Origin of the sequence: Shewanella sp. 2_MG-2023 (genome assembly GCF_030548905.1) — a bacterium.
In the GTDB taxonomy this organism is placed as follows: domain Bacteria; phylum Pseudomonadota; class Gammaproteobacteria; order Enterobacterales; family Shewanellaceae; genus Shewanella; species Shewanella electrodiphila.
The window spans coordinates 1-57,671 of record NZ_JAUOSO010000024.1; the positions used below are offsets into that span (position 1 = coordinate 1).

The following is a 57,671-nucleotide window of genomic DNA, read 5'->3' on the forward strand; positions in this document are numbered from 1 at the left end:
CGCGGGATGGAGCAGTTTGGTAGCTCGTCGGGCTCATAACCCGAAGGTCGTTGGTTCAAATCCAGCTCCCGCAACCAATTTAATATTCAAATAGTTTTCCTCTAGTATCTCAATGTAATGCTTCTCTTCTAAACATCTTTCGTTGATTGATTTTTCATTATTTAAACCTTTTGCATTAATCCGTGAATAACGTTTGCACACATTTGAGTCACTGCCTTCAAGCCAAAACTCATCACTCGCGCTTACCCTCGATACTTGTATAAGTTGTGGTTTATGCCTTTTAGTGATTATTAAGCGAATACACAGGTCAGAATATCCCCTTCTTAGTAAACAGGTCTTAATCTTAGTAAACAGGTCTTAATAAACATTCTGAACACAAACATCAACTCATATACTTTTTAAATTTAAAAGCCTGCGGGTACAAAAAAGCCCTGAAAGCATATTCCAGGGCTTTTGTTGGTGATCATGGCTACAAATAACTGCAGCGCATTCAATTAATGCTAGGTAAGTTTATTTAACCAGCTTTTTGATAATCTCTTTAAAATCTTTTCCAAGCTTCTTATTATTCAAGCCGTACTCGACAAAGGCAGCCATATAACTTAACTTGTCGCCGCAATCGTGAGATTTGCCCGTCATGTTAAACGCTTCTACAGCGTCAGATTCTATTAACATATCAATGGCATCGGTTAATTGAATCTCATCACCTGCACCAGCAGGCGTTTTGGCTAATAAATCCCAAATTTTTTCAGAGAGAACATAACGACCAACAACAGCAAGATTTGAGGGAGCTTCCTCAATTGATGGCTTCTCAACCATTTTAACAATCTTAGTTGAATCACCCGCTAAGACTTCAACACCATCACAATCAGCAATACCGTACTTATGCACTTCTTCTGTAGCGACAGGTGCGACCATGATTTGGCTTGCAAAGGTAGATTCATAACGGCTGATCATCGCGGCTAAATTTTCTGAGCTTTGATTAGCAGTATACTCATCTAGAATCACATCGGGCAGCACAACTGCAAATGGGTTATTACCGATACAAGGTTTAGCACACAACACGGCGTGACCTAAACCTTTAGCTTCTCCCTGGCGAACGTGCATAATCGTGACATCTTTAGGGCATATGCCCTGCACTTCTTTTAATAATTGACGTTTAACACGCTTCTCGAGTGTTGATTCCAACTCATAAGATTTATCAAAATGGTTTTCAATAGCATTTTTACTCGCATGTGTGACTAAAACGATCTCTTTCACACCGGCTTTAACACATTCGTCCACAATATATTGAATCAATGGCTTATCAACAAGCGGCAACATTTCTTTTGGAATTGCTTTGGTTGCTGGCAGCATTCGGGTACCTAGTCCCGCAACAGGAATAACAACTTTCATATGAGTCCTTTTATAGTCAAAGTTAAAATTAATTGTAAAAATTTTGAAATTATTATTTCAAGAAACCTTAAATATCTTATTACCTTTCGCTTAATCTCCGCGATGCCTTCGTGGCCGTTTTTTCAAGTCAGAAGGAAGGTTATAAGATAACCAGCACAAGGTTAAAATAGTTAAAAAAAGCAGAGTATTAGCGGGGGATTGCAAGTTGAAATCAACCATGTTGTGTATGCACATGTGAACAATAGCCATAGCACTACCAAAGGCCACGCCTTTATAGAATTTATTATTTCGTTTATGCATTGTTTTACACGCTAAATAGAGCCCGTATAAAACCCACAAGCCAAGCATTGCAGAAATAATCACTCCATACTCAATTGAGAATTGTATATATTCATTATGAGCATGATCATAAAAACCGCTGTATGGTCGAGGCTGGTAGCTAGGGAAAATAGTATAAAAACTCCCACCTCCAGTACCCGTTAACCAGTTATCTTTAATTATTGGCATACTATCAATCACAACCAGATCACGTGTCTCAGAAGCAAAACTGGTATCTTCAATTCTTTGTTTTACCTTCTCAACGCCAAATATAGAACCGACAATAATTAAGTCCAAAATAATAATACTGATCACTAACGGTTTTAATAAAATAGGTGGTCTTCGATAACAAAATATTGCGAAGACAGAAACCACTATTAATGCAGTAAAAAAGCCAGCATTTCCCATTCTTGAACGACTTAAAATCAAACCAATAATCATTAAAATAATGGCTAGTCGCAAAATCAACTTTCTACTAAACATTGTTGATAAGGCATTCAAGAAAGCTTGCCTGAATTCAAACGCTTGTCGTTGAGTATTCAACTCAGAAATAAGCCAACCCACTGCAATAGCAAGACATAATGCTAAGTAGTTAGCAAAATGATTTTGATAGACAAAAGTTCCTCTTGCTTTATCACCTTCAGCAAAATGAAAAACAGGTGAGACATCTAAATCTAACAAATAAACAAAAGAACCGTAGAATGCTTGAAAACATCCCGACAAAATAATGCTAAAAACAACCCAACGTAACATTCTTTCATCTTTACAATACTCACTTAGTAACAGGACAAATATTAAATAAGTGAGCGTTTTCAATAATTGATGAGTCGTTTGATAAGCATCTACAGTTTCAATTCCTGGTATGACTCCAATAACTTGAAGTAATAAATACACCAACATAACCACAATCGGAATCAACAGAGTCTTTTGCCAATCAAAACTTAAAATTGGTTTTTCATGCTTCGCACAATAAGCAAGGTGAAAACAAGCCAAACTGAATACAGCGAATTCTAAAATCGACCAAGCCCAAATTCGATTACTCCCCAAAGGGAGCGGAGCGATGATAATTAAACTACAGAGAAAGAAAATAAAATACTTTGAAATTCGTGAAGAAGTTTCCATTTATTTATCAACCAAACCTTTTATAAAAATGGTGACATAAAGATTCTGAAACCCATTGTTGTCCGGCCTCTGAAATCTCTATAGCAGTGTATTTCATATAACTACACACAACCGATGTACGCTGATAATTTCTTGTTAATTGCTGCAATTCTAATTTCATAGACCATTGTGACTCAACTGCAACCAAACTCGTTTCAAGTACAAGCTTTTTCTGTTCCACAGATAATTGAGGCCAAAAAAAGAACCCTACTGCAAGCACTTGCCTTAAGACCTCAGGAGTATAAGGGCCATAACGTAAGCCTTTTTCTAATAGAGGCCAAGCTGTATCGAGGTCACTATTTAAAAACGCGAGACTAGCCCCATAATCTGCATAAGCATTAGGCCACAATGGCCGTAACTTTATAGCTGTCATATAGAGCTGACTATGTTTTTTGACATCAATGTCATAGAACTGATGATAAGCCCCCCACTCCAATACTTTTGCAAATGATAATATGTAATGAGGGTTTGAGTTATCTAGCGAATAAGCATTCACAGCTGCAACTTTCGCTTGTTGAAATTGAGCTTTTGATGGCTGTTGATTGCCTTCCCACAATTTTAAATAAAATAAGGTTTTAAAATGATAGGCATTCGCTACACCTTTTTGTATAAGTAAAGGTAGAAAAGCTAACAAAACAACAATCAATGCAGCATAAATTAATCTGCGTGTTGAGGGCATTTTATGCATCATATTCCATTTATGAAAAAAGTCGCTTAGAGATTAGATTAGGAAAGTCATGTACTAACTGTTGAGCATATTCTTCATCTATAAGTTCAGCGATCACGTTTCTAGCTTCTAGAAGTTTTGGTGGTCTTCGCTTAATAGAATGACAATCTGAGCCGACAATAGTATATAGCTTTTCTTTTAACCACCGTTCACTCGTCAATTGAGGTAGCTCTCCAAATTGCCCTAACAATGAAGCTGCCGTTAATTGAAATAAACAGCCCCTTTGTTGAAATACCTTTATTCTTTCTGGATATCGTTGCAGTTCTCTATTTCTTTCAGGGTGTGCAATCATCGGAATAATGTCAAAATTGAGTAACCAGTCAATCAGTTTGTCAGCACCAGCAGGTATATGGCTACTTGGTAGTTCAAGCAATAGAACCTTTTTTTCTTGATAATCTCCAATAAAAGGTAATAAACCTTGCTGGGCAAATAAAATAATTTCAGGGCAGATGCGCACTTCAGCCGCAACGCTTAATTCAATATTCATGCCTTGAGCTTTAAGCTCATCTCTTACTATATTTGCAGCGTCATTGATAATTTTCAGGTTGTTATCATATATTCCAATGTGAATATGAGGCGTGGCCACTATTCTGGTAATTCCCTGTTCAACGGACAAATTAATGAGTGCAATCGATTCTTGTAAATCTTTTGCACCATCATCAATTCCAGGAAGTACGTGGCAATGAATATCTATCACGAGGCTTTATCAACAGGTAGCTGAACTTCAACCTCGTTACTTTCATAAGGTTGATAATAACCATATTGACCATGATACTGTTGAGCGTCTTTGATATTCAGTTGATTTAGCACGACACCGAAGACTTTGCCTCGAGCCTGGTATAATTTAGCCAAGGTTAATTTAACAGCTTCTGAGCGAGTGGTAGCAGCTTTAACCACGGTGACAACTGCATCACTGTGGGGCGCTATAACAAGCGCATCACTTACTGCTTGAATCGGAGGGGTATCAACAATAATTTTAGTGTATTGCTGCTTCAGTATTGTCATGACTTCAGCAAAGTAAGGAGATGACAATAATTCTTGAGGGTTGAGCGGAATGGCTCCTGCAGCTAACACATCAACATTAGGCTTAACATCTCTCACAATGCAGGAATTAATATCATCAGCACCTGATAGCACATTTGATAACCCAGGTTGATAGTTTGGTAAACCAAAACGGCTACCAATATTGGGCTTTCTCATATCAGCATCAATTATCAGCACTTTTTCCATACCTGAAAAAGCAAATGCTAAATTCATCGCTACTGTAGTTTTCCCTTCATTGGGAAATGAAGATGAGACTTCAATAATCCGAAGTTCTTGCCCCAACGCCATTAAAGAAAGCGATGTTCTAATCGTTCGTACTGACTCAGCATGCATCTTGGCGTTACTGTCAAAAAATGCAAAATTAACTTCATCATAACTGGCTTTCTTATCCGCTTTAGGGATATAACCTAACGCTCGCTGCGATAGTACTTTTTCAACATCGTCAGTTGTTTTGATTGTATCGTTTAACGCATCAAGCACTAAAACAACCACCATAGCAAAAATAAAGCTGGCCAAGAAAGCAGCCACAACAATGAGTTTCTTGTTAGGTTTAATAGGGTTGTAAGGTGTTACTGCCCGATCGGTAAAGCGTGCGACAGGCGAGTCAAAATCACCTGTCACTTCCGTTTCTTTTTGGCGAGAAAGAAAGCTTTCAAATAATTGTTGATTAGTATTAACTTCACGAACCAAACGTTTGTATGTGGTATCAATGGTACTTAAATCCTGAAAGTCACCTTTAGAACTATTAAACTGTTGCTCTAACGCTTTTAGGTTTTGAGTCGCTGTTTGCGCTTCATCTTCGATACCCTGCACCAAACGGCCAATTTGTATGCGCAAGTTTTTTTCAACTGTGGCTAATTCTGCGTTAGCTGCAATTAATTTTGGATGTTTAGGGCCATATACTTGCTTTAATTCAGACACTTTACGTTCGACAATACTGACTTCACGTTTGACATTTTGAATAGAAAGATGAGAAGTGACTTCTGGTAAACTTTCTAATCTGCCAATGTCATTTGCACCATACTTCTTAACAACGGCCATGAAACTGTCAGCTTGCGCTTTACGAGATCTCGCAACGGTAATCTCATCACTCAAACGCTGCAACTCTTTTGCATCTAGCGCTGTAACCCCTTCAACATCCACTAGGCCGTTTTTAATTCTAAACTGCTCTAAACGATGTTCTGATGCATCAAGATTGACACGTAGGTCTTCTAATCGTCCACCTAGCCAAATATTGGCTTTTTGAGTCATCCCAGCTTTAGCTTCTAATTGACTCAAAATGTACGCATCGCCTACAGCATTGGAGACTAAGGATGCGAGCTCTGGGTCGGGGGTTTCGTAACTAATATTAACTAACTGAGTTTTACGAATTGGTCTAATAAAAATGTTACTTGCAAAACCACTCACTCTTTGTTGATACACTTTATTGTGATCAACTGGGGCACTTTCTTCTTTTGGCAGAAAATCAAAGTTATTTTTAAATTGCTTGAATAACGATGGCTGTGGCTGAAATTGCGGATGATTCTCCAAATCTAGTTCGTTAAAAACCCTTTCAGCAATGGAGCGGGATTTAAGAATTTCGAATTGAGTTAAATAATATTCCCGTTGCCCTGAATTAATGCCATACACTTCATCAATTTTAATCGCACTCGCTTGTTCAGACTCTATCAATAGCGTCGATGTGGCTGAATAAATAGGCTTCATACTCATCACCACAAACACTGTCAGTGCGGTAACAAGAATAGAAAAAGCTAGAATGCGCCACTTAAAATACAGTAACGGCTTAAAGAGTTTTTTAAAGTCAATTAACTGCTCAGGAATAATAGGTGATGTTTTTTCTATAGGTGTTGTTGATATCATTAAAAGAATCTCTGTTCTATGGTTACCGTATCACCAGCATTGATTTTAGTTTTAATCTCCGCACTTTCAGACTGAGTTTTGGTCCCTTCACGAGAGATAAAGATTTTATCTGTTGAAGCTCTCTCTGTTAATCCTCCTGCCAATGCTACAGCTTGGTTTATTGTCATCCCTGGTTGATAAGGATACCCGCCAGGTTTTTTTACTTCGCCATGAATGTAAAATGGACGGTAATGCACAATACCTACATAAACACTAGGCTCGACAAAGTAGTCACCTTTCAATCCGGTATAAATTAAATTCTCAACTTCTTTCACTGTTAAGCCTTTAAGTGCTAACGTACCTAAAAATGGATAATTAACCGTACTACTGTTGGTCAATCTGGTTTCTAACGTCAGCTTTTCTTCACCATAAACTTTTATTACGATCGTATCGCCAGCCGATAACCTATGATTATCTTCATCATTTTCGGCAAAAGCATTAACGCTTGTAAACACAAGCGCTAATAACAACAGAACTAATTTCATAACCTTCCTTTACAAAGTCATTTCAGCATTGATGTAATACACATTTCTATCAAATTCGTATATATCACTCGATGAACGACTTTCATTAATATCAACGCCTGCTCTTAACATTAGCCAACGCGCGACTGAATACCCTATCGCGGCTTGGTACGTTGATGTTTTGTCTTCCCTAATAATGCCAGTAAAGTCGTCCTCTACTCTTTCATAACCTAGTTTAGTTGAAAAAAGTTCTGTCCAATTATGTTCCCATGAAGCCCCGTAACTTGTCTCACGTACATAGTCTCCCAAAAGGTTAGGATCTTTACTGCTCTGCCCTGTTTTTAGCGTCAATGCACTATAAGTTAATGGCCTCCACGTGATATCTACATCCCAGGTTAAACCGCTAAAGTCATCACGAATACCATTATCAAAACTTTTCTGCTGATAACCTACTCTCACTTTACCTTCTGTAGAGGCCGTAGCTTCCCAGTCTGCTCCGAGTAAATAATTGGTCGTTACACTGTCTCGATTTTGTAATTCGATGTCTTGTGGACTCTTGTTATACTCAGTATCAATGCTTTGAATGCTTGCAACTAAGCTCGCTGTAGGACTCACATCGTAATAAAATGAACCACCGAAAGTTACATCAGTGTAGTTTTTATATTGAGTTAGCTCTTCATATCGCTTGTATTCTTTTTCTAAGTATTTAGCATTAATTCTTAACCTTGCTGGCGTACTTCTTGCGCCATACTCGTAATAACCGCCAATGGCATATACATCATAGGTATTAGGTTCTACCTGCAGGTTACCTGCACCTTCGAAAATACCTGTACCCCTATCTTCATGACCCGCAATGTATGAACCAATGATATTAAACCGATTGGACTGGTTAAGTTCCACATCTGCTTTTAATCGAAATAAACCATCTAAGTAGTTATCGTCACTGCTGCTGAAATATTCAGCATATTCAATACCTGCTTCGGCGGTATAAGAACTATTGCCACTAAGAAGTTCAGCTTTAAGAGCAGGAGTTACCACTAAAATCATACTGTCTTCAGTATCAAGGTTTGCACTTGCGATGTTGTCATCATACTTCACACTCGCATTTAACCCTGGGGTGAAGTCGATCCCTGAATCAGTTTTAATCACGACGGCATTTTCAGTGTTCTGAGCCTGTGCAACAGGGACAAATAATGCACCAACTAACACTGCTATTATATTTTTATTGCCTATCAAGGTTCTCATTTTACTCTCCATGTTAGTAAGCATTATTTCCAGTAAAGCCTTTAAAAATTGTCTTAAAAATTATTTTAACGTCCCACCAAAGAGACCAATGGCGTATATATGCCAAGTCGTATTCGACACGTTTTTCCATTTTATCAATCGTGTCTGTTTCACCACGCCAACCATTAACCTGTGCCCAGCCTGTAATGCCGGGACGAACTTTATGGCGCAACATGTAATAAGCAACCAGCTGGCGGTATTCTTCATTATGAGCAACCGCATGAGGCCTAGGCCCAACAACTGACATAGTGCCTAGTAAAACATTAAAAAACTGAGGAAGTTCATCTAGTGAAGTTCGCCTTAGGAACCCCCCAATAGAAGTCAGACGGCTGTCATTTTTCGTCGCTTGGGTGACCTTGGCAGCATTTTCAGTCACCGTCATTGATCGGAATTTAAATACTTTAATCCTCTCACCACCAAGACCATACCTATCTTGTTTAAAGATCACAGCTCCCGGGGAGGTTAATTTAATCGCTATTGCTATCACCATTAAAACAGGCGAAATAGCAATAATCGCCAACGAACTAAATAGAATATCAAAAGTTCGTTTATAGAAGTTTTTCATCCCGTGTACTGGTGATTCAAAAACACTAATCGTATCTAAGTCACCAACATGGCCTATACGCGCATGCATCAAATTTTTAAGTAAAAAGTCCGGTAAAATTAAAACATCGACTGTCGAATCGCCCAATTGATGAATAATATTTGAAATTCTTTTTTCTGCTAACATAGGCAAACAGATATAAAGCTTTTTCACTTCACCTTTTTTAGCCATTGCTACTGCTTTATCAATAGAGCCATTTAGCAAATTTAAATATTCACCGTTAATTCTATCTGGCTCTCTATCATCGTAAAAACCTACGCACTGAAGACCCAACTCAATATTTTCATTAAGTTCTTGGTATAAGTTGGTGCCAGATTGAGTCATGCCGATAATGGCAACTTTCTGTAAACTATAACCATTACGTCGCATACTTCGCTTAACAATTCGAACTAATAATCTCCAACCAACAAGAAGTATCATTGATAAGCTAAACCAGCCAAACATCACTACTCTTGAGTAGTAGTCTCCTTGTTTAAATAAAAAAACAGCTGTGATTAGTATAAAAAACGAAACGACTAATACTGTGGACATCAATCCAAGGACGTAAAGAAAACTACTTAATCGCCAAGAACGGTATATTGATATCGATTCTGCTAGATACAAGTAGAAAAAGAGTTCTGCCATCAGTAGCAAAAAATACTCTCTATCAAATGCAACTTCGTGAAAAGAAAGCATGATAAAAAATGCTGCAATGAGAAAGCTCACATCTGCCAGACGAAAGGCAAAAGCTAAGCCATTTCGTGCAACATGGAAGTTTGAGGGCTTATCCACAAATTACTCCTTTAAAAAAGTGAATATTGAATTGTAATAATAAATTTGGTTAATGATTTTAAAAATACACAAAGGCTTAATTGAAACTTTAGTTGGATAGTTATTATGCTGAATAGCCTTTAGTGCTAGACACAAATCACTACATATATTTATTTTCTTAACGCTACATTCGCAAAGAAAATTGGAATGCCTACCACATACCGAGAAAACATTCTTTTTGGCTCTTTACTTAATCGGTACAGCCACTCTAAACCGTTATTTCGATAAAAATCTGGAGCTCGTGAATGGCGACCAGCTTGAAAATCAATGATTGCACCACCACAGATAATTAAGATTCTTGCGGAGTTAGCATGCTTAAGGAGCTTCGCGACTCTTTCTTGCTTTGGCATCCCCATCGCTAACACAACAATATTGAACCTTTCATCACGACAGTTATCTTTGAAATGGTCTAAATAAGCCTCATCGTCTTTGAAACCGTCTAAAGATTGATAGTCGTTGCCAAGAAAAAGCTTGTTTGCGCCTATACTCAACCATGGCTCTACTGTGCCATAGACTATAAAGTTGATATCAGAGTGGATAAATTGCGCTTGCTTAATAATTGTAGGAATTAAGTCAGTACCATTTAAGTTCTCACCAGCTGAAATACGATTGTATTTACACGCTATTTTGATGCCTATGCCATCACGCAACACATAATCTAATTGCCTAAAAGACTCGTCAATCTCAGTGGACTTAGCGATTAGGTTATAGCCATGTTGATTCAAAAAACCCAAGCTCGTTGGCTGATTAACATTAATTAAATGATGAATGAAATCGTCGACTTTAGATTTTTCTATATACGAAACTTTTTCGAGTATTGAACTACTGTTCATATTTGTCATCTCGCTCTGTTCTTACCCATTCTTTTTGTCTTGCCGTAAAGAATTTTTTATAGATTGAAAACTTACTAAACACATACGCCAAAATGCCAAAAATATCTTTCAACTTAATGATACTTCGACCATTAAATAACCAAGAAATAGCTATGGCTCCAACTAAAACGAGTAATAAGGTCAAACTAATGTAACTGGCAGTAGGCAACCCGAGGAGTAACAATATTAAGGTTAGAAAATTAGTTAGCACTACGATAAAAATCCACAGCACTGTTGGTGGGATAGCTGCATCTAATGCCAATAAAAATACATTCACTCTCCCTTTAACCAATGCTGTCAACATCATGTGAGGCAATATAGACATGGCGCTAATATGGCCATGCTCCCAGCGAGTTCGTTGAGATTCGGTGCCAGAAGAAGACTCAGGAAAATAACTATTAACCACAGCATGAGGATAGAATTTAGCTTGTTCATCAATACTAGCAAGCTTTAATCCTAGCTCCAGGTCTTCAACAATACTGCCGCTAGCAAAAGACACCTTTGTGAATAATCGCCATGGAAACGCCATACCCGAACCTTGCAGATGACAACCTATTTTCATTTTTGCTAAACCGGTAGGTCTAATCTTGTTTTTAACTAACCAAGCAAATTCGGCAACACGAGTTTTAATCGATGCGCCAGTAGGAGACTTCATTAAATAAAGAGATTGAATAACTGAATTTTGAATTTGGCTTTGATTAACAAGTTTATCAAGGCTTCCTTGTTCAAATTCACAATCGGCATCTAAAACCACCAATGTTTGTGGAACGTCCACTGATTTATTCAAATGTTGTACCCCATAATCAAGTGCAAACCCTTTACCTGCTTGATGAAGGTCATGCCGCTCAATCACTTCAACCGAATGAGTTTGGCAAATACTGACTGTATTATCGGTACAATTATCTGCAATGACGATGAATCGATCTCCCTCAATTAGCTGAGGTAAAAGTGCCAGTATAGTTTGCTCAATCACGAGCTCTTCATTATGGGCTGGCATCAATATTGAGCACGGTTGTCTATTTATGCTTTCTAACTTATTTCGACTGAATCTCTGGCCTATGAGCAGCTCTAGGCTGATCATCAATGTAGGTACACCGATGATAATCAAAACCAAAAACGAAATTATGTTATCTAGAGTAAACATCTTCTATCCTTGTCTAATGTGACAAGCTAATTTTGCCGCTTCGACATTAATATTATGCCTTGTCGCAACACTTGAATAAGCATTATGAATGAGTATAGATAAAGCAGCCTCATCTAGCTCAATGAAGTCTTTCATTGCTTTTGTCGTGGCACTTACATCGCCAGCAGGAAATAGAATCGCATTTTCATTTGTTGTCAAAAGCTCAGGTATGCCCGCTATATAAGTCGTTAATACTGGGGTGCCAATTGCCATAGCTTCCATAATCGCAACGGGCAAACCTTCAGCAAAACTAGGTAGAATCATTGCATCTGAATCAGTTAATAAACGCTTAACTTCGCCCGAACTTATCCATCCAGTTATGTCGACATGTTCATGTAAACCAAATTGACTAATGTATAACTCAACTTGAGGACGCATATCACCGTCACCGGCTAAAATCAGTTTTACATTCGGATCAACCGCCACTAAATCCTTAAATGCTTCTAGTAACAGCAATTGTCCCTTCTGTTCACATAAGCGACCGATGCACAAAAATTGTCTCGTGCTTGAAATACTAGGATCTGTAACCTGGCCCTGTAAAAATGTGTCATCCAGACCACAATGAACAATTTTAATTTTTGACCAATCGTCATAATCTGCCCAGCGAAAAAGCTGCGAACGACAATATGATGTAATTGCTGATACAAACTTTGAATTGGCAATTTTCTCATTTAAATGAAGACTAAGTGGTTTATCAAATTCTTCAGGTCCGTGAACAGTAAAGCTGTAAGGTGTATTGATAAGCAAATTGGCTAACATCACAACTTCTGTAGAATTAGTGCCAAAATGAGCATGCACATGACGACTATCAAACTGCTCCATAAAGCTGGCTAACTTGCAAGCTTCAAGAAGATAAACCAAATGATAAGGTAAACTCCGTTCTGACATTTTTGATAACTTAACGGCACTTACTATTGCACGAGTGATAGAGGCAGGCTGTTTCACTAATCGCTTAACAAAAAATGGAACAAGCGATTTCACCCCATCTTTGAGTAAATATTGCGTCTTAGAACGTTCTATCTTATCTGTTTCATCAGCGATATCAGCATCCCAGCCACGAAGAGCAATGCGTTGAATCTCAAAACCTTGTTGCTCTAGCGCTATGATTTCACGTCTTATAAAAGTGTGACTGACTTGAGGGTACTGATTAATAAAATAAGTAATTTTCACTTAGAATGGCCTTTTGAAAACGATTTTTTTGAAAACTGAATAAATTTAGATCTTCTTTGCCAGCACTCAGACATGATAATCCCTGTCAATAACGCAAATAGCACCACGGCAAATGCTGGTAAATTGGGGATCAATTTATCAATTAAGGACTTAGCTTGAAAATGAACTAAATAGATAAATAAGGATGACATGGCGATAATATTAATAGGCCAATGCAATACCTTTGGAATTGAAATTCTGTCGACCCAAACCGTTGCAATAGCTCCCAACATTAAAAATAATACTTTGCTATTAAAATCAAACAAAACAAACTCTAGGGCTATCAAGCATAATATAGCTGAAGTAATTACTTTCTTTTTAGTCTCAGTACTAAAAGCAACTAAAGCACCTGCAAAAAATATATACATCATTAAGTGAGGAAATCTATCTAAGTAAAAGCTTGTGTCCCATATCATTCGGCACACAATGGAAAGTATGTAAAACATAACAAATCCGAACAAAAATGATTGGTAAGGCTTTTTACTAATCCAAAAATAGAAATAATTTGAAATCATAACTAAGCCAAACAAAACATATATTTGAACCAAAACCTCAATAAACCAAAATGTTAAACCATCAGCATAGTTAGGGCCAATAAAATTAGATACAAGAAAAACGCCACCAAGGTAAAACCGACCTAAAAATGTGTAGATAAAAAATGTATAGAGTAAAACAGGAACAATTATCTTGATGATGAACCCAAAGTAAATTTTTACAAAGGAAACAATATCAAAGTAATCCTTACCAGCATTTGCCCGTTTAACTTTAGGGTAATTAAATCTAACGAAATTATAACCTGACAGAAAAATTAAATAGAAAGAACCACCAGCTAAATGAATAAACCCCAAATGACCAGAAACAATTGCAAAAATTGAAAATGCTCTTAAAACAATCGTCAAATCTATTTTAGACATTAACTGCATGTAAACTCCTATGGAGTGAACTCGCTTCCAATCTTGAAAGATAATAAAAAGAACCCATAACTAGCCAAAAGTACCAATTGTAAGATAAGTAAAAAAACATGTTATCCGAATAGCAAACGAGCATATAAGATAAAATAACACCCAACAGGATAGCCGTACCGGGCTTATCAAACTTATAGTAAGACAACATCTCTTTGATGATAGACAAGAAAATGGTTAAGAAACCTATAACACCTACAAAACCCATATCGAAAGCTATTTGAACATATGCATTATGGGCATCAAATTTGCTGGAGCCCTCTAATGGAAAAAATTCGAGGAAATAGTAAGAAAAAGTATCATAACCATGGCCGAAAAACGGCTTAGCAATAATATAGTCCCATGAAGCAATCCATACAATTTGACGCCACGCATAAGAGTTTAAAACCTCCCCATAAGCTAAGTCATCAGCAGTAACACCGCTAAAAATATCTACTACTCGTTCTTGTATCGAAGGGATGAACATAGCAACTGCACCAAGTACAAACAGGTACAGTAAATATCGCCTTTCAGAAAGGAGACCATAAAAGATAAAAACAAATAAAAGCGCTGCCCAAGCACTTCTTGTTTTTGTTATTAACAAACAGATAATACCGAAGAATAAAATGAGTTTCGCATGCTTTATAAATGATGCTTCAAACATAATAACTTTAGACTTCATCGCATAAAAACACATTGAAATAACTAAAACCAAATAAAATGCAAAGATATTAGGATGCGAAAATGATGCAAACAATCTAAAACCATCTTTTGTATAACTTGCCGCAGGCAGCGCAAACTCTTTAAATACAAAACAAAATGGAATTACAGCTGAATAAACCACTAACTTTATTATACTTGCGAAGTCCTCTCTACTTTTTATAAAGTAAAATGATAAAGAGAAAATTGAATAATAAGTTAATACCGCAAAAAAAGATCTAGCCGAACCAATTTTATCAGGAGATATAACCAAAGAGATCAACCCAGTAACAATAAAGAGTGACCATACCTTGAAAAAACTGCGTGGCAATTCAAACTTTTTAATAAAACATACAATTACAAAAAAACAAACGACAAGTAAATTAAGAACGGCCCCCATTCCAATACCTGCAACTTTAGTCAACTCAAGAACAGGATCTAAAGAAGAACGTAAGAAAACGATATAAAATAGCAATGGAGAAAAAATATAAAATGAATTAACCATTCAACATTTTCCATTTTAATACTTGTGCAATTTTTCTAAACTTAAAACCTAATAGCAGAACAAAGATCTCATTAATATTAATGTCTATCTGCTTATAACGGTAAAGAGCATCTGTCACACTGACCTTTTCCGAGAAGCTCATTGGATGTAATTTCTCTTGCAGCAGGGAGAAAGCGCCTCTGATACGCGCACTTTTCTTTTCAGAAATTCTCACTTCTCCATGGATTTGATCGATAATATAAGAAAACTTCTGAATATTTATCAGTTCCCCATATTTTTCAGTTAGTCTAATCCATGTATCCCAGTCTTGTAATGCTGGCATTTTTTCATCAAACCCAGCAATCGCTTTAAGATATTCTGTCTTGGTAAAAACTTGATTACCTACAGCATTACTGTGTCTTAACTGATCATATGAAACGAAACTAGTTTCATTGTATTTATGCTTGCCATCACTTCTTAACTCAATAACACTATCAAATAGGCCAGCAATATTTTTATTGTCTACCTTTTCTTTATTCCAGTAGTCTAAGAAAGCTTCAATTCGCCAGTTTTCAAAGTAGTCATCATCATCGAGACCGGTGATGAACTCACCTTTCGCTAATTCAATGGCTCGGTTCCTACCGTAACAAGCACCTTTTGATTCACCCGCGTTTATTATCGCCGTTAGTTTTCCCTCGGCTTGCATGTTGCGGAGATAATCATGAGAACCATCGGTTGAACCATCATCTGCGACAATAATCTCAACATGAGTATAGGTCTGAGAAATGACGGATTCTACAGCTCTTTTTAGTAGCTCAAGACGATCTTTGGTGGTGATATAGACACTGACTAACATCAATACTCTTCCATAAACAATGACAATTAATCAGTTTTGAAAACTGATTCTGATAAGATTTTAGTAATTTTTTGCTTCTTATCTTTAAAAATACTCTCGACACAGAGCCCACTAAAGATGCTTTCAACTAACTGTAAGTGTTCATTAATGTCAGTTGGATTTGCGATATCATATATCACATCACCCAACCCAATATCTTCAAACACACCTGTCACTTTCGTATGTCGACTCCTATCGATATACGGAATGACCATCGCACCTCTAGATAAAGCGAAAATTAACACATGTAGCCTATTTGAAATGACGAATTTAACATTCTCATATGCACTGAATATTTTGTCTGCGTCATGGTCAAAAAAAGTAATACTCGCTGTGTCTAGCTCTATTTCATTAGCAAGCAAAGACATGTAATCATCATCGAGGTTAACTTGAACTATCGGTGTTAGCTGATAAGACTGCTTGATGGTGTTTAATGCATCACAAATTGCTAGCGTGTTTTCAGCATTATTAGCATTTGATGAAACAACTCCTGAACGAAAAGAAAACCCAACGCCACACTTTTCTGTCTTGTCACCTGATGAATAATCTAAACATAGACCAAAATCTGGAAAGTACTCAAACTTATTAATCCCGACACTCTTTAAATATTGGTGACTATATTTTTCACGCACACCGGTATAAAAATAGGCTCTACTCTTTTGCACCTCAAGTGCTAATGCAGAGTCACCATAGGGCCCTAATGAGACACCGAGACGAACATAACGGATCCCCAATAAGCTAAATAAGCGCATTTTAATGAACCTAAACCAACCACTTCTATCCGCAGCTTCATAAAAAACATGCCCAGGAACATCTAAAAAGTAAGTTTGTTTATGACTGAATATTGATTTAATCACTCTTTTATAAAAAGGTTTTTTTTCAGTTAGAACCTGTTCAATCTTGATATCTTTAATCAAGGCTTCAACGAACCATGTTGGTACACCTTTGGCTTCTATCACTACAGAAGAATTTACCGGCAATGCTTTCAATAATTCTTGGTTGATCACTAAATCACCCAAGTTCTCATATTGAGTAATCGGTCTAAAAAAAACAGTGCTATCCATGAATCCCTCTGTGAAAATTCCATCTAAATGGGTTAAGTAAATTTGATGCTATTCTAAAAAATGGTCGCGTTTTTCTCATCAGTAATACGCCAATGTATCCAGAACAAACTTGAGCAGCAAAACTTGCCCATGCAGCGCCTGTAGTTCCATACTTAGGTATTAATATAAGGTTCAATAAAATATTGATACTCATTCCAATAACGACATAAACAATGGTGTACTTCTGAAGTTTTTTCATCGTGACCCAACGAGAGCGAATCATCCCTAGAACAGTAAAAATTGCACCCCAAATCAAAATATTAAGTACAGAGCTCGATGCTTGATATTGCTCACCAAATAATAATGGGATAAACCAAAATGAAGTCAAAGTAACAAATATTGCAATCGATATAGCTAATATTATGGGTATTTGGAAATAACGATTAAATGCTGTCGCAATATCAGTTTCTTTCATCGCATTAACCACTCTTGGAAAAAAGCTCACTATAATTGCTGTGGGTAAAACAATTGCTGCATCATAGAGTTTCACTGCTACTGAGTAGTGTCCCACAGCCTCTTTACCAATCATTTGCATTAGCATGAGTTGATCTATTCTGGAATAAACCATCACAGCTAACATTGAAAATATTAAAGGCCAAGACTCCAAAAAAACACGTTTTGCAAAGCTATAATCAAAGGTGTATTTAACGGCCATTTGTGGTTTGAAGCGAAGAAACACGATTAATAATGCAATTGCGATATAAATTGAATCAAGTAATAAAGCAAAAGCAAACCAACTCAAAGGAGCATTAATTAAAATAAACGTCACTTTAGTTAAAGCAGAGAAAGTAAAAGCAAATGAATTTGCGATTGCTGAGAACTTAATTTTCTCAATAGATTGAAAGAATAAATTCACTACAATAGAGCTATTGAACATCATAGAAACTGAAATAATTGCAACTAATACAGCCATGTCAGGACTGGGGGCAATTATCCAAGCTGTCACAGTCGAAAGGCAGGCAGACAAAGCGCCACCACTCAACTTCATTATGATAGCCGAAGGTATGATTCGGTGAACATTATCTCTATCTTGGGTTAACTCTCTTACGATAACATTATCGATCCCCAAAGCTGCTATTGCAGAAAACATCATCACTAAGCTTTGGCTATAACTCAGCACCCCATAATCCTCAGGGCCAAGATAACGCGCAACATAAATAGCGACGCCTAAACCAAGAAACAACTGCAACACTTTCTCGATAAGTAACCAACCAGTATTGGCAAAATTATATTTCGATTTCTTATGTTGGTTCGACATACTTGTAGCGCTCTTCAAACTTATCATCCATGGTAAAAGTCTTAGTTAATTCTACGGTCAACATTTACTTACGCAGTTTATATTCTTCTAATTCATCTGCTTTGGTGTACGGCCAATACTGTAATACTTAATGCCTTTTTGTTGCATGCGCTGCACATTAAATAAGTTTCGACCATCGACAATGACAGCTTCATTTAAAAGTGACTTCATGTTATCGAAATCGGGTGCTTTGAAGCTTTGCCACTCAGTGCATATCACCAATAAATCAGCGCCATTCAATGCAGCTTCTTTTGTCCCCATAAGGCCTAAATCGTTGCGATTACCATATATCCGCTGCGCTTCTTCCATTGATTCTGGGTCAAACGCTTGAACCTTAGCCCCCGCTTGCCATAAAGAATCCATAAGCACTCGGCTGGGAGCTTCACGCATATCATCAGTATTAGGCTTAAATGCTAAACCCCATACCGCCACAGTTTTACCTGTTAAGCTTTTATTTTCTATAACAGCTTGATGATTCAATTCAGGAAAATAATGCTGACAAATATATTCAAAAAGTTTATTTTTTTGCGAGTAATTGACTGCTTCAACAGCTTTAAGTATTTGAGATTCATACCCTATCGCATCTGAAGTTTTCACTAATGCTTGTACGTCTTTAGGAAAACATGAACCACCATAACCACAACCAGGATAAATAAATTGAAATCCAATTCTTGAGTCAGATCCAATACCTTGTCTTACTTGCTCGATATCAGCGCCAACTTTTTCAGCAATATTAGCCATCTCATTCATGAAACTAATTTTAGTCGCTAACATACAATTTGCGGCATATTTGGTTAATTCAGCGCTTTTGACATCCATCACAATTATTTTTTCGTGATTTCTATTAAAAGGCTCGTAAAGTTCACGCATTAAATCTTCGGCATATTCAGAATCGGTTCCGATGACAATGCGATCGGGACGTTTGCAATCTGATACAGCTGAGCCTTCTTTTAAAAACTCTGGATTAGATACTACTGAGAATTTAGGTTGAGATTCACGGCTTAAAAAACGTTCATTAAGGACATTTGTTATCATCGCTTGTACTTTATCAGCCGTCCCAACTGGAACCGTTGATTTATCAATCACAATTTTACTAGAACTCATATGGGTAGCGATTGTTTCTGCCACTTTCAAAACATACTTAAGGTCAGCAGATCCGTCTTCATCAGGAGGAGTACCAACCGCAATAAACTGCAACTCTCCAAAGTTAACACCAAACTCCGCGTCCGTTGAAAACGTTAAACGCCCTTCGGCATAGTTCTTTTCTACTATAGAGCTCAAGCCAGGTTCATAGATTGGGATAATGCCCTTTTGCAAGTTATCAATTTTATTCTGGTCAACATCAATACAGCATACGTCGTGACCCGCATCCGCTAAAATTGCACCCTGCACTAACCCAACATAACCAATACCAAAAACAGTGACTTTCATCTAAAACCTCTTACACATATTCCATTAATAGCAAGAAAAGACACGCTACCGCCCCTGAATTTCAGCTTCCAGATTGCTGCACATCTCTTCCATAAATCCTAATTTCTATATACTCAATAAACTTGAACTAAACTTAACGTAAGCCGCCCAATGCACCACAACAAAGCAATAAACACACAACATCTCTAAAACAAACACCAACTTTAGCTTGGTTTAGGTTAAAATTTAATGACAATGGCTATTTAACATTTCACTTTTACGCCACCATTCGATATTAAACCCATGTTTTAAATAACTAAAATTTATTATGAAAATTTATTACATGTTAAAAGCAAACGATAAAACACATCAATACAAGCAACAATCAAACCAAGTTGAAATTATCTTAAACCAAACGAGTGTCAATATTATGACACCCGAACGGCACACTTACAACCATTGATATAACAGGTTTTTTATTTTAAAATATGCAAAACGTCAATAAGTACGTCACATATTACCTATACCTCATACACTTACACGCTAAAGCGATAGATACTTGAAGGACGAGGTAAAAAAACAAAATTATTACGTTTTCATTACAAGGGGCAATTATTTTGAAATTAAATTACAGTTAGAGTAAAAATGACTTCCGATAAAGCGGCTGGTAAAGTAAACGAGATATCAACTCAAAGTCTACGCCCTAAGTTAGTTCGTTTTTTAATCATAATTGCGATCATTAATGATACCTAATCAATATCTAGCATTATTTATGAGTGTTTATATTGTTTCTAATAAGCGGAACATGATAAGCCGACTTCCAATAGCATTATTGCTGTTTAGCTTTTGCTGCTTTTCTTTTATTTCAGAAAAAACATTTAATATAGAATTTTATGAACAGCTCAAGAATCGTTACACCACTGAAAGATTGGATATTTTTTATAAATGGGAAGCGTTAATTAAGGCAGAACAACAATCCGAGATACTGTCAAAATTAAATCTTGTAAATCAGTTTTCTAATCGAAACATTAGTTTCAAATCAGATATCAAGCATTGGAAAAAACAAGATTATTGGGCAACGCCTATAGAGTCTTTAGGTACAGGAGCCGGTGATTGTGAAGATTTCGCGATTTTTAAGTACATGACTTTATTAGCACTGGGTATAGATGAATCAAAGTTAAGGTTAATGTATGTCCGTGCACTAACGATTAATGAACCTCACATGGTTCTTATTTATTCAGATACCCCCAGTTCAATGCCACTGGTATTAGACAACTTGAACACTAGAATTCTCCCAGCAAACAAACGTCGTGACTTGAAGCCAATTTATTCGTTTAACGGTCAAGGGTTATGGTTAGCGAAAGCTCAAGGGTTAGGCAATAAAGTAAAAAGCGGAGCAGGTTCCAAAGATTGGACTGCACTGATGGAAAGAATTGAGCAAGGCCAATAATAGGAGCAAAGTAGTGAGCATTAAGAAAGGGTTATCTTTAAAAACACAGCTTTATTTATTAATTGCTTGTTTAACTATTTTTACCTTTAGTGCATCTCTTTATAACAATATAACGAGTATGCAGACCTATCTCGAAGACCAACTTTCCTCACATGCACAAGACGCTGCACATAGTTTAGGCCTCTCTATTTCGCCTTATATGGATGAAGAGGAGTTAGTTATCGCAAAAACGATGACAAACGCACTATTTGATTCAGGTTATTATCAATCGATAGCATTTTATGATCTTAATGAAAAAATAATTTTTTCAAGAACTAACCCACACGGCACGCAACATATACCCAACTGGTTTATCAAGCTATTTTTATTATCACCACCAGTAATGACAAGCGAAGTCTCTAATGGCTGGGTTATAGCTGGAAAAATCAAGGTTCAATCTCACTCAGGTTCGGCCTACAACACCTTATGGAATCATAGTAAAAATATTTTATGGATAACCTGCATGCAATTATGTATCGCATTAATTGCAGGTTTCTTCATATTAAAAGCGGTTTTATATCCTTTAAAAGGAATTGAAAGACAAGCAAATGCTGTTGCAACAAAACAATTCGAAATTAATTCTGAAATTCCTTACACCACGGAATTAAGAGCTGTAGTCAATGCGCTTAATAAAATGGTCGAAAATATTCGCCAAACTTTTCAAGAACAAACACAATTGGCAGAATCGTTATCAAAACAAGTCTACTTAGATAGTCAGACTGATTTACCCAATCGCAGAGCATTGTTAAAAAGGTTTGACTCTTACATTGTCGAAGCGAATGAAACCGGTTCGGCTTTATACATGAACCTCATTTCAATGACATCATTGAAGCAAATCAATGATTCTGAAGGTTACAGCGCTGGAGACAATTATATTACAGAAGCGGCAAACCTATTTAAAAAACAAATAACGCCTTTCAATCAAATTACGATGTTCAGGGTGTCAGGCTCAGAATTTATTATTTTATCGCTAATGTCATCCAATGAAGCAGAACAACTAAACAGTTCATTAAATGAGTCAATCAGCCTTGCAAGTAATACACAATATCCTCAAGGGTTCGCTAAACATGTGTCTACGAAAGTAGACTTATCAGAGTCATTTACTTGTGCTGTTCAACGATGCGATACAGAGATTGCCACCCAGCAATATTATTTAAATACTCAAAACAATCAAATTACAGCATCTGATAGTCAAGGTCACTCAAGAATCAAATGGTTAGAAATTTTAAAGCAATTTATCGCTTATTCATCATCTAACAATACTCAACGAAATCTTGAGAATATGCACGAACTGGACAGTATTTTCGAACTAATGCTGCAACCGATTATTAATAACCAAAAAGATCTGATGTATGTTGAATCGTTTCTGCGATTTAAACTAGAAGATGAAGTTTTCTCCACTCCTGAAGTTTTCGCCATGGCAGAGCGATTACACTTATCTAGCGAGTTAGAGCAGGCTGTTGTGAGCTTTATTTTTCATAAATTATTAAAAGTTAAACAGGCTAAAATTGCCATTAACATTGGTAATAGCGCTATTCACGATGAATCATTCACCAATTGGTTATTTCAAATATACCAACAACATAAAGCACAGCTTCCTCAGTTAATTTTTGAAATTAATGAATCAGCAGCAATGGCATCTGTTGAGTCTACCAAGCAGTTTATCAGTCGAGCTAAACAAGTGGGCATTGAAATAACCCTTGAACGATTTGGTGCCAACTTAAGCTCTTTTTCTTATATCAAAAACATGGATATTGACTATATCAAACTGGATGGCGGTTATATTAGAGATCTGGAAGAAGCTGACTCTCGCTTTTTTGTCCAAACCGTAACACAAATATGTCACGGTATTGGAATAAAAATAATTGCTCCCCACGTTGAAAATATAACCATTTCAACTCACTGTTTACAAATGAATATTGATGGTTTGCAAGGGAATGGGCTGTACCCTGTGAGTCATTATAATACTATCGTCTCTTCCAAAGAGGGCGAAATAGAGACTATACTTTTACTTAATAGATTTAATACTTCGACACAAATTAAGGAATAATGATGCGTAACTTAAAGCTAAGTTTATTACTTTTATCAGCAATGGTTTCCAGTAATGGAATAGCTGCAGTAACCGAAACCGAATTCGTAGCCGGTGTCACTCAAGCAAATGAACAAGGAGTATCACTTGCGGAGTATGCATTAGCACAATTTAACGCAACCCCTGAAGATGCTGGTGAAATTCTTGCTTTAGCGATACAAGCAACCGATGGCAATGAAGAAATGATAATTCAGGTTCTTGCCTCTGCGGCGGCTTCAGGTATGGACCCAGATGAAATACTGGCTATTGCGCTTGCGAATGGTGTCGACCCTTCTATCGTTGCCAAAGCGGTAGAAGAAACATTAACTGCCGGTGGTGGTTCATTTGGTTCAGCTCCAGCACCTGGTGCCATTGGTTCTGGTGGTGGTTCTGGCGGTGGTGCAGAAACCGTTTCTACCAACTAATTAACCTGAGCCTTATTTAATATAAGCCGTGTTCAACCTAGGCCGCAGTTAACTTAAGCCAAATACATATAAGCCCGCTAATAGCGGGCTTATTTATTTCAATTACCTTTAATAAATGCTTGCTCGATATCAGCGATCAAATCTTCCACATTTTCTAGTCCCACAGAAATGCGTAATAAGTTATCAGTGATCCCAGCTTCTTCTTTGGCTTCAGGAGAGTATGCACTATGAGTCATTGATGCAGGGTGTTGCACTAATGATTCAGCATCCCCTAAGCTGACAGCTATTGTGAATAGAGATAAAGCGTTAACAAAATTAATCGCTGTCTTCATGTCACCGTTTAACTCGAATGCGATCACCCCGCCTGCACGTTTCATTTGTTTGCCAAGATACACATGTCCTTGATGAGATTTAAGCCCTGGATAAAATACTTGGCTAATTTGAGGATGATTCTCGAGAAAGTTAGCGATTATTTCAGCGCTATCACAATGTCGGGTCAATCTTACATCAAGGGTTTTTAAGCCCCTTAAAATGAGCCATGCATCGTGGGGAGACATAACACCACCAAAATCTTTCAAAATGTCGTGCTTTAGTCCATCAATATGTTCTTTACTACCACAAACAATGCCAGCAATAACATCCCCATGACCATTTAAATATTTGGTTGCGCTATGTACCACCATATCAATCCCCATGGATAATGGCTGCTGTAAAAGTGGTGTCATGAAAGTATTATCTACAATACTAACCAGTCCATTACGCTTAGCAATATCTGCGATAGCGCGTAAATCATAAACTTCTAAATGTGGGTTTACTGGTGTTTCACAAAACACCAGTTTTGTGTTTGGCTGCACTGCTGTTTCCACTGCCAATGTATCCGTAAAATCCACAAAGCTGACATCGATGCCAAATCGGGTTAATTGAGTGTTTAATAATGCAAAGGTGCAGCCATATACAACATTTGATGCAACAAGATGATCGCCAGCTTTAAGATGTGTCATTAATGCAGCAGAAACAGCTGCCATACCAGATGCGCATGCGGCCGCGCTTTCTGCGCCTTCAAGTAAAGCCATTTTGCGCTCTAACTCCTCGGTTGTCGGATTACCGAGTCGTGTATAAATATATCCAGGTTCTTCACCTGCAAAACGTGCTCCACCTTGCTGTGCATTGTCGAATACGAAAGTGGCGCTTTGATACAGTGGTGTCACTAACGCGCCAAACTGTTCTTTTTTATGCCCACCATGAATTGCTAACGTGGCTAAATCCCATTTTTTTTGCATCTTGCTCTCCCTGCCCGCTATTCATTAGAATATTATTTGTGTAAATTAGCGGTTAAGAATTTAAGATACATTGGTTGATAATTTAACCAATCCTTGGAGTTGTTTTTTCATTCAACAATATCGTAAATCATGTGTTACAGTCGCTCTCAAAGCCCATCAATCCAGCCTTTCCCAAACTTCAACCTCTGACAACACTCCAGCTTCAAAGCGCTCTGTATGCCACTCATTACCGACCAATTTATAAGAAAAGGTAAATGACTCCCCTTCTTTAACATTGAAAGAATTTAGCGACGGAAATTCGATATAATGCTGCTGAGTCAGTTGATACTTACCTGTACCTGCAGCCCAAAACGTTTTCACGCCCGAAGAGGTTTGCATTGTGGTAAAGCTAAAATAATTCTGCGAAATCACTTTTATCGCGCTGAGGTTTAAGTCCTGATAATTGATCCACTTTCCTTTATCGTTGAGATACTTTCCAGAGCTCAGGGTCCAACTTCCAACCAATTGATTTTGGTTATTTACGCTTTCACTTTTAATAGCATCATCTGAATGTTCTTCAGCACGAATGTGGGGACTGGCGACAATCATTGCCAAACTGAATATCAGTTTAACTATTGGTGTAAACCCGCGTTTAGCTGCCATTAATTTTTCCTTTATAACTAATTCAAAGGCATCATGTTAACGTTTCGCCCGCTTAGGTATAGCCGACTTAAGTCTACTGGCATTATCCTAATGCTATAGAACTGCTTAAGTGTATGGAATGACAGGCAGAAAGGTTCTAAAGTTGATATTCTGCAACAATAAAATATTCGCCCTGCAGCTATAGTCGATAAGTTCATAAGTCATCGCTAAGTTCTTAAATCATCACTAAGTTCATAAAACATCACTGAGTTCATAAAACATTGAGAATGGAGTTCACAATGACAGAAAAAGAAAAGATGCTTGCAGGTCAGTCCTATGATGCTTGGGAACCTGAGTTACTTGAATTAAGAGCCAATGCAAAAAAGCTATGCCATCAATTTAATCAACTATGTCCATCAGAAATAGAACAGCGCGCAAACGTATTAAAAGCATTAATATCACCTAAGGGAAAATGCCATATAGAAGCGAACTTCTTCTGTGATTACGGCATAAACATTGAAGTAGGCGATAATTTCTATGCAAACCACAACTTAGTCATCCTAGACGTGTGTCAGGTCAAAATAGGTAACAATGTGATGTTTGGCCCCAATGTAATGTTATCTACTGCAACTCATCCTCTGGATGCCATTGCAAGGCGCACGACTGAATATGGAAAGCCGATAACGATTGGAGATGATGTATGGTTAGGCGGCAATGTATCTATATTACCAGGAATAACCATTGGCGATAACGCCGTGATCGGCGCAGGAAGTGTCGTAACAAAAGATATTGCCGGCAATGGCGTTTATGCCGGCAACCCTTGTAAATTTATTAAAGCACTCACCTAAGCAAGTATTAAAATTTGAGGTCAATTCGTCATTAAATCATTCTGCTCATTTTGATTTATAATGATTTTTTAAGTCGTTTCATCCCTTCATCAATATTAATTAAGGCTTGATAACCAAAATCTTGTTTCGCTGCACTAATATCAAAATAATGGCTAGTTGACAGTTGCCTTGCCACAAAACGCGTCATAATCGGTTCTTGTTGTTTGTTGAGCAAACCATAAACGGTTTCTAACACCACGCCAGCAGTATAAGCAACGCCTGCTGGCACTCGTTTTGAAACGGGGCCGATATCGACACAAGCAAGAATTTTGTTGAGCATTGAAGCCATTGTAATTGGCTCATCATTACTTAAAAAATAGGCCTTACCTGCGGCATTTGAAGCAGCATTTAAATCATTCGCGGCCAAAATGTGGGCATAAGCGGCGTTATCAACGTAAATGGTATCAACCAATTTATCCTGTTTACCGACTAGTTTAAGCTTACCCATTTGAGCTCGCGCGATGACACGTGGCACAAGATGAGGATCTTCTGGGCCCCATATCAAATGAGGTCTTAATGCTGTGGTCTTAAACTCAGTATTATTAGCGTCTAACACCATTTTTTCAGCTATGGCTTTTGAGTGACCGTAATAATTCAAATAGGATTTGGCATAAGGGGCTGATTCATCAATACCTGACTCATCTTCACCTGCAAAGGTCACACTTGGGGTGCTGGTATAAACTAAGCGTTTAATATTTAATGCCTTACAAGCGCGAATAATATTGGCAGTACCATTTACGTTGGGCTCAAAATAGCTGTCTCTGCTGCCCCAAACCCCAGCTTTTGAAGCAACATGAAATACTAAGTCGCAATCTTGCATTGCAGACAATACACTTTCATAGTCAGCTATATCCCCCTGAAACATGGTTACGCCCATGTCAGTTAACGCGGGATAATCACCGCGGGCAAAACCCACAACTTCGATTTGTGCGGCACGTAATCTTTTACAAATGGTTTTACCTAAAAAACCACCAGCACCGGTCACAAAAACCCGTTTAGCTGATGCTTTAAGCGCTGTTAACGCTTGTTGTTCTTGTACTAATAAGTCATCAAACATTAATGGGCTCTTTTGATTTTTATCTGAAGATAAAGACGGTTGATTAACAGTCACAAGTTATTCCTTCCATTGCTTTTGTGCCCAGACACTGAGCTTTTCACGGAATATTTTTGCGTTATGACGCACATCAACCGGAAAGTCAGGATGAATAAGGAAGCGATGAATTCCTGTTGTATGAGGGTATTTTTCAGCGATATCAAGCAACTCTTGATAGAGTAGTTTACTGGTTGAGCAGACAATCCCTTTATCAAGTTCAACACATAATAACGGCACAGTGGCGCCATTAACTTCAATAGCAACCAGTGCAGAGCGTTTGACTTGTTGATGAGTGTTAAACACTCGCTCACAAGGAATCGAAAAATAACGTTTATTGCTATCTACCCGATGAGCTTTACGGCCACACATCCATAAATGACCTGCATCATCAAGATAACCCACGTCGCCCATTCGGTGACGAACAATATCGCCATCGGCAATTTTAGCCGAAGCTGTTGCTGCGTCTCGCTGGTAATAACTCCCGCTGACCATTGGGCCTTTTACGACTATCTCACCGATTTCACCACTGTTCAGGGGTAATGATTCATCCCACTGACTGATCACATCTTCGGTAATATCGATAATGGCAATATCAACACCATCTATTGGCTTGCCAACACAAATCCCTTTACCGTTATCAGTGGACTCAGTGGTATCAAATAACGCTGAGCTCGGCATCATACTGATAGGTAAAGACTCAGTCGCGCCATAAGAGTTTAACACTTCAACGCCTTCAGATAACATCTGACTGAATCGTTTAATGGATGAAATTGTCGCTGGCGCGCCGGCTGAAATAACTCGCTTAACACTCGGTAACTTATGCTCTTTTTGCTCCCCCGCTTGACCTAATCGTTCTAGTAAAGCTGGGTTAACAAACATATTTGAGCATTGATACTTTTCAATCGCAGCAAAAAGATAATCAGGGTTAGCCGTTATCGGTTTACTGGCGTCCATGGCAGGTACAATAGACGCCATACCAAGTGCTGGCCCAAATAACGAAAATAATGGGAAGGTCGCTAAATCTCGCTCGCCAGGTTTAATGCCATAATCATGCTTTAATGCCTGAATTTGCGCCTCAAACATTGCATGGCTGTACACCACACCTTTAGGCGTACCAGTGCTGCCACTGGTAAATAATATCGCCGCCATTTGGCTGTTATCAAGAAGCTGTATTGGATATGGCGTATTAAGCTCGGCTTTAGGCAAGCTATCAATATTTTTTGCCCCCGCCAACCAGCGCTCTAGTCCACTGCCACCAACATTCAAACAATGCTTTACAGAAGACTTACCCCAACCTAATACTCTACGGGCAATATTCGCTTTCGAAATACCAATAAAAACGTCGGGCTTGGCTTCTTCAAAGCATTGCTTTAAGTTCTTAACCCCCATTCCAGGGTCCACCAAAATCGGAATAATCCCTGCTTTAAATAGCGCAAAAGTAAGCACAAAAAAATCGATACTCGGCGTCACCATCAATACCGCTTTCATCCCCGTTTGAATCCCAGCAGCATTTAGCCGATAGGCCATATCGTCAGAGTCAGCATCTAAGGCTTTAAAGTCAATTTCTTGATATGAAAGTGAACCGGATTGAGCCGTTTGTACAGCAACAGCAAGTTCAGTGGGAATGTGTTTCGCAGCATGAGATAAATGCTGGCAGATATTGGCTGTATTTATAGTCATAAGCTCACTGTCATGAATACGATTTAAGGTTCACTTTTATAACATTATCATTGTTAACTGATTCATTGCTTAAGTATCACTGTATTAAGAGTAATGACGCGCGAAGTTCAGCTAACGCTATAAAGTAAAAAGGCATCATTACGATGCCCTTACTTTATTCACTCTGACAAGTTAAGCCTTTGGCTGCTCTGCCATAAAGTGCTGAATAAGCCCAATCACATCTTCAGTCGCATCTTCCAGAATATAATGACCACAATCATCAAACTCTCGCACCTGCGCATGAGGCATATGTTGACGCCACTTGTCTAAAAAGTGCTTATCAAAAACAAAATCCTGAAGTCCCCAACAAATTAAGGTCGGTACATCAGAAAACTTAGTTAAGCTGTCACTGATGTCAGACACTAACTGGTAATTACGGTCTTCAGGCTTTAATGGAATATCCTGTACAAAACGTAATGTTGAAATACGGTTTTTCCAGTTATTGAACGGCGCAACATAGGCTTCACGCACTTCTTTTGACATCGGTTTACGCTTAACACCCACATAAGAGGCAATGGATGAAAAAGCATTAAAGCCTCTTACCAAAAATGTACCTAATATCGTTTCACGGCAAACCCATAATGCCCAAGGGAAAGGCTTAGTTTCAGGTAAATGAAACGCTGCAGTATTTAAAAAGACTAAACGTTTAATTCTTTCAGGGTAGCGAGCTGCGTAACCCATACCGATCATGCCACCCCAATCGTGCACGACTAAGGTAATGTTTTCTTTCAAATCAAGACTATCAAGCAAGGCTTCTAGATCATCAATACGATTTTTTAAGGTGTAATCGTATTGTGGATCGTCAGGCTTATCTGATAAACCACAACCAATGTGATCAGGAACAATACACTGATGGGTTGGGCTTAATGCCGTTACTAAGTTACGGTAGTAATAACTCCAACTCGGATTACCATGAACCATAACAACTGGCTCACCTTGACCTTCGTTGACGTAATGTAATTTATTACCATTTCGGTCTAAATAATGGCTGTCAAAAGGCAACAGATTTTCTAACATGATGCTTCCTAATAATTCTTATAATACTGTTAAATAACCAGTTAGATGATTACCACTTGATGCCAAGCATCATACAGTTCAATCCACTGCCTATTCCTAGAAAGCTCACTTGATCGCCGAGTTTCAAGAACCCTTGATCATGGGCAATCGCTGCGGTCACAGGTAAAGACACTGTGCCCATATTGCCGAGCGTTTCATAGGTAGGAAATTCTTTTTCATGAGAAATGTTGAGTGCATTTAAAACTTGCTTGCGATTAGATGCGCCAACCTGGTGACAAATCACTTTATCAACTTGTTCTACAACCCAATCACGTTGAGTCAAGAAGTGCTCCCAAGTATGCTTAGCCAAATCAACACCCTCTTTGAGCAGTGTGACGGCATCAGTGCGCATAAACTCACGATACAGCTTCTGGCTCGTTTCCTGAAGGCCCCATTGACATAACTCATGGTGCTCAGGAGCAGATAAATGACTCGCACCTAACAGTTGATGCTGACGGGTATTTTTAAGCGGTAAGCTGCCATCGGTTAAAATAACCGCAACAGCACCAGAGCCACCAGTTAGCGTCGCCAATGATTGAGCAAAGTTTTGCATCGTCGGCTCATTCAACATATTGTCGATAGTGACTTCAACGATATCGCGGGCAGATTCACACGAAACCACCATGCCAGCTTTGATTTGTCCTAACTCAATGCGGTTAGCAATATCTAAAATGCCTGATAGCACGCCAAGACATGCGTTACTGATATCGTAAATCGCAGTATCTTTAGAAACACCTAGTTCAGCTGCAACACGACAAGCCGTAGCAGGTTCATGTTGGTCGCGACAGACACCGGTGTAAACCACAGCACCTAAATCACTCACACTGATACCTGTTTCATCTACAGCTTTACGCGCTGCACATAATGCGCCGTCAGATAATCGATAGCCTTTTGGCCACCAACGACGTTCTTTGATACCAGTTAATGCAGCTAATTGCCCCATTGGAATACGAAACTTTTGATAAAGCGGCGCAAGACGAGATTCTAGGTCTAGGCTAGACACCACTTGGGGTGCTAACTCATAAGCCATACTATTAATAAAAACGCGGGAATATTTCATGAAACCGTATCAATCGCTCACTTTAAGGTCGCTTACAGCAACCATATTTATTGGTATTTGTTATTAACCCGCCATTTGAGCAAGAAAAACCCAAATATTCAATATAAAACCACTTTTAGTCGTAGATAAATCTACCTACGCCACAGTTTATGGCAGTTAATTTTGTGATGGCATGAGTTTGTTTAAGTCTTAAGCTAGCAATTTAAAACTATATAACAGCAAGTTAGCTAACTATTAGAACAAACAAAAAATCAATTATCGTTTTTTAGCCTGAATAAGGCTATTTCTTGGGGTAATACTGTTCGAACAAAATTCAAGCACATCCACTTGGTAGTTATGTTGTTCTAAAAAACACATTCTATCTAAAATTAACCACTGTTCTAAAACGCGTCTAAACAGGTGTGCGACCAAATCAATTCTCTGTGTCAGTCTTTGTCTTTGCTTACCGATTTCTAAATAGTGTTCAATATCTGCAACCGCGGTTATATCGACCTGTTTTTGTACAGCTGCCCAATGACAGAAGTCCACAAAACGACCTGAAAGCTGACTACGTTTAATGCTTGGGATAGGTAAGTAGCATTTATTACCTGATGCGGCTCGTTGCAGGCTATCAAAGCCCAAACGCCAAGCAACTTCTTGATGCCTTAACGTTAACTGCCTTTCATTGGCGATAACGCTTTGCTGCAGAGGCAACTGCAAATCATGGCGAGAAAGCGTAAAACCCACTTGCTTAGCCACATCAGAAAGCGGCTGATATTGCTGCGCTTCAATTAAATGATAACAACAAGGTGAAAATGAAATGGCTTGTGTAGATGACTGAACGGCCAAATCAATTAACCTCACATGTAAATCACCGCATGCATGCAGTGCTATGGCATGTTGCTCAGCCTTTAAAGGATTCTCAGATAACTTAAATACATCGGTGCAACGAAACTGCTGTTGTAATTGCCAATGTTGAGCAAACTCATGACCTTGATCGCACAAGTTTTGTTGCCATTCTAAACTGGTCACCGGCAAGTTACGGGTTTTGGCGAGATAACGCCCTAAATGTCCTTTACCTGCACACCACTCTACAATCGGTAGGCGATCATTTGGAACATGTGCTGCAAACTGAGTGATCTGTTGCCATTTACGGCCTTTAATATGGGCACTAAAATGACTCAGCTCTGTTTCAGTAAGTTGTAAGTCAATCGGCTGATGGCTCGATGTCTCGCTTTGATTAGTATTATCGATACAACTAGCCGTAATGCCTTCAGTCAACAACGCGGCAAGCTCTTGTTCACTCCATTTTAAACAAGAGTTTGACGATAAATCTTCTATTAAACTCGGTAGTAAATAATTAACTAAGTTTTGTTGCTCAAGATCTAGTGTCTCAATATCAGCGTCATCTATTTGCCATACCGTTTTTGCTAACTTCGGAAACGCTTGTTGCCAAGGCAAAACCTCGCATTCAAACGCTTTTACTTGCCACAGAGCCTTGAGTGACGATAAACATTCACTGATCTGCGCAAGCTTAAGCGTGTTAGCTGAACAAATAGACAATACTGAACCCTTTTATGCTTGTTTTTTAACAGCCATTCGTTTGCCTAACCAGACACCGAATCCTAATGGCGCAAAAAATACCGCGATTAAGAACAAAATGAAATACAAAATCAAACTTTTAAGGGTTTCAGTGATTTGCTTAAACACTTGCTCAACTGTTTTCTGGGTCAAGTCATCAATATCTTGCACTGCAGCAATCCGTTCTCTGGTGACCATTTCGACTAAAGCTTCACGCTCATTAGTCAGTAGCAGAGTTAAGGTTTCACGCTCTTTACTGAGTTGCTGTATTTTATCATCGGTTAACTCACTTAACTCTGCCAGTAAAGGGCTAAGTTCAGTGCGCATATCCGTCGCCAACATGGTCATCATCTCAGGCGTTTGCTCCATTAACGCTTGAAATTTAACAGTAGTCTCACTGATGTTTTTAAGGGCTTGTTCTACATCTGCTGCATTTACATCAGCATGCAAAGCATACAGCTCCGCTTTCCAGCCTAGAATTTTAGGCATTTGCTGAGTCGTCATGGCCATTCTATCGGACATATCACTCATCACTTCAGGCATCGAACCAAAAGTGGTTATGGCTTCAAATTCAGAAATATTGCTATAAGTTAACCAATCTTGAAAAGCAGAAGAACGGCTAAAACTGATATCTTTAATTGGATTATCAGCAACATATTGTTTTACAAATGCTTGATGCTTTCTAAAGCTGCTTGGATCAACAAAGCCTTTTACGGTTTTAGCAAATTTAGTCGACAGCATCTGGCTAGCTTCAATGGCGATTGATTGTTGCAGTCCAAATACATCGCTACCTGCGCCGTCAGAAAAGTATTGATTCATCTGCTCGGTAAAAACCCATGTATCTACCATTGCGGCAACTGGAGATGCTTGAAAAATAGCACGCTGAAGATTTTGCTCAGAGTAAATTTTCCACATCAAAGTATTTGATTTTATAGCAACATCGTCAGTGCCATTAGCAATCAAATCGGCACTCGCCTCTACCTGAGTATAGAAACTATAACTAAACTCTCGGCTAAACATTCTCATGTTAATTTGCTCTTTAGGAAGCGGCTCTACGCCACTTTCAAGCTTAACTTCAAGTAATGAACAACCTGTCATTAACACTAAGCTTAAACTCATCAACAACATAAAAGAGCCACGTTTTACTGCTGAACATAGCGATGATTTCATGGTATTCTCCACACCAATTCTTAGCAATTTAGTTATTCCAAGCTAACAATAATTAGTCTAATGCGTTTACATCAAACACAATAATTAGACAAGCGAGCATTAAAAGTAACTAACTGATATATAATATATTTAATTTCACACGAGACTAATTTCTATGACGTTTAGTGTCTAGTGTTATTCATCAATATATCAGCGTAATTGCGCCTTTAACTGTTAATTATAGGATGTTTATATGCACTCACCATGTGTTGCCAAGTGCGGGCTGAACGATGATGATTTTTGTATGGGGTGTTTTAGACACATCAATGAAATTGTTGGCTGGGGACAAGCCAGTGAAGAGAAAAAACAAGCTGTATGGCAACAACTACCACAGCGAAAAGAGCAAATGAAAGGTGGTAATAATAGCCAGATCATTAGCCGTGATAAGTGGATAAAAGCCCAGACGGAAATTGAACAAGCTTGAAGATAGGATAACGAACAGATTTAAATAGTGAACGGTTAGATTAATAAAAAGTTTAGCTCATTATTGTCATGTTTACCTTTTACTCATAACTAAACGTTAGATATGTAAAAAAGAGCATGAATCAACATTAATTGCTCATGCTCTTTTAAATGACTATTTATTTTTTAACTGTTCTAAGTTATTAAATAACGTATAGAAAAAACCAATTGAGCGACCGTATTCTTTAACTAAAATACGCTCATTAACGCCATGAAAGCCTTTAAACTCTTCAGTATTTTCTAATTGAATCGCTGTCATAGTATATACATCAGGTGCAAAGCTTCTGGCTTGAAAATGTTTAGAATCAGATCCACCGACCACAAAAAATGGTGACACGATTAAGTCATTCCCCCAAGTTTGGCGAATGGTTTTTTCCAGCATTTTGTAACCAGGGCCACCTGCATTGGCAACATTGGTAGCAGGTGTTGACGCTGAAATATCTTTAATTTCAATGCGTTCGTCTGCTATTGCTTTTTTCACATGAGCAATAATAACTTCTGGAGTATCACCCGGCATTGGTCTGAAATTGACTATAGCTGCAGCTGTTGGTGGCAATACATTATCCTTAATCCCTGCATTAAACATAGTAACTGCAATGGTGGTGTGGATCATGGCTCGTGTCAGTTCATTCTTTGACATTAGGTCAATGAATTCTTGCTCCAACGGGGTAACTTCGCCATCTTTACCAAATGCTACAGCCGAGTATAAAGGCTGATTCGCTTTATCTAATTCAGGTCCCATGTAGCGATACTGAGCCCGCACAGCAGGGTGAATTCGGTAAGGGAATTGGGCTTTCTCTAATTTGGTTATCGCTTCAGCGACAATACCAATATTTGACTCCTCTGGTGGCATTGATGAATGTCCACCAATACCATTAATCGACAATTCTAGACTTATGAAGCCTTTCTGGGCAATTCCAATAAGTGCGGTATTTTCTTTAATCCCAGGGAAAATACCCGGTGTAATTGGTGCAGATTCATCCATTACGAATGCAAATCTTTCAATACCACGTTTTTCTAAAACATCGGCAATGTACCTAGCACCTTCAGGCCCGCCTACTTCTTCATCTTGTCCAAATACAAAATATAACGTGCGTGATGGCTGCCAACCTTCTGTTATCTTCATTTCAGCCGCTTCTAAAATGGCATGGATCTGGTTTTTATCATCTAATGATCCCCTTCCCCAAATGTAGCCATCTTTAATGGTGCCGGCAAAAGGATCCGCTTTCCATTGATCTCTTGAATCGGCAGGTACAGGTACTACATCTTGATGAGCATAAAAAAGTGCCGGTTGTAATGTTGGGTCTGTGCCTTCCCATGTATAGAGCAAACTGTAAGGTCGAGGATCTCCTAACACTTCCTTTTTCAATTTGGCATGTACCTTAGGATAACTTTTCTCGAGGTACGCGTGATAATCGGTAAAAGCTTTGGCATCAAAATCGTTTCGATCTTGATTAGAAATGGTTTTAAAGGTGACCGCCTTTGATAAACGTTTTGCAGCGCCATCGAGGTCGACTTTGACCTCAACTTTTTCAACATTTTTCATCTGCATTGATGAAAATTCTTGTTCGCTAGCTGCGCACACTGAAACTCCGGCGCTCAAGGCGATTGCTGAAATAAGCCCAGTAAAAATTTTAGTATAACTAAACATGCATATTCCCTTATAAGTTGAGTAGTAAGTCCATATTTATCTGATCAGTTTGCGATGTCCAAATATATTGCTTTCAACAATTATCGCGATATCCAGTGAAACCATAATGACGCACTAGACACTACAAATATAGTCAAATTTTAACCATAAGTCTGAGATTTACTTGCCAAGCGGGCTGTTGGCTAACTCCTTTTCAAATAATCACCATTAACATGGTTAAGCCAGGATTATGATGCAATAGCTGAGTTAATCCAATTCAACCATTTATTCGTTAATTCAATACCTTGGATGAATATGAACACAAATCAGGTTCGCAATAAAATGCAAAAAAAAAGCCCATATAAATATGAGCTTTTTGTTTAGATATGAGCAAACAATACTACTTTTTCATCATTGCTTTTAAATCAGCAAACGGATTATATGTCGCCGCTTCTTGCTTAACTTCGGTAGTGCTGCCGTAACGGATCAACTCTTCAAAACGAGAATGTTCATTATCGTGGCAATACAAACACAATAACTCCCAATTAGAACCATCTGATGGATTGTTATCATGGTTATGATCCACATGATGCACTGTCAGCTCTGATAAATTTTTATGGGTGAACTCACGGGTACAGCGGCCACACACCCAAGGATACAGTTTTAACGCTTGCTCGCGGTATCCCTTTTCACGGCTGGCTTTATACTCTCTTGCTTCCGCTAATACTTTATCTAATTTACTTTGTGTGCCCGACATCGACTTTCCAACTTTGGTTGATGAAACATTGATTGATGAAACATGGGTTGATGAAACATTGATTGATGAAACAACATTGATTAGTTCTAAAACATTACCCCAAGAATAATCTCAGTTAACACTCGGGGCAATGTTTTCTATCACAAACTGAATTTAATGATGACTGACAAACAAAATGGCCAACATTTTCTTTCAAGCTGAACGAGATTGAGTTAATGAAAATAAAATGACACTTATTAGTGCGGTTTATTTTTGAAACCGGTTATTGCATATTTGACGACATTTTCTTGTTCAAAAAACACAGCCACCCACACTGGATAAAAGCCTATAGAGGCGAATTAACATTAATGACAAAGGGTAATACTTTAATCATTAATGCTATAAATTATGAATATTGTCACAAGCTGATGATGACAAAAGATAAGTGGTTATTGCGGTTTATCTGCAGGGGCATCTTGTTCAGCGTTAGCCGTTTTAATGGCTTTTTTGTCATTCACAGCCGTTATCGATTTAGCGGAAATCCCTGCTGTTAAATTAAAACGCATCGCATCTTCAAAAGACCAATCCACTTCAATTAAATCTTCACGTTTTACTAAACTAGTGACACCGGCCATTTGGTAACTTAACTGGAATAAAACCGGCACCCATTCCCCTTCAGGTAGCGCATCAGTCAATGGTTTTGGCGCTGTTTGATTCATAATAAAGCCAACGACATAGCCACCATTTGCTTGTTTAATTAATACCGTCTTTTGGTTTTTCGGTTTTCCGTCGCGTTTCATCAAACCTGCAATATCTCGGATACTGCCATATACAGATTTAAACAAAGGAAACTTCATTAACTGCTGTTCAAGCCAGCCGTAAAGCCAAGCGAATGGGCTAAAAGAAAACAGCAGACCTGAAATAAACACTAACACCGCAACTAAGATAAACCCCGCACCGACAAAAGTGTTATCAAGCTCAACAATATCCAGTAGTAAATGGCCTAATCCATCTAACGAAATGAATAGCGACCAAAATAGCCAAAGGCTTAACACCATAGGAAGTAAATTGGTCAAGCCACGGGACAGGGTATTTTTCATTTAGCTCACGGAAAAGAAGAATCAAGACGAAAATGTTAACACAGTTTGCTCATTAGTCACTTCGCATATACCCCATGACTAATTAAGCAAACATGACATTGTGATCACTGTCACGCACAGAACCTACTAAGCGGCTGAACTGCTAAGCCAATAAGCAACGTCATTTTGTCTTTGGCGTGGATAGTGATTGCCATTGGTGACGTCCTAGCTCTAATACGACACCAACTGCTAAACCTGCTGCTGTATTAATCGCAAGGCAAGCTAACGCAGTGGTAAAAATTACGAATATACAAAATGGTTTGCCATCAATGAATCGTTTAGACCAGGCTAATTGGGTGCCAGCAATTGCAAGTAAGCTACCAAGCACAGCAAGTGGGATTAACGAAAGAACAGTGGCAATCCCCTGCCCCCAAAAAATAGCTATCAGCACACAAGTGGCGCCAAATATTGCTGGTGCTAACCAGGTACGCGCACCAAAATGATACTGCACAGCTAACCCGCCAGCGCCATGGCACATTGCTGCACCGCCAAATGGCGCCATTAATAAATTCGTCCAACCCGAGCTTTTTGCAAAAGCTTGTGGGGTAAACTTATCGCTATCTTCAGGAAATTTATCTTTTGCCATTGCAGAAATCGCAATCACCGCATTAGTTAAGGTGAGTGCTAATTGCGGCAAGACCAATAGTACAGCTGCCGAGCTCCATTCATAGCTCTCTGGCCAGCTAAAATGCCAAGGCGCTGCCTGTGCGAAATTAAAACTAGGGGCACTTTGACTCAGATACTGCCAAACTATGCCAAAAAAGATAACCAAGGGCATGACAATGTATTGCATTGGCATAAATCGACTTAAAAATAATGCCGCGAAAGCAAGTAAGCCTACGCCCCAAGTTTCACTCATCATAAAGCCACCCATCCACATTAACTGAATGCCAATAGCTAATTGGATGCCAATACTAATCGCGGGTGATAGTTGCTTTGCCATCCATTGAATGATGCCACTGTATGCCAATATCAGTAATATGACGCCCATTAACATTGCCGAAGCTTGTAACATCCCAGGCGTCAGGCCTTCAGCAATGACCAGCGCACTGATGACTTTCATCGGCTGAGTTGGAATGGGCCTTCGATAATAAAATGCGGTAAAAAGCGCAAAAAAGCCAAAGCCAAGAAATATGCCTTGGGGTGAGAATTGATTCAGCGCAATCAGGCCTAATACAAGTGGAAGGAAGGTACCTAAGTCAGCGAATGCACCGCTTAACTCTCCTGAAAGTTTGTTGACGTTATTTAAGCTATGGGTCTTACATCTCATATATCTTGCCGCAGGGATTGGATATATAAAGATAGCAATTTAAATGCCAATTATTTCTGTGATCGAATTCAAAAAATATCGTGATGTTAGTGACTTACAAAAAATAGTGCGACAAAGTGACTCAATTTTAATATTCAGACAAGGTCATTTTGTCCAACTCTAACTGTATTTTATTTTGCTTTGGGTATGTGCTTATTGCTTAAGATCTCTTATTTAAGGTTTACTGCAAATGTTTATTGCTGCTGTTTAGGGTTATTGATTAGGGCTTGTGTTTAGGGCTGTTGCTTAGTGCTTTTGTTTAGGCTTAGCCAACAAAAAAGCCCCTAATTTTCATTAAGGGCTTTGAGATGCAAACCAATCAGTTTACATGTTTAAATCTTTTTCCATGTCTTCATAAGAAGTATGGCGAACATCCTTACCTTTCACGAAGAAGATAATGTACTCACAGATATTCTTACAGCGGTCACCGACACGTTCAACCGCACGAGCAGCCCAAAGTACGTCTAATACCGCTGGAATAGAGCGAGGATCTTCCATCATGTAAGTCATGAGCTGACGGATAATGCCTTCATATTCTTTGTCTAGCTTAGCATCTTCTTTGTGCAGCTCAAGTGCATTGTCAGCATCCATACGCGCTAGCGCATCAAGTGTTGCATGGAGTGTGCGCGTTGCATGACGCCCCATGTTTTCAATGCTCACAAGTAATGGCTGTTGATTATTTAAACGCTTATCTAAAGCAGCCTTTGCAATACGTACACAAGCATCGCCAATACGTTCTAGATCAGTAATGGTTTTGCCAATCGTAATAATTAAACGTAAATCACTGGCAGCAGGTTGGCGCTTAGCAATAATACGGGTACATTCTTCATCAATAGACACTTCCATGCCATTGACTCTGTGATCGCCGTCAATCACCTTTTGCGCAAGCTCTGCGTCAAGTGATGCAAGTGCATCAAGTGACTCTTCAAGCTGACGCTCAACTAAACCGCCCATAGCTAAAACACGGTTACGGATATCTTCTAATTCAGCATTAAACTGACCAGAAATATGCTTATTTAAACTTTTGTTTTCCATTACTGTATCAACCTTTATTCTTTAAAATATTGACCGAAGTCTCGGCTATTAATGCCTGTACTATTAGCCGTAACGACCCGTAATGTAATCTTCTGTCTTACGTTTTTTGGGCGTCGTAAAGATAGTATTGGTATCAGCGTACTCAATTAACTCGCCCATGTACATAAAGGCAGTTTGATCAGATACACGCGCAGCTTGTTGCATGTTGTGCGTAACGATAACCACTGTGTACTTTGATTTTAGCTCAGTAATTAGCTCTTCAATCGTTAATGTTGAAATTGGATCCAATGCTGATGTTGGTTCATCAAGTAACAAAACTTCTGGTTCAATAGCAATTGCACGGGCAATCACTAGACGTTGTTGCTGACCACCAGATAAACCAAATGCGTTATCATGTAAACGGTCTTTCACTTCATCCCAAATTGCCGCGCCGCGCAGTGAACGTTCCGCTGCTTCGTCAAGTTCACGACGATTACTTACACCTTGTAAACGTAGCCCGTAAACCACATTTTCATAAATTGACTTAGGAAACGGGTTAGGACGCTGGAACACCATACCAACATTACGACGAAGCGCAGCAACGTCGACTTGCTTGTCATAAATATTTTGACCGTGAAGTAAAATCTCACCACTTGTATGACAGGTTTCAACTAAGTCATTCATACGGTTAATACAACGTAATAATGTTGACTTACCACAACCACTTGGGCCAATAAATGCTGTCACTTGGTTTTTCGGGATTTTCATGCTCACATCGAATAGAGCTTGTTTATCACCATAACGTAAATCTAAGTTACGAATTTCTAGCGCAGTATCCTGTGCAGGTAGGTTAGCTAAATCGACAACTTCAGATTTAATAGCGCTTTGATCAATAGAAATCATTTTTCTTTTTTCCTCAGGATATCGCTAATTAATGTTCTAGCGAACGGAATTTTTCACGTAAGTGATTACGTACACTAATAGCTGTTAAGTTAAGTGTCACAATCACAGATACTAATAAGAATGAAGTAGCGTAAACCAGTGGTCTAGCCGCTTCTACGTTAGGACTTTGGAAGCCAACGTCGTAAATATGGAAACCTAAATGCATAAACTTACGTTCTAAATGGATAAACGGGAAGTTCATATCTATCGGTAACGTCGGTGCAAGTTTTACCACACCCACTAACATCAATGGCGCGACTTCACCCGCTGCGCGAGCTACAGCCAAAATAAGGCCTGTCATAATCGCAGGACTTGCCATTGGAATAATAATGCGCCATAAGGTTTCAAACTTTGTCGCACCTAACGCTAAACTGCCTTGACGAACTGCACTTGGGATACGGCTTAAGCCTTCCTCAGTAGATACAATCACAACTGGCAATGTCAAAATAGCTAAGGTCAGTGCAGACCAAATCACACCTGGCGAACCAAATGTCGGTGCAGGTAATGCTTCAGGATAAAATAGCTGATCTAACGAGCCACCAAGCATATAAACAAAGAAGCCTAAACCAAACACACCGTATACGATAGATGGCACACCCGCTAAGTTAATCACCGCAATACGGATCATCTTAGTAATTGGGCCCTTTTTAGCATATTCATGTAAGTAAATCGCGGCAATCACACCAAATGGCGTCACAATCACAGCCATCAGCATCACCATGAACACGGTACCAAAGATAGCTGGGAATACCCCACCTTCAGTATTCGCTTCACGTGGGTCGTGGCTAACAAAGCGACCTATTCCCACAAACCAATGAACCACTTTATCAAAGCTGTTCATTCGGTTGACATAACTCACATCTAAGACTGAATCTAACTTCAAGGTAACTTCTTCACCGCGCATATCACGGATAATGACAGAATCTCTTGCTGCTTCATCACGCAATGCAAACAAGTCTTTTTCCATCACTAAGTAGTCTTGGTTTAACTGCTCAGCTTGTGCGTCTAAATCTGCTTTTAGTTCAGGGGTTAACTTGCCGTCTAACTCTAATCCACGCTCTTTTAAGCGAAGACGCTCTAGCGCATAGTTAACTGAACCAATTTCAGACTTTTGTAGTTTAAGCGCTTGCTCACCGATATCAACAGAACGTTCAATATGTTCTTCTAATGACGTTTCGATTTGCTCGCCATCAAGCGATAAACGTTGGCCATCTTCGATAACAGCAACAGGGTAACCATAAAAATTACCATTTTTAGTTCGCTCAAACATCGCTATATCTTCAGGCTTTTCACGACTAACAATGTCAGTTGCTAAAATCCAGCGGAAATCTAAGCCTACAAACTCACGGTTACCTGTTTTCACAAGGTAGCGAGTGACAAACTCACCCGGATGTTCATTAAACTTGTGACCCGCTGAGATTAAGCGTTCAGTGGGCACTTCTTCACGGTCGTAGATCTCGCCTATTAGCGTTGATTTAACTCCATTGTTATCTTCAAGTTGCCATTGATAAATGTCAGCAGGCCAGAAGTAACTTAAGCCACGCCAAGCAATCAACAACAACAAACCCAGTACTGCAATCAAACTGATACTTACTGCACCACCAGTCATCCATATCCATGGAGATCCTGATTTAACCCACTTACCCATTGCTCGAACCTCTCAAAGCGATTGGCGAAATATTAACTATTGTTTTCATCTTCATTCCTTAAAGTGAGCTGTAACGTTCACGTAGACGTTGACGTACCACTTCTGCAATGGTGTTAAAGACAAAGGTAAATACAAACAAAACGAATGCTGCAAGGAACAATACGCGGTAATGCGAACTACCAATGGCTGATTCAGGCATTTCGACAGCAATGTTCGCGGCTAAGGTACGCATACCCTCAAACACACTCCACTCAAGGATTGCTGTATTACCCGTTGCCATTAATACAATCATGGTTTCACCTACTGCTCGCCCTAACCCCATCATCACTGCAGAGAAAATACCTGGGCTTGCTGTTAATAAAACCACCCGTGTTAATGTCTGCCAGTTCGTTGCACCTAGTGCTAATGAACCATTTGATAGATGACGTGGCACTGAGAAAATCGCATCTTCAGCAATCGAGAAAATCGTTGGAATCACCGCAAAGCCCATGGCAATACCGACAACAAACGCGTTACGTTGGTCGAAAGTAATCCCTAGCTCATTAGTAATAAATTGACGGGTGTTACCATCAAAGAAGGCGATTTCAATCACTGGGCTGATTTCAAATGAGAACCAACCTACAAACAAAATCACTGGGATCAACATGATCTCTTGATATGTTTCAGGTAAACGCTGCTTCCATTTAGCTGGTAACTTGCTCCAAGTAAATGCGCTGAGCAAGATACTGGTTGGCAGTAATGTCAGTAACACTAATATCCCAGGTAAATGGTCTTCGATTAATGGGGCTAACCATAAACCCGCTAAGAAACCTAAAATTACTGTTGGCAATGCTTCCATAATTTCAATGGTAGGCTTAACAACACTACGCACTTTCGGTGCCATAAAGTAAGCCGTGTAAATCGCACCTGCGATAGCAATTGGCACAGCAAATAACATGGCATAAAAAGCCGCTTTCATGGTGCCGAATGCTAAAGGCATTAAGCTTAGTTTTGCTTCAAAATCATCAGAACCAGATGTTGACTGCCAAACGTACTGTGGCTCAGGGTAACCTTCATACCAAACTTTCTGCCACAATGCGCTCCATGACACTTCAGGATGGTCATTGTCGACAGCAAAAATATTCAGGCTGTTATTCGCTTCAACGATTAGTGCATTTGAGCGAGGGCTGAAGGCCATTTCACCGGGTTGTGCAATATTGAATGTTTTAGTAAATAAGTTACGTTTACTGGTGGTATACAGTAGCGATAGTTCGCCCTCTGCACTGACAACAGCAAAACTCTTACGATAAAATTCTGTGGCAATGGTTTGCACAGGCGAGTCAATTTCGAAGTCACGAATTTTCTGGTACAAACGACCGTTGCGGCTACTTACCTGAAAATACTGGCTAATTGTGCCATCTTCATAATTAACTAATACCGAGCTCGCACCCGCTAATAAACTGACGTTAGATACCTTATTGCTGCCATCTTTTACATCAATCACTTGCAGCAAACTTGGCGTATCAGTATCGCGGATGCTGTAGATAAATATTTTACCTGACGTCGGTAAGATCAATTGGCGATGGTCTGGCGTCATTAATGCAGTGAAAGCCTCTTTTGGTGCATCTTCAATCACCGCTAAATCTGAATACCATTCAATTTCTTCGGTCATCATGTTTTCTTCGCCCTCAAGGCGATTCAATTTCCATGCACCGTCATTATCTTGATACGCAAAGCCAATACGACTATCGATATAATCAAACACCAAATTGTTCAATGGTTGACCTTCGTCGACCATTATCGGTGTTTCACCAAGTGGATAACGTAAACGAGGCGTAATTGTGCGGACGTTGTCTGGATAAGTCACACCAAAATCAACACCTACAACCAATGCTTCTCCTGAGCTTAACCCCAGTGCAAAACGTTGTTCATTCGGTTTTGCTTTAGTACTACTTACCACGGTTGCACCCGCTGGTAGAGGAGGATTAAAACTTTGGATTAGTTGTTTACTTGCAACTGAATAAAAATCAACTTGTCCATCAATTGTCACGCGATAAGCGATTTCATTCTGCTCATCACTACCGACCATTAATGTTGCTACATCCGTATTTTGATAGCTAATGGTTGAAACAGGCTCAACATCTGCACCATCAAAAATAGGTTTGATAACATACAATAAGTAAAAGAAAATCAACAACAAAGCGACAAAAACCATGGTGCCACCCACAGTTACTCCGACTTCAGCTGCCTTATCCGTAAATGCTCTTCGATTCGTACGTCTGCTGACAAGCAAACTTTTCGTCTCAGAACCAGGCTGACTTACCTGACTTTCCATTCAGAACCTCTATAATTAATCGTCAGCGAAATTTCGCTATGATTGTTTAATCCGCTGTGTTACTAAATAAATAGCTGTTTTATTTACCTAAACTGACTGTTTTTCATTCCCAAGCGAATCGCTGGTTTAAAAAGTTGCAGTTTAGCGAGCTTATATGACATTTTTTGGATGCCAATTTTAATTGGCTGAATTATATGACGTAAATATGACAGTAGTGTTACAGCAGATTTATTTGTTAATAATTTGGGAGTTTCAATTATGTTGCGTTATCTCGTCACCTTGCAAGCCCCTGATAGAAAAGGACTAGTTGAGCAAATAGCAAATGTTATAAGTCGTCACAATGGTAATTGGCTTGATTCAGAAATGCGTCATATAGATGGTATCTTTGCCGCTATATTACAGTTAGAAGTTTCTGCATTTAAATGGGACGCCTTGCTAGAAGCATTAGAGTGTATTGACGGACTTAATTGCACTTATTGTAAAACAGGCCATATAGCACAGCCAATCAAACGCTTAAGCTTTAATCTGGTTGCTTATGATCGCGAAGGCTTAGTGCTTGAAATATCTAATAAAATAAACGCTCTTGGTATTAACATTGAGCAATTTAGTAGCCAGCAGGAAACAGCAAGCCACAGCGGTATTGCCCTCTTCAGAGCTACTATGGGCCTAGGCTTATCTGATCCTAGCCAAGAAGAACAGTTAACAGAATCACTTTATGAACTGGGTGATGATGTTGTATTAGATAAACTGAGCAAAACTGCATAAAGCTTGCATTATCTGATGCGCAAACACGACTAATATCCTGTTCAGCCATTCATCATCAAGCTATATCACCAGCGTATTGGCCAATGCATTCGCTGGTGTTATAAGCATGATTCCAACCGTTTTACCCTCTACTCACTTCTATACAACCTCGTCTATAGACAAACTTAAAGTTTCATATAAGTGTCATAAACATCAACTGCACTTAACGGCTTATTCAATCTAAAAAACCGTTTAAATATCCCTACAAGCATCTGTTAGACTAAGCTCAAATGATAAAAACAATGAGTAAATGATGTTAGGAACGCTATCAAAAATGCGCACTCAGCTTGATGAACAGAATGAAGTGCAATACAAACTGCCTGTGGGCGATGAAACCATTGACCTTAACCCTTTGATTGGTCAATCACTGACACTAACTCACACAGGCAATATCTTCTGTTGTAGTTGCGGTAAAAAGACCAAAAAAAGTTATTCACAAGGCCATTGCTACGTTTGCATGTCTAAGCTTGCCAGCTGTGATTTATGCATCATGAAGCCTGAAACTTGTCACTTTGATAAGGGGACTTGCCGCGAACCTGAATGGGCGCAAACTCACTGTTTTGTTCCTCATTATGTTTACCTATCAAATACCTCAGGGATCAAGGTTGGCATCACCCGCTACACTCAAATTCCGACGCGTTGGATAGATCAAGGCGCAACCCAGGGCTTACCTATCTTTAAAGTTTCCACTCGCCAACTCTCTGGTTTAGTGGAAGTTGAGTTAGCTAAACTGATCAACGATAAAACGAATTGGCAAGCCATGCTCAAAGGCAATAATGAGGATGTGGATCTCATCGAGATGGCGAATCAATTAATCCCAGTTATTGAAGAGCGCTTATTAGAAATTAAGCAGCAGAACCCAGATTTTGTCATTGAACGTTTGGATAACTCAATTCAAGGAATTAAATTCCCAATCACTGAGTTCCCTAAAAAAGTGAAATCACATAACTTTGATAAAACGCCAGAAGTCACTGGTATTTTGCAAGGAATTAAAGGCCAATACCTGATCTTTGATACTGGTGTCATTAACATTCGCAAGTTTGGTTCTTATGAAGTGAATGTTACTGTCTAGCACAAGTCAGTAGATGCTAAAAAGGCCGTTGATAACAATCAACGGCCTTTTTATTTTGTTGCATGAAACCAGATGATTTACCCGATAACATTACATAATATGATTCGGGATTGAATTAAGCATCATCGAAGTGAGTTTATCAAAACGTTGCTCTCTATCTTCAACCGGTCTATCGGTATCAGTAAAGCCTTGCGCTAGGACCTTCCACACTGGTTGAATACTATTGGGATTGAATAACGCCACCAGCACAGAGCCTTTTTCATAATCGTCATCAACGCCTTTGGTAGATAAGCCTGCCACTAATCCCGCACGTTTCATAATTTCTTTATCACTGATTTCTGACTCTAATGCCATCCCAAAGCCCAATATAAGACTTGGAGACTGATCAGCCGCCACATAATTATAACCCTTAGCATTCATTATTTTAGTAATCGATTGACGCATATGTCTGACTAACTCAGCATCATCTATCTTATTTGCACTATGGACTGTAAACATCGTTGGATGCCAACTAAAGGTTTTAGCATGTTCTGAAATCATGCCTAAATCACCTGAAGTCACCATAGTAATGCGACTTGGGACGGGATCGATTATTGTTTCATTACTTGCACAACCGCTTATTAATACGGCAACTAAGCTTATCCATAAACACCATTGTTTATTTATCATTTATCCGTTAATCCTATAATCAGAAACTGGCAAGTACCGCACAGGCAAGCACAATCGGTATAAAGCGCGAACTCTCGCATCAAAATTAATTTAACATATGAACCCTAACCTAACCTGACTCAAATTTAATAACAACAAATCCGAATATTTAAAGTATATTTTAAACACTTGAGAACAAATATTAAAAACACTTCCAACCACTTCGCCACATTTGTAACTCAGCAAAATCGATATAAATGCACTTTTTGCTTGTTCACTATGGGATAACGGCTAAAATGCAGGCCTGATAAAAAATTTCCGATTAAGAAAAACTCAATTTATGGAACTCGTCATTACCATTGCATTATTTGCCTTTTCTGCAGGTATTACTCCTGGTCCAAACAACATAATGTTGATGACTTCAGGGGTCAATTTTGGTGTAAAAAGCAGTATTCCACACTTATTGGGCATTATTGTTGGTTTCCCGAGTATGGTACTTGCTATAGGACTTGGTCTTAGTGCTGTGTTTCAAGCTTACCCTGTCGCTCACCAAGTCATTAAAGTAGCCGGTATTATCTATTTACTGTATCTGTCTTGGTTAATTGCCAATAGCTCAAGTAATTTAGAAGGCAAGAAAACAGCCAAACCGTTTAACTTTTTTCAAGCTGCCGCGTTTCAATGGGTTAACCCAAAAGGTTGGATAATGGCCGTGGGCGCTATCGCGACATTTACTAACATTCAGCAGCCGTTGGCACCACAAATTATCACCATTGCAGTGGTGTTTTTCTTTGTCGCACTCCCTTGCGCGTCCATTTGGTTAAGTTTTGGGATTGGACTGAAAAAATTACTTAAAAATGCTCGTCAGCAACGCATCTTTAATATCAGCATGGCATTATTATTAGTGCTATCCATCATACCTATGGTGCTACCTAATTAACGCGTCGCCAAATTGTCATCAATATATCAAGAGTAACCAGCAGGAAGTCAGATGTCAGAATTAACCGAATACCACATTGAAACGGCTAACTGGGTCAGTAAAGTGATCATGAAATATAATATTTGCCCGTTTGCCCGCCGCGAAGTCGAGCGCAACAGTATTCGTTATTTTTGCAGTGAGCAGACCAAAGTCAAACAAGTGATGAAAGACTTTCTCAGCGAGTGTCAGTTTTTAGACAACAATCCAGACGTTGAAACCACATTGTTTATCATGCCTCGTGGCTTTGAAGGGTTTTACAGTTATCTTGATATCGTTGACTTAGCTAATGACAAATTATTTGAACATGAATATGAAGGGGTTTATCAACTGGCAAGCTTTCACCCTGACTACTGTTTTGAAGGCGAACCACAAGATAGTGCAGCTAATTACACTAATCGCTCACCTTATCCAACAATTCATATTATTCGCGAAGCCAGTATGGAAGCAGCACTAGCAGAATATGATGAACCCGAAACCATTCCTGAGCGCAATATTGCTTTTGCTGAGCGAAAAGGCAGTGATTTTTTTACTGCCTTATTAAAACAATGTCAGGTCAATAAATAACAGACATAGGTAGCCGACATAGGTAGCCGATATAGGTAGCTGATATAGTTGTAGATATAGATAACAAGGATAAACCTAAAGAGAATGAGTCAGGGTAAGTAATCGGTGCAGTTCAACTTAAGAGTATCAAATTGAAAAATCCACAATCGATACTGGGTCGAACCGGTATGCTATTTTTTCTCGTCATTATTAGCGCATTTCCGCCATTGACTATTGACTTGTATTTACCTGCTTTGCCCACCATGGTTGAGGCGTTAAACACTAATCAATCTATGGTCAACTTAACCCTGAGTAGTTATTTTGTCACCTATGCCACGGGTCTACTTTTTTGGGGACCACTAAGTGAAAAGTTCGGTAGAAAACCCATTTTACTCATCGGTATCTGTGGTTACATTCTTGCGAGTATTGGTTGTGCGCTTTCAGCTAATATTGAACAACTGATTGGTGTTAGAGTCTTACAGGCATTTGCAGCCAGTGCTGTCACTGTGGTTGCCACTGCCATTGTAAAAGACAGTTTTACTGGTCGTGAGCGCGAGAAAATCATGGCCACCATCATGTCTTTAGTGATCATCGCCCCCATGGTTGCGCCAGTGATTGGCGCTTTTTTGCTTCAAATAGCCTCATGGCGGATGATGTTCGTAGTGCTCGCCATATATGGCACATTTGCAGCAATATTAGCCCTGTGTTACCAGGAAACCTTAGAGAAAAAATATGTTGGCTCAGTGCTTCGCTCTTGGGGAAGACTGGCTGTGATAATTAAAAACCCGAGATTTGCCATTTTATTAGTGGTCTTTTCGATGACATCAATGGCATTGATGGGGTTTCTAGCAGCGGGTTCTTACATCTATATAAATGACTTTGGCCTCACTGAGCAGCAATTTAGCTATGCATTTGCCTTTAACGCTATGTGCGCCGCATTCGGGCCAATGATTTATATGCACTTGTCACGCTATATCACTGTAAAAAGAATCATTACCCTGTGCTTTATTTTACTTACTATCGCTGGTGTATTAACTCTCAGTATCGGTCATATGTCAGCATTAACTTTTGCGGTTATTGCGGCCCCTGCAACAGTGGCCATTATTACCATGAGAGTACCAGGTACTAACTTAATGCTAGAGCAACAAACTCAGGACACTGGCTCTGCAGTCGCCCTGATCCAATTCAGTAGCATGATGAGTGGTGCCTTGGGGATGGTTTTAGTCTCATTAAGCCAAGCATCTTTAATTAGCAACTTAGGCATAATCCAACTCAGTGTCGGTTTACTCGGTGCTACTTTATGGATAGTTATCAAGAACAAACCCTTCGTTACTGATAACTTAATAAATAAACATTAAACAAGTTTAGCCGATTTAGTGCTGATCACTTCATCGGTTAAATTCATCGATTAATTCTTGAGTTAACTCAAGAATTAGCTCAACGTTTATATCAAGATTTATATCAAAGTTTCATTGCTAATTGTTTGGCTTAAGGATTTGATGACAAATTTTCAGCCATTTTTGCAGCTATATTTTCGAACAACGCAAGCTCCTCTTCTGTAATTCCATTTGTCATTTGCTCATGTATTTTTTTATCTATTAGAGCAATATCCTCCATTATCAACTGGCTTTTTTCAGTTAAGCGTAAACATTGGCTGCGTTTATCTTCTGGATTAGGTTCTTTGACAATTAATTCTTGCGCTATTAATCCATTCAACAGTCGAGTGACTTGAGCTTTGTCACGATTTAAAAACTGCGCAATGTCTATTGCAGTACAGGGGATTTTTTTATTAATCACCTTAAGTACCCGCACATTCATCGGCGCCATATCTAGATTAAGTTTCTCAATATTATTATGTAATTGACGCTTTAAGCCATGTACCAATTGAAACAAGCTTTCTAAGGATTTTCGATCTTGCATAAATTAGCTCCGAATAAATTAGTTGACTTTATCAACTAAATCTTTATAGTTGACATTATCAACCATAATGATAATTTTTTCAAGGTAGGAGTTACACAATGAACAATCAAACATCCATAACGTCGACCCTCGTCGCTGAAACTAAAACCCCGGTCTCTGTAAAAGTTCTGACAGTGTTAGGCATGATGACACTAATGGGTGGCACAATAACGGGGGTCATGACCTATATTAATCTCGGATATAGCAGCAGTTTTTTCAATCAGTGGTTAAGTGCTTTTTTACTCGCGACGGTAACTGTCATGCCTGCTGGTTTTATATTGATGACAGCATTGACAAAATTTTCTGAAAAGTTTCTACCTAAATTGGATAAGAAGTTTCAAAACATACTGATAGGTATCGCCATGGCGCTGATAATGGAATCAGGTTTAGCGCTATCGACGACCATCAATAACATCGGGATGACTGACCTTAATCAATTATTTTCAACTTGGTTTAATACAGTCACTGCCGCCCTACCATTTGCAGTAGCAATGATGCTGCTCGTGTCACTCACCATAAAACCTAAGGTCGAAGCTTTATTGAAAAGCTAAACAACCGTTACTTCATTGTCATATCAACATAAGGAATTCCCCATGAGTTCAATTATCCGCAAAAATCATCAATACCGTATTACCATTGAAGAAATCAACCTACCAGCACAACAAACTGGTCAGCAATTGGATTTTGAATTACAAGATAGAGAAGACTTGTTTAATGTCGTTAAAAACTTGCAAAAAGGAAGCGGCCTCGAAACATCGCTGGCGACCAAAGTTGCTGTTTCACTGCGTTTACTCGGACCTATAATGATGGAAAATAGAAAGCATCCATTATTTGTCGATTTTATGCCGCATTTTAAAGCTTTTATGCATAACCTTAAAAGCACAGTAAAAAGCGCCATCAAATAATCAAGCCAGACGTTACCGAAACACTCAACTTATATCTTTAGGAGCCAATCTATGAACATCGCTATTACTGCAGCAAGCGGACAATTAGGCAGCGCAATTGTTAACGCACTTTTAGATATCAATCCTAAAGAAAACATCATTGCTTTAGCGCGAACTCCTGAGAATGCTAAAGCCTTAGGTGTTGAAGTGCGTTCTGGAGATTACAATAACTCGGCGCAATTAGCCCAATCACTACAAACTGTAGACGTATTACTATTGGTATCAGGGATGGATGCACCAGATAAGCGAATACAGCAGCACCGTAATGTCATTCATGCTGCAAAAACAGCAGGCGTAAAAAAGATTGTGTACACCAGTGTTCAAGGTGCTGAAGAAAATACTGCTTTCTCACCTGTGATACAAAGTAACCGTCAGACAGAGCAAGACATTCGTGAAAGCGGTGTAGACTGGGTCATTGGCCGCAATGGGATCTATATTGAACCCGATATTGAATATATAGACAGCTACAAAAAATCAGGTGTGATTGCCAATTGCGCTAATAACGGAAAATGCGGTTACACCACTCGCAGCGAACTTGCCTACGCCTATGCCCGAATGCTTACCGAGAGTAAACACAATGGGCAAACATATAATCTCCATGGTGAATCAATGACTCAATACCAACTGGCTGATTATATGAATCTAGCCTTTGGCACCTCATTGATTTACACCCCAATGACGGTTGAAGAATATCAGCAAGATAGAGTGGCAGAGTTGGGTGACTTTATTGGGACTGTTATTGCGGGGATTTATCAAGGTATTCTTGAAGGTAAAGCAGATAATCCAAGTCATTTTAATCTAGCTGCAGGCAGAGCGCACATCAGCTGGGATAAATACTTTACCGACTTGAAGCAAAGTTTGGCTTAATTCAGCGTGCTATACAGAGTACTGATTGAACCAATAAAAACGCCCTGCAATTGCAGGGCGTTATAATCAATGGAAGTTTTTTATTTACGAATGTTGAATAATTTCATAAAGCTTACTTCTTTCTTGCTTCTTGCTCACCCACTAAAGAAGCATTGCTAGCCCCTTGTGAGCCAATAACGAGTTTATCTTGCTGTACTAACCAAAAACCTAAGCCAACAAATACACCGCCACCGACAATATTGCCCAAAGTAACAGGAATGAGATTATTAAATACAAAGTTTACCAAGGTTAAATCGGCATACTGCTGTGGGTTAATATTTAACCCAAGATAAAAGCTCTCAGGTGCAAAAGCGTGAATCGCGACACCTAAGGGAACCATAAACATATTAGCAATACTATGCTCAAAACCACTACTGACAAACATAGCTACCGGTAGAATCATCAAAAAAGATTTAGTTAACAGATCTTTAGTGGCAAATGTCATCCACACAGCTAAACACACGAGCATGTTGCATAAAATCCCCAAAGTGAATGCTTGTAGCCAAGTATGATGAATTTTATGTTGGGCAATATTCAAAGCGTTTACCCCCCATTGTCCACCATTGAGCTCAAACATCCGCGACATCATAATCAACAACACCATAATCAATGCGCCAACTAAGTTCCCCGCGTATACACGTGCCCAGCACTGCAACTGCGTCGACGTTTTAATTTGTTTTTGTGCCCAAGGTATAGAGGTTAATACCGTACTGGTAAATAGCTCCGCACCGCATACCACAACAAGAATAAGACCTAAACTAAACGCAATACCGCCGATGAAACGCGTCATACCCCAACCACCGGTACTGCCCGTGGTCACAGTGACATAAAATACAAATGCAATTGCAATAAAGGCACCGGCAAATATCGACAAAATAAACGACTGCCAAGGACTTTTAGCCACCTTTGCTAAACCAAACTTTTCAGCTTGTTCATAAGTTGTTGGCGCTGGCGACTTATTTGTTAACTCGGTCGTTGAATTCGCCGAACTCTGGCGCTCTTCACCGGTTAATTTCTGCATATAAACCTCAAAACTTTTAACACTAAAATAGGATTAACAAAGTAAATCGCTTGTGCTATTTACCTAAACAAACTTGCGCTACAGACTTGAACTGAATCACTGCTTTATAACGTCATTTATAAATCATACAAATAAATTGGTAATACCAAGGTTTTTCATACGAACTTGGCTAAACACTTTCATATATTTGCTAAGTTTTCGCTAATAAATGATCAGCTCATCTAAAAGATGCTATAAAACAGTATAGCAAAGCTATATAGCGATAAGAAGGCAACACAAAGCTAGCTAACAATAAGCTGCAAGAGTAGTGACTAATGAGTGATTAAAAAACTTTTTGCGCAAAAAGTGTTAGCCAGATAACATTTTTGACCATATCTTATTCGATTTTGATTTAATTAAGTGAAGTTGCATAAAACCTATGCTAATATTCTTTAGGTAAATTGGTCTTACCAATTTACATTTGATGAATTATTCGCTTCTACAGTAACGATTTTATTGTAAAAGCTAACAGATTAGATGCCCTATCAATTATCCATTTATAGGGGTCTCAATTTTTTGATATGCCAATTGGTTGTAACAGTTATCCACTACCATCATATGGCACATCAGCAGTCAATTAACGAGAAGGTAAATTACCATGACCGATAAAACAGAATTATTTGCAAACGCTTGGCAAGGTTTTGAAGCTGGCGATTGGAAAACTGAAGTTAATGTTCGTGACTTTATTCAGAAAAACTACACACCTTATGAAGGTGATGAGTCTTTCCTAGCAGGTGCTACTCAAGCTACTGAAACACTTTGGGAAAAAGTGATGGTCGGTATCAAGCAAGAGAACAGCACTCACGCTCCTGTTGATTTCGACACTAAAATGGTTTCAACCATTACTTCTCATGATGCTGGTTACATCAACAAAGATTTAGAGACTATCGTTGGTTTACAAACTGACGCGCCGCTTAAGCGTGCAATGCTACCTAATGGTGGTATTCGTATGGTTGAAGGGTCTTGTAAAGCATACGACCGCGTATTAGACGAAGATGTTAAGTACACTTACTCTGAATTACGTAAAACCCATAACCAAGGTGTATTCGATGTTTATACCCCTGAAATTATGGCATGTCGTAAATCAGGTATCTTAACGGGTTTACCTGATGCATACGGCCGTGGTCGTATCATTGGTGATTACCGTCGTATCGCGCTTTACGGTATCGATTACCTAATGCAAGATAAATTCGCTCAGTTCTCTTCTCTGCAAGCAGGTTTTGAAGCTGGCGAAGATTTATCAAGCACTATGCAACTACGTGAAGAAATTGCTGAGCAACATCGTTCATTAGGTCAAATGAAGAAAATGGCAGCAAAATATGGCTGTGATATTTCTTTACCGGCAACGAATGCTAAAGAAGCAATTCAGTGGACTTACTTCGGTTACCTTGCTGCAGTTAAAAGCCAAAATGGCGCGGCAATGTCATTAGGCCGTACTTCATCATTCCTTGATATCTTCATCGAACGTGACATCGCTAACGGCGTTATTACGGAAGAACAAGCGCAAGAAATGGTTGACCATTTCGTGATGAAATTACGTATGGTTCGTTTCCTACGTACTCCTGAATACGATGAGTTATTCTCTGGCGACCCAATCTGGGCAACTGAATCAGTTGCAGGTATGGGTTTAGATGGCCGAACTTTAGTGACTAAGAACAGCTTCCGTTTCTTACACACTTTATACAACATGGGCCCAAGCCCTGAGCCAAACATTACTGTTTTATGGTCGAATGCTTTACCACAGGGCTTTAAAAATTTCTGTGCCAAAGTGTCTATCGATACAAGCTCAATCCAGTACGAAAACGATGACTTAATGCGTCCAGATTTCGAATCAGACGATTACGCAATCGCTTGTTGTGTCAGCCCTATGATTGTAGGTAAACACATGCAGTTCTTCGGTGCTCGCGCTAACTTAGCGAAAACCATGCTTTACGCTATCAATGGTGGCGTAGATGAAAAAATGAAGACGCAAATTGCACCCGTTGCTGACAAAATCACTTCAGAAGTATTGGAGTTTGATGATGTGATGGGTCGTTTAGACGGCTTAATGGATTGGTTAGCGACACAATATGTGACAGCACTTAATTCTATCCATTACATGCATGACAAGTATTCTTATGAAGCAGCGTTAATGGCACTTCATGATCGTGATGTTCGTCGTACTATGGCATGTGGTATCGCTGGTCTGTCAATTGCTGCCGATTCATTATCTGCAATCAAATACGGTACGGTTAAGCCAATCCGTGATGAAGACGGTATTGCAATCGACTTTGATATTTCAGGTGACTACCCGAAATTTGGTAACAATGACCCACGCGTAGATGACATTGCTTGTGACTTAGTTGAGCGTTTCATGGCTAAGATCCGTAACAAGAAAATGTACCGCAATGCGATTCCAACACAGTCAATCTTAACCATCACTTCTAACGTTGTTTATGGTAAGAAAACAGGTACAACACCTGATGGTCGTCCAGCTGGTGCACCATTTGCTCCAGGTGCAAACCCAATGCATGGCCGTGACGAAAACGGTGCTATCGCTTCACTGACTTCAGTAGCGAAACTACCATTTGCTCACGCTCAAGATGGTATTTCATACACTTTCTCTATTGTGCCAAATGCGTTAGGTAAAGATGAGACTGGACGTCGTTCTAACCTTGCATCACTAATGGATGGTTACTTCATGAGTAACGCTAACAGCGAAGGTGGTCAGCACTTGAACGTTAACGTTATGAACCGTGAAATGCTTGAAGATGCGATTGTGAACCCTGAAAAGTACCCACAATTAACCATTCGAGTCTCAGGTTACGCTGTACGTTTCAACGCACTAACACCTGAACAGCAACAAGATGTAATTACTCGTACTTTCACTAAAGGCTTGTAATACTTCTTAAAATTGGTTGTACTAATATACCGTTATGTTCATCCATAACATTTAGTACAACCATTTTTTTTTTGCTTGTTTGGAGACATCATGACCACAGGTCGTATCCACTCTATTGAATCTTTTGGCACCGTTGATGGTCCTGGTATCCGCTATGTCGCGTTTATGCAGGGATGTTTAATGAAATGCCAATACTGCCATAATCGCGACACTTGGGATTTAGACGGCGGTAAGGAAGTCACTGTTGATGAGCTCATGGGGCAAATCATCAGTTACAAACCTTTTCTACAATCTGGTGGCGTCACAGCAACAGGTGGAGAAGCCATTCTCCAAGCTGAATTTGTGACAGAACTTTTCAAAGCCTGCAAAGAAAATGATCTCCATACTTGCCTTGATACTAATGGTTTTGTACGTAAATACA

At 39.0% G+C, this 57,671-nt stretch carries 51 protein-coding genes and 1 tRNA gene (1 of these 52 running past the window's edge); 16 read left to right on the forward strand and 36 right to left on the reverse strand.

Features of this window, described 5'->3' with window-relative positions; all coding sequences use genetic code 11:
* Positions 1-77 (forward strand) — tRNA-Met (locus tag Q4600_RS19125).
* Positions 78-510: 433 nt separating this feature from the next.
* Here the strand turns inward: Q4600_RS19125 and galU are convergent.
* The 17 genes from galU to Q4600_RS19210 form a co-directional block, all read right to left on the reverse strand.
* A complete protein-coding gene (galU, locus tag Q4600_RS19130) occupies positions 511-1,392 on the reverse strand; it encodes a UTP--glucose-1-phosphate uridylyltransferase GalU (protein ID WP_102527052.1) in 882 nt (293 codons plus the stop codon).
* 90 nt (positions 1,393-1,482) lie between these two features.
* On the reverse strand, positions 1,483-2,832 hold the full coding sequence (locus Q4600_RS19135; RefSeq protein ID WP_303517788.1) for an O-antigen ligase: 1,350 nt from the start codon (positions 2,830-2,832) through the stop codon (positions 1,483-1,485).
* A gap of 7 nt (positions 2,833-2,839) precedes the next feature.
* Entirely contained in the window at positions 2,840-3,562 is a 723-nt protein-coding gene (locus Q4600_RS19140) for a hypothetical protein (protein WP_133146620.1), read from the reverse strand.
* Between the two features lie 7 nt (positions 3,563-3,569).
* Positions 3,570-4,295 (reverse strand): tyrosine-protein phosphatase, encoded by a 726-nt coding sequence (locus tag Q4600_RS19145; protein ID WP_303517792.1) that lies wholly within the window; start codon positions 4,293-4,295, stop codon positions 3,570-3,572.
* Positions 4,292-6,502: a polysaccharide biosynthesis tyrosine autokinase gene (locus Q4600_RS19150; RefSeq protein WP_303517793.1), complete on the reverse strand. Its 2,211-nt coding sequence runs from the start codon at positions 6,500-6,502 to the stop codon at positions 4,292-4,294. Before Q4600_RS19150 ends, Q4600_RS19145 begins: the two co-directional genes overlap by 4 nt.
* Complete coding sequence (locus tag Q4600_RS19155) at positions 6,502-7,026, reverse strand: polysaccharide biosynthesis/export family protein (RefSeq protein ID WP_303517796.1); 525 nt, start codon at positions 7,024-7,026, stop codon at positions 6,502-6,504. The genes Q4600_RS19150 and Q4600_RS19155 overlap by 1 nt, the downstream gene beginning before the upstream one ends.
* Positions 7,027-7,035: 9 nt before the next feature.
* The gene (locus Q4600_RS19160) at positions 7,036-8,250 is read right to left on the reverse strand and encodes an outer membrane beta-barrel protein (RefSeq protein WP_303517799.1); all 1,215 of its coding nucleotides are present in this window, start codon (positions 8,248-8,250) and stop codon (positions 7,036-7,038) included.
* Between the two features lie 13 nt (positions 8,251-8,263).
* The gene (locus Q4600_RS19165; protein WP_303517801.1) at positions 8,264-9,664 is read right to left on the reverse strand and encodes an undecaprenyl-phosphate glucose phosphotransferase; all 1,401 of its coding nucleotides are present in this window, start codon (positions 9,662-9,664) and stop codon (positions 8,264-8,266) included.
* Positions 9,665-9,813: 149 nt separating this feature from the next.
* Positions 9,814-10,536, reverse strand: a complete 723-nt coding sequence (locus Q4600_RS19170) for a WecB/TagA/CpsF family glycosyltransferase (RefSeq protein WP_303517803.1) — start codon at positions 10,534-10,536, stop codon at positions 9,814-9,816.
* Positions 10,526-11,719, reverse strand: coding sequence for a glycosyltransferase family 2 protein (locus tag Q4600_RS19175; protein WP_368501620.1), 1,194 nt, complete (start codon positions 11,717-11,719; stop codon positions 10,526-10,528). The genes Q4600_RS19170 and Q4600_RS19175 overlap by 11 nt, the downstream gene beginning before the upstream one ends.
* 3 nt (positions 11,720-11,722) lie before the next feature.
* A complete protein-coding gene (locus tag Q4600_RS19180; RefSeq protein WP_303517805.1) occupies positions 11,723-12,928 on the reverse strand; it encodes a glycosyltransferase family 4 protein in 1,206 nt (401 codons plus the stop codon).
* The gene (locus Q4600_RS19185) at positions 12,925-13,890 is read right to left on the reverse strand and encodes a hypothetical protein (RefSeq protein WP_303517807.1); all 966 of its coding nucleotides are present in this window, start codon (positions 13,888-13,890) and stop codon (positions 12,925-12,927) included. Before Q4600_RS19185 ends, Q4600_RS19180 begins: the two co-directional genes overlap by 4 nt.
* Positions 13,874-15,112: an O-antigen ligase gene (locus tag Q4600_RS19190; protein WP_303517810.1), complete on the reverse strand. Its 1,239-nt coding sequence runs from the start codon at positions 15,110-15,112 to the stop codon at positions 13,874-13,876. Before Q4600_RS19190 ends, Q4600_RS19185 begins: the two co-directional genes overlap by 17 nt.
* Positions 15,105-15,947 (reverse strand): glycosyltransferase, encoded by an 843-nt coding sequence (locus Q4600_RS19195; RefSeq protein ID WP_303517878.1) that lies wholly within the window; start codon positions 15,945-15,947, stop codon positions 15,105-15,107. Before Q4600_RS19195 ends, Q4600_RS19190 begins: the two co-directional genes overlap by 8 nt.
* Positions 15,948-15,973: 26 nt before the next feature.
* Entirely contained in the window at positions 15,974-17,050 is a 1,077-nt protein-coding gene (locus Q4600_RS19200) for a polysaccharide pyruvyl transferase family protein (protein ID WP_303517812.1), read from the reverse strand.
* Entirely contained in the window at positions 17,043-18,374 is a 1,332-nt protein-coding gene (locus Q4600_RS19205) for a flippase (RefSeq protein WP_368501621.1), read from the reverse strand. Before Q4600_RS19205 ends, Q4600_RS19200 begins: the two co-directional genes overlap by 8 nt.
* Positions 18,375-18,434: 60 nt before the next feature.
* On the reverse strand, positions 18,435-19,817 hold the full coding sequence (locus Q4600_RS19210; protein ID WP_303517818.1) for a UDP-glucose/GDP-mannose dehydrogenase family protein: 1,383 nt from the start codon (positions 19,815-19,817) through the stop codon (positions 18,435-18,437).
* Between the two features lie 751 nt (positions 19,818-20,568).
* On the opposite strand from Q4600_RS19210, the gene Q4600_RS19215 reads away from it, so the two are divergent.
* Genes Q4600_RS19215 through Q4600_RS19225 form a run of 3 tightly spaced genes read left to right on the forward strand, consistent with a single transcriptional unit; the run spans position 20,569 to position 23,778 of the window.
* The gene (locus tag Q4600_RS19215; RefSeq protein WP_241906362.1) at positions 20,569-21,246 is read left to right on the forward strand and encodes a transglutaminase-like cysteine peptidase; all 678 of its coding nucleotides are present in this window, start codon (positions 20,569-20,571) and stop codon (positions 21,244-21,246) included.
* A 13-nt stretch (positions 21,247-21,259) separates the two neighbouring features.
* Complete coding sequence (locus tag Q4600_RS19220) at positions 21,260-23,335, forward strand: EAL domain-containing protein (RefSeq protein ID WP_303517823.1); 2,076 nt, start codon at positions 21,260-21,262, stop codon at positions 23,333-23,335.
* Between the two features lie 2 nt (positions 23,336-23,337).
* Positions 23,338-23,778 carry a hypothetical protein gene (locus Q4600_RS19225; RefSeq protein ID WP_102527069.1) on the forward strand — a complete coding sequence of 147 codons (441 nt, stop codon included), beginning with the start codon at positions 23,338-23,340 and terminating at the stop codon, positions 23,776-23,778.
* Between the two features lie 98 nt (positions 23,779-23,876).
* On the opposite strand, the gene megL is transcribed toward Q4600_RS19225, so the two are convergent.
* Positions 23,877-25,058 carry a methionine gamma-lyase gene (megL, locus tag Q4600_RS19230; RefSeq protein WP_303517826.1) on the reverse strand — a complete coding sequence of 394 codons (1,182 nt, stop codon included), beginning with the start codon at positions 25,056-25,058 and terminating at the stop codon, positions 23,877-23,879.
* Positions 25,059-25,214: 156 nt separating this feature from the next.
* Positions 25,215-25,700, reverse strand: a complete 486-nt coding sequence (locus Q4600_RS19235; RefSeq protein WP_303517828.1) for a hypothetical protein — start codon at positions 25,698-25,700, stop codon at positions 25,215-25,217.
* Positions 25,701-25,978: 278 nt separating this feature from the next.
* Here Q4600_RS19235 and Q4600_RS19240 point away from each other — a divergent pair, with 278 nt between their 5' ends.
* A complete protein-coding gene (locus Q4600_RS19240) occupies positions 25,979-26,527 on the forward strand; it encodes a sugar O-acetyltransferase (protein WP_303517830.1) in 549 nt (182 codons plus the stop codon).
* Between the two features lie 55 nt (positions 26,528-26,582).
* Here Q4600_RS19240 and oleD read toward each other — a convergent pair whose 3' ends face one another.
* From oleD to Q4600_RS19270, 6 genes are all read right to left on the reverse strand, one after another.
* A complete protein-coding gene (gene oleD, locus Q4600_RS19245; RefSeq protein WP_229369994.1) occupies positions 26,583-27,623 on the reverse strand; it encodes a 2-alkyl-3-oxoalkanoate reductase in 1,041 nt (346 codons plus the stop codon).
* Positions 27,624-27,680: 57 nt separating this feature from the next.
* Positions 27,681-29,339 (reverse strand): olefin beta-lactone synthetase, encoded by a 1,659-nt coding sequence (gene oleC, locus Q4600_RS19250; RefSeq protein ID WP_303517833.1) that lies wholly within the window; start codon positions 29,337-29,339, stop codon positions 27,681-27,683.
* Positions 29,340-29,510: 171 nt separating this feature from the next.
* Positions 29,511-30,395, reverse strand: coding sequence for an alpha/beta fold hydrolase (locus Q4600_RS19255; protein WP_303517836.1), 885 nt, complete (start codon positions 30,393-30,395; stop codon positions 29,511-29,513).
* A gap of 49 nt (positions 30,396-30,444) precedes the next feature.
* Entirely contained in the window at positions 30,445-31,494 is a 1,050-nt protein-coding gene (locus tag Q4600_RS19260; protein WP_102527075.1) for a 3-oxoacyl-ACP synthase III, read from the reverse strand.
* A 255-nt stretch (positions 31,495-31,749) separates the two neighbouring features.
* On the reverse strand, positions 31,750-33,036 hold the full coding sequence (locus Q4600_RS19265; protein WP_303517839.1) for a methyltransferase: 1,287 nt from the start codon (positions 33,034-33,036) through the stop codon (positions 31,750-31,752).
* A gap of 12 nt (positions 33,037-33,048) precedes the next feature.
* A complete protein-coding gene (locus Q4600_RS19270; RefSeq protein WP_303517841.1) occupies positions 33,049-34,224 on the reverse strand; it encodes a chemotaxis protein in 1,176 nt (391 codons plus the stop codon).
* 232 nt (positions 34,225-34,456) lie between these two features.
* On the opposite strand from Q4600_RS19270, the gene Q4600_RS19275 reads away from it, so the two are divergent.
* A complete protein-coding gene (locus Q4600_RS19275) occupies positions 34,457-34,687 on the forward strand; it encodes a DUF1289 domain-containing protein (RefSeq protein ID WP_102527078.1) in 231 nt (76 codons plus the stop codon).
* A 153-nt stretch (positions 34,688-34,840) separates the two neighbouring features.
* On the opposite strand, the gene Q4600_RS19280 is transcribed toward Q4600_RS19275, so the two are convergent.
* From Q4600_RS19280 to Q4600_RS19315, 8 genes are all read right to left on the reverse strand, one after another.
* A complete protein-coding gene (locus Q4600_RS19280) occupies positions 34,841-36,376 on the reverse strand; it encodes a M20 family peptidase (RefSeq protein ID WP_102527079.1) in 1,536 nt (511 codons plus the stop codon).
* A gap of 379 nt (positions 36,377-36,755) precedes the next feature.
* Positions 36,756-37,112, reverse strand: a complete 357-nt coding sequence (locus tag Q4600_RS19285; RefSeq protein WP_102527080.1) for a YajD family HNH nuclease — start codon at positions 37,110-37,112, stop codon at positions 36,756-36,758.
* A gap of 428 nt (positions 37,113-37,540) precedes the next feature.
* Positions 37,541-38,191 carry a DUF502 domain-containing protein gene (locus tag Q4600_RS19290; RefSeq protein ID WP_102527081.1) on the reverse strand — a complete coding sequence of 217 codons (651 nt, stop codon included), beginning with the start codon at positions 38,189-38,191 and terminating at the stop codon, positions 37,541-37,543.
* 160 nt (positions 38,192-38,351) lie between these two features.
* Positions 38,352-39,500 carry a putative sulfate/molybdate transporter gene (locus tag Q4600_RS19295; protein WP_102527082.1) on the reverse strand — a complete coding sequence of 383 codons (1,149 nt, stop codon included), beginning with the start codon at positions 39,498-39,500 and terminating at the stop codon, positions 38,352-38,354.
* Positions 39,501-39,863: 363 nt separating this feature from the next.
* Positions 39,864-40,574 carry a phosphate signaling complex protein PhoU gene (gene phoU / locus Q4600_RS19300; RefSeq protein WP_102527083.1) on the reverse strand — a complete coding sequence of 237 codons (711 nt, stop codon included), beginning with the start codon at positions 40,572-40,574 and terminating at the stop codon, positions 39,864-39,866.
* A gap of 63 nt (positions 40,575-40,637) precedes the next feature.
* Positions 40,638-41,456, reverse strand: coding sequence for a phosphate ABC transporter ATP-binding protein PstB (pstB, locus tag Q4600_RS19305; RefSeq protein WP_102527084.1), 819 nt, complete (start codon positions 41,454-41,456; stop codon positions 40,638-40,640).
* A 28-nt stretch (positions 41,457-41,484) separates the two neighbouring features.
* Entirely contained in the window at positions 41,485-43,143 is a 1,659-nt protein-coding gene (gene pstA / locus Q4600_RS19310; RefSeq protein ID WP_102527085.1) for a phosphate ABC transporter permease PstA, read from the reverse strand.
* Between the two features lie 58 nt (positions 43,144-43,201).
* A complete protein-coding gene (locus Q4600_RS19315) occupies positions 43,202-45,457 on the reverse strand; it encodes an ABC transporter permease subunit (RefSeq protein WP_303517854.1) in 2,256 nt (751 codons plus the stop codon).
* 258 nt (positions 45,458-45,715) lie between these two features.
* Here Q4600_RS19315 and Q4600_RS19320 point away from each other — a divergent pair, with 258 nt between their 5' ends.
* Both Q4600_RS19320 and Q4600_RS19325 read left to right on the forward strand, forming a co-directional pair.
* Positions 45,716-46,222 carry a glycine cleavage system protein R gene (locus Q4600_RS19320; protein WP_303517855.1) on the forward strand — a complete coding sequence of 169 codons (507 nt, stop codon included), beginning with the start codon at positions 45,716-45,718 and terminating at the stop codon, positions 46,220-46,222.
* Between the two features lie 292 nt (positions 46,223-46,514).
* Entirely contained in the window at positions 46,515-47,333 is an 819-nt protein-coding gene (locus Q4600_RS19325; protein WP_303517857.1) for a DUF2797 domain-containing protein, read from the forward strand.
* A 90-nt stretch (positions 47,334-47,423) separates the two neighbouring features.
* Here the strand turns inward: Q4600_RS19325 and Q4600_RS19330 are convergent, their stop codons facing one another.
* Entirely contained in the window at positions 47,424-48,002 is a 579-nt protein-coding gene (locus Q4600_RS19330; protein WP_303517859.1) for a DUF4136 domain-containing protein, read from the reverse strand.
* A gap of 319 nt (positions 48,003-48,321) precedes the next feature.
* Between Q4600_RS19330 and Q4600_RS19335 the strand changes: the two genes are divergently transcribed.
* The 3 genes from Q4600_RS19335 to Q4600_RS19345 all read left to right on the forward strand — a co-directional run bounded on the left by Q4600_RS19335 (position 48,322) and on the right by Q4600_RS19345 (position 50,858).
* Positions 48,322-48,918: a LysE family translocator gene (locus Q4600_RS19335; RefSeq protein ID WP_102527090.1), complete on the forward strand. Its 597-nt coding sequence runs from the start codon at positions 48,322-48,324 to the stop codon at positions 48,916-48,918.
* A gap of 51 nt (positions 48,919-48,969) precedes the next feature.
* Positions 48,970-49,521, forward strand: coding sequence for a DUF1415 domain-containing protein (locus tag Q4600_RS19340; protein WP_102527091.1), 552 nt, complete (start codon positions 48,970-48,972; stop codon positions 49,519-49,521).
* Positions 49,522-49,652: 131 nt separating this feature from the next.
* On the forward strand, positions 49,653-50,858 hold the full coding sequence (locus Q4600_RS19345; RefSeq protein WP_229369956.1) for a multidrug effflux MFS transporter: 1,206 nt from the start codon (positions 49,653-49,655) through the stop codon (positions 50,856-50,858).
* Between the two features lie 130 nt (positions 50,859-50,988).
* Here the strand turns inward: Q4600_RS19345 and Q4600_RS19350 are convergent, their stop codons facing one another.
* Positions 50,989-51,420, reverse strand: a complete 432-nt coding sequence (locus Q4600_RS19350; RefSeq protein WP_102527092.1) for a MarR family winged helix-turn-helix transcriptional regulator — start codon at positions 51,418-51,420, stop codon at positions 50,989-50,991.
* Positions 51,421-51,518: 98 nt separating this feature from the next.
* Between Q4600_RS19350 and Q4600_RS19355 the strand changes: the two genes are divergently transcribed.
* From Q4600_RS19355 to Q4600_RS19365, 3 genes are read left to right on the forward strand one after another with little or no spacing between them, the layout of a single operon-like run.
* Complete coding sequence (locus tag Q4600_RS19355; protein WP_303517863.1) at positions 51,519-52,010, forward strand: DUF2798 domain-containing protein; 492 nt, start codon at positions 51,519-51,521, stop codon at positions 52,008-52,010.
* Positions 52,011-52,052: 42 nt separating this feature from the next.
* Complete coding sequence (locus Q4600_RS19360; protein ID WP_102527094.1) at positions 52,053-52,364, forward strand: DUF3861 domain-containing protein; 312 nt, start codon at positions 52,053-52,055, stop codon at positions 52,362-52,364.
* Positions 52,365-52,415: 51 nt separating this feature from the next.
* A complete protein-coding gene (locus tag Q4600_RS19365; protein ID WP_303517865.1) occupies positions 52,416-53,270 on the forward strand; it encodes an SDR family oxidoreductase in 855 nt (284 codons plus the stop codon).
* Positions 53,271-53,382: 112 nt separating this feature from the next.
* Here Q4600_RS19365 and focA read toward each other — a convergent pair whose 3' ends face one another.
* A complete protein-coding gene (focA, locus tag Q4600_RS19370; RefSeq protein ID WP_102527096.1) occupies positions 53,383-54,330 on the reverse strand; it encodes a formate transporter FocA in 948 nt (315 codons plus the stop codon).
* 637 nt (positions 54,331-54,967) lie between these two features.
* Between focA and pflB the strand changes: the two genes are divergently transcribed.
* Both pflB and pflA read left to right on the forward strand, forming a co-directional pair.
* Entirely contained in the window at positions 54,968-57,250 is a 2,283-nt protein-coding gene (pflB, locus tag Q4600_RS19375; protein ID WP_102527097.1) for a formate C-acetyltransferase, read from the forward strand.
* Positions 57,251-57,337: 87 nt separating this feature from the next.
* Positions 57,338-57,671, forward strand: the beginning of a protein-coding gene (pflA, locus tag Q4600_RS19380; RefSeq protein WP_303517881.1) for a pyruvate formate lyase 1-activating protein. It continues 401 nt past the right edge of the window; the window shows 334 of its 735 coding nt (coding positions 1-334); its start codon is at positions 57,338-57,340; its stop codon lies beyond the right edge, outside the window.

Coding starts and splice junctions, on each gene's coding strand:
- Q4600_RS19235 (WP_303517828.1), bottom strand. CDS start 25,700: ATGGCAGCTAAACGCGGGTTTACACCAATAGTTAAACTGATATTCAGT.
- pstA (WP_102527085.1), bottom strand. CDS start 43,143: ATGGGTAAGTGGGTTAAATCAGGATCTCCATGGATATGGATGACTGGT.
- Q4600_RS19210 (WP_303517818.1), bottom strand. CDS start 19,817: ATGAAAGTCACTGTTTTTGGTATTGGTTATGTTGGGTTAGTGCAGGGT.
- Q4600_RS19335 (WP_102527090.1), top strand. CDS start 48,322: ATGGAACTCGTCATTACCATTGCATTATTTGCCTTTTCTGCAGGTATT.
- Q4600_RS19240 (WP_303517830.1), top strand. CDS start 25,979: ATGACAGAAAAAGAAAAGATGCTTGCAGGTCAGTCCTATGATGCTTGG.
- pstB (WP_102527084.1), bottom strand. CDS start 41,456: ATGATTTCTATTGATCAAAGCGCTATTAAATCTGAAGTTGTCGATTTA.
- phoU (WP_102527083.1), bottom strand. CDS start 40,574: ATGGAAAACAAAAGTTTAAATAAGCATATTTCTGGTCAGTTTAATGCT.
- Q4600_RS19260 (WP_102527075.1), bottom strand. CDS start 31,494: ATGAAATATTCCCGCGTTTTTATTAATAGTATGGCTTATGAGTTAGCA.
- Q4600_RS19170 (WP_303517803.1), bottom strand. CDS start 10,536: ATGAACAGTAGTTCAATACTCGAAAAAGTTTCGTATATAGAAAAATCT.
- Q4600_RS19150 (WP_303517793.1), bottom strand. CDS start 6,502: ATGATATCAACAACACCTATAGAAAAAACATCACCTATTATTCCTGAG.
- galU (WP_102527052.1), bottom strand. CDS start 1,392: ATGAAAGTTGTTATTCCTGTTGCGGGACTAGGTACCCGAATGCTGCCA.
- Q4600_RS19330 (WP_303517859.1), bottom strand. CDS start 48,002: ATGATAAATAAACAATGGTGTTTATGGATAAGCTTAGTTGCCGTATTA.
- Q4600_RS19360 (WP_102527094.1), top strand. CDS start 52,053: ATGAGTTCAATTATCCGCAAAAATCATCAATACCGTATTACCATTGAA.
- Q4600_RS19190 (WP_303517810.1), bottom strand. CDS start 15,112: ATGGTTAATTCATTTTATATTTTTTCTCCATTGCTATTTTATATCGTT.
- oleD (WP_229369994.1), bottom strand. CDS start 27,623: ATGTTTGATGACTTATTAGTACAAGAACAACAAGCGTTAACAGCGCTT.
- Q4600_RS19315 (WP_303517854.1), bottom strand. CDS start 45,457: ATGGAAAGTCAGGTAAGTCAGCCTGGTTCTGAGACGAAAAGTTTGCTT.
- Q4600_RS19365 (WP_303517865.1), top strand. CDS start 52,416: ATGAACATCGCTATTACTGCAGCAAGCGGACAATTAGGCAGCGCAATT.
- Q4600_RS19200 (WP_303517812.1), bottom strand. CDS start 17,050: ATGGATAGCACTGTTTTTTTTAGACCGATTACTCAATATGAGAACTTG.
- Q4600_RS19155 (WP_303517796.1), bottom strand. CDS start 7,026: ATGAAATTAGTTCTGTTGTTATTAGCGCTTGTGTTTACAAGCGTTAAT.
- Q4600_RS19355 (WP_303517863.1), top strand. CDS start 51,519: ATGAACAATCAAACATCCATAACGTCGACCCTCGTCGCTGAAACTAAA.
- Q4600_RS19270 (WP_303517841.1), bottom strand. CDS start 34,224: ATGAAATCATCGCTATGTTCAGCAGTAAAACGTGGCTCTTTTATGTTG.
- Q4600_RS19205 (WP_368501621.1), bottom strand. CDS start 18,374: ATGATAAGTTTGAAGAGCGCTACAAGTATGTCGAACCAACATAAGAAA.
- Q4600_RS19215 (WP_241906362.1), top strand. CDS start 20,569: ATGAGTGTTTATATTGTTTCTAATAAGCGGAACATGATAAGCCGACTT.
- Q4600_RS19285 (WP_102527080.1), bottom strand. CDS start 37,112: ATGTCGGGCACACAAAGTAAATTAGATAAAGTATTAGCGGAAGCAAGA.
- megL (WP_303517826.1), bottom strand. CDS start 25,058: ATGCAAAAAAAATGGGATTTAGCCACGTTAGCAATTCATGGTGGGCAT.
- Q4600_RS19225 (WP_102527069.1), top strand. CDS start 23,338: ATGCGTAACTTAAAGCTAAGTTTATTACTTTTATCAGCAATGGTTTCC.
- Q4600_RS19340 (WP_102527091.1), top strand. CDS start 48,970: ATGTCAGAATTAACCGAATACCACATTGAAACGGCTAACTGGGTCAGT.
- Q4600_RS19280 (WP_102527079.1), bottom strand. CDS start 36,376: ATGTTTAGTTATACTAAAATTTTTACTGGGCTTATTTCAGCAATCGCC.
- Q4600_RS19255 (WP_303517836.1), bottom strand. CDS start 30,395: ATGTTAGAAAATCTGTTGCCTTTTGACAGCCATTATTTAGACCGAAAT.
- pflB (WP_102527097.1), top strand. CDS start 54,968: ATGACCGATAAAACAGAATTATTTGCAAACGCTTGGCAAGGTTTTGAA.
- Q4600_RS19295 (WP_102527082.1), bottom strand. CDS start 39,500: ATGAGATGTAAGACCCATAGCTTAAATAACGTCAACAAACTTTCAGGA.
- Q4600_RS19275 (WP_102527078.1), top strand. CDS start 34,457: ATGCACTCACCATGTGTTGCCAAGTGCGGGCTGAACGATGATGATTTT.
- Q4600_RS19175 (WP_368501620.1), bottom strand. CDS start 11,719: ATGTTTACTCTAGATAACATAATTTCGTTTTTGGTTTTGATTATCATC.
- Q4600_RS19140 (WP_133146620.1), bottom strand. CDS start 3,562: ATGATGCATAAAATGCCCTCAACACGCAGATTAATTTATGCTGCATTG.
- Q4600_RS19350 (WP_102527092.1), bottom strand. CDS start 51,420: ATGCAAGATCGAAAATCCTTAGAAAGCTTGTTTCAATTGGTACATGGC.
- Q4600_RS19195 (WP_303517878.1), bottom strand. CDS start 15,947: ATGTTAGTCAGTGTCTATATCACCACCAAAGATCGTCTTGAGCTACTA.
- Q4600_RS19135 (WP_303517788.1), bottom strand. CDS start 2,832: ATGGAAACTTCTTCACGAATTTCAAAGTATTTTATTTTCTTTCTCTGT.
- Q4600_RS19325 (WP_303517857.1), top strand. CDS start 46,515: ATGTTAGGAACGCTATCAAAAATGCGCACTCAGCTTGATGAACAGAAT.
- Q4600_RS19320 (WP_303517855.1), top strand. CDS start 45,716: ATGTTGCGTTATCTCGTCACCTTGCAAGCCCCTGATAGAAAAGGACTA.
- oleC (WP_303517833.1), bottom strand. CDS start 29,339: ATGACTATAAATACAGCCAATATCTGCCAGCATTTATCTCATGCTGCG.
- Q4600_RS19160 (WP_303517799.1), bottom strand. CDS start 8,250: ATGAGAACCTTGATAGGCAATAAAAATATAATAGCAGTGTTAGTTGGT.
- Q4600_RS19290 (WP_102527081.1), bottom strand. CDS start 38,191: ATGAAAAATACCCTGTCCCGTGGCTTGACCAATTTACTTCCTATGGTG.
- Q4600_RS19185 (WP_303517807.1), bottom strand. CDS start 13,890: ATGCAGTTAATGTCTAAAATAGATTTGACGATTGTTTTAAGAGCATTT.
- focA (WP_102527096.1), bottom strand. CDS start 54,330: ATGCAGAAATTAACCGGTGAAGAGCGCCAGAGTTCGGCGAATTCAACG.